At 33.6% G+C, this 57671-nt stretch carries 54 protein-coding genes and 5 pseudogenes (1 of these 59 running past the window's edge); 45 read left to right on the top strand and 14 right to left on the bottom strand.

Translation table 11 applies throughout. The features are described from left to right. Window positions 1-649 carry the 5' portion of a replication-relaxation family protein gene (locus tag FG383_RS10500; RefSeq protein ID WP_142607358.1) on the bottom strand. Its footprint begins 344 nt before the window's first position, so only the first 649 of its 993 coding nucleotides appear in the window; the start codon lies at window positions 647-649; the stop codon falls past the left edge of the window. Window positions 650-1384: 735 nt separating this feature from the next. On the opposite strand from FG383_RS10500, the gene FG383_RS10495 reads away from it, so the two are divergent. From FG383_RS10495 to FG383_RS10485, 3 genes are all read left to right on the top strand, one after another. Further along, on the top strand, window positions 1385-1864 hold the full coding sequence (locus FG383_RS10495) for a hypothetical protein (protein WP_142607357.1): 480 nt from the start codon (window positions 1385-1387) through the stop codon (window positions 1862-1864). A gap of 138 nt (window positions 1865-2002) precedes the next feature. Next, window positions 2003-2998 carry a helix-turn-helix domain-containing protein gene (locus FG383_RS10490; RefSeq protein ID WP_142607356.1) on the top strand — a complete coding sequence of 332 codons (996 nt, stop codon included), beginning with the start codon at window positions 2003-2005 and terminating at the stop codon, window positions 2996-2998. Beyond that, entirely contained in the window at window positions 2988-3749 is a 762-nt protein-coding gene (locus FG383_RS10485; protein ID WP_185907910.1) for an ATP-binding protein, read from the top strand. The genes FG383_RS10490 and FG383_RS10485 overlap by 11 nt, the downstream gene beginning before the upstream one ends. Before the next feature lie 446 nt (window positions 3750-4195). Here FG383_RS10485 and FG383_RS10480 read toward each other — a convergent pair whose 3' ends face one another. After that, the gene (locus tag FG383_RS10480) at window positions 4196-5680 is read right to left on the bottom strand and encodes a hypothetical protein (RefSeq protein WP_142607354.1); all 1485 of its coding nucleotides are present in this window, start codon (window positions 5678-5680) and stop codon (window positions 4196-4198) included. A 705-nt stretch (window positions 5681-6385) separates the two neighbouring features. Here FG383_RS10480 and FG383_RS10475 point away from each other — a divergent pair. The 12 genes from FG383_RS10475 to FG383_RS10420 all read left to right on the top strand — a co-directional run bounded on the left by FG383_RS10475 (window position 6386) and on the right by FG383_RS10420 (window position 20967). Continuing rightward, window positions 6386-7768, top strand: a complete 1383-nt coding sequence (locus tag FG383_RS10475) for a reverse transcriptase domain-containing protein (protein WP_142607353.1) — start codon at window positions 6386-6388, stop codon at window positions 7766-7768. 135 nt (window positions 7769-7903) lie between these two features. After that, complete coding sequence (locus FG383_RS10470) at window positions 7904-11167, top strand: DEAD/DEAH box helicase (RefSeq protein WP_142607352.1); 3264 nt, start codon at window positions 7904-7906, stop codon at window positions 11165-11167. A gap of 308 nt (window positions 11168-11475) precedes the next feature. Next, window positions 11476-11790: a hypothetical protein gene (locus FG383_RS10465; protein ID WP_142607351.1), complete on the top strand. Its 315-nt coding sequence runs from the start codon at window positions 11476-11478 to the stop codon at window positions 11788-11790. Window positions 11791-11869: 79 nt separating this feature from the next. Beyond that, the gene (locus FG383_RS10460) at window positions 11870-12169 is read left to right on the top strand and encodes a hypothetical protein (protein ID WP_142607350.1); all 300 of its coding nucleotides are present in this window, start codon (window positions 11870-11872) and stop codon (window positions 12167-12169) included. 722 nt (window positions 12170-12891) lie between these two features. Continuing rightward, on the top strand, window positions 12892-13632 hold the full coding sequence (locus FG383_RS10455) for a hypothetical protein (RefSeq protein ID WP_142607349.1): 741 nt from the start codon (window positions 12892-12894) through the stop codon (window positions 13630-13632). A 51-nt stretch (window positions 13633-13683) separates the two neighbouring features. Then, complete coding sequence (locus FG383_RS10450) at window positions 13684-16938, top strand: NACHT domain-containing protein (protein ID WP_142607348.1); 3255 nt, start codon at window positions 13684-13686, stop codon at window positions 16936-16938. Window positions 16939-17151: 213 nt separating this feature from the next. After that, window positions 17152-17415: a tyrosine-type recombinase/integrase gene (locus FG383_RS10445; protein ID WP_142607381.1), complete on the top strand. Its 264-nt coding sequence runs from the start codon at window positions 17152-17154 to the stop codon at window positions 17413-17415. Window positions 17416-17663: 248 nt separating this feature from the next. Continuing rightward, window positions 17664-17924, top strand: coding sequence for a class I SAM-dependent methyltransferase (locus FG383_RS10440; protein ID WP_142607347.1), 261 nt, complete (start codon window positions 17664-17666; stop codon window positions 17922-17924). Next, window positions 17899-18339, top strand: a complete 441-nt coding sequence (locus tag FG383_RS10435; protein WP_142607346.1) for a methyltransferase domain-containing protein — start codon at window positions 17899-17901, stop codon at window positions 18337-18339. The genes FG383_RS10440 and FG383_RS10435 overlap by 26 nt, the downstream gene beginning before the upstream one ends. Window positions 18340-18567: 228 nt before the next feature. Then, a complete protein-coding gene (locus tag FG383_RS10430) occupies window positions 18568-19374 on the top strand; it encodes a Shedu anti-phage system protein SduA domain-containing protein (protein WP_142607345.1) in 807 nt (268 codons plus the stop codon). A 171-nt stretch (window positions 19375-19545) separates the two neighbouring features. After that, complete coding sequence (locus FG383_RS10425; RefSeq protein WP_142607344.1) at window positions 19546-19968, top strand: hypothetical protein; 423 nt, start codon at window positions 19546-19548, stop codon at window positions 19966-19968. 15 nt (window positions 19969-19983) lie between these two features. Continuing rightward, window positions 19984-20967 (top strand): hypothetical protein, encoded by a 984-nt coding sequence (locus FG383_RS10420; RefSeq protein WP_142607343.1) that lies wholly within the window; start codon window positions 19984-19986, stop codon window positions 20965-20967. 377 nt (window positions 20968-21344) lie between these two features. Here FG383_RS10420 and FG383_RS10415 read toward each other — a convergent pair whose 3' ends face one another. Then, window positions 21345-21914 (bottom strand): hypothetical protein, encoded by a 570-nt coding sequence (locus FG383_RS10415; protein ID WP_142607342.1) that lies wholly within the window; start codon window positions 21912-21914, stop codon window positions 21345-21347. A 435-nt stretch (window positions 21915-22349) separates the two neighbouring features. Here FG383_RS10415 and FG383_RS10410 point away from each other — a divergent pair, with 435 nt between their 5' ends. Then, window positions 22350-23996 carry a DUF2075 domain-containing protein gene (locus tag FG383_RS10410; protein ID WP_142607341.1) on the top strand — a complete coding sequence of 549 codons (1647 nt, stop codon included), beginning with the start codon at window positions 22350-22352 and terminating at the stop codon, window positions 23994-23996. A 445-nt stretch (window positions 23997-24441) separates the two neighbouring features. On the opposite strand, the gene FG383_RS10405 is transcribed toward FG383_RS10410, so the two are convergent. Beyond that, window positions 24442-25746: a purine/pyrimidine permease gene (locus FG383_RS10405; protein WP_142607340.1), complete on the bottom strand. Its 1305-nt coding sequence runs from the start codon at window positions 25744-25746 to the stop codon at window positions 24442-24444. Between the two features lie 82 nt (window positions 25747-25828). Next, a pseudogene (locus FG383_RS10400) lies at window positions 25829-25981 on the bottom strand (ankyrin repeat domain-containing protein); the annotation flags it as partial. 264 nt (window positions 25982-26245) lie between these two features. Between FG383_RS10400 and FG383_RS21645 the strand changes: the two are divergent. Both FG383_RS21645 and FG383_RS10390 read left to right on the top strand, forming a co-directional pair. Beyond that, window positions 26246-26338 (top strand): annotated as a pseudogene (locus FG383_RS21645) (helix-turn-helix domain-containing protein); the annotation flags it as partial. A 12-nt stretch (window positions 26339-26350) separates the two neighbouring features. After that, entirely contained in the window at window positions 26351-27055 is a 705-nt protein-coding gene (locus FG383_RS10390) for a response regulator transcription factor (RefSeq protein WP_142607338.1), read from the top strand. Window positions 27056-27151: 96 nt separating this feature from the next. Here the strand turns inward: FG383_RS10390 and FG383_RS10385 are convergent, their stop codons facing one another. Continuing rightward, entirely contained in the window at window positions 27152-28027 is an 876-nt protein-coding gene (locus tag FG383_RS10385) for a LysR family transcriptional regulator (RefSeq protein ID WP_142607380.1), read from the bottom strand. A gap of 113 nt (window positions 28028-28140) precedes the next feature. Here FG383_RS10385 and FG383_RS10380 point away from each other — a divergent pair, with 113 nt between their 5' ends. From FG383_RS10380 to FG383_RS10360, 5 genes are all read left to right on the top strand, one after another. Continuing rightward, complete coding sequence (locus tag FG383_RS10380) at window positions 28141-28842, top strand: ankyrin repeat domain-containing protein (RefSeq protein WP_425467639.1); 702 nt, start codon at window positions 28141-28143, stop codon at window positions 28840-28842. Window positions 28843-29011: 169 nt separating this feature from the next. Next, on the top strand, window positions 29012-29251 hold the full coding sequence (locus FG383_RS10375) for a hypothetical protein (RefSeq protein WP_142607337.1): 240 nt from the start codon (window positions 29012-29014) through the stop codon (window positions 29249-29251). 533 nt (window positions 29252-29784) lie between these two features. After that, window positions 29785-30135, top strand: a complete 351-nt coding sequence (locus FG383_RS10370; RefSeq protein ID WP_246096958.1) for a hypothetical protein — start codon at window positions 29785-29787, stop codon at window positions 30133-30135. Window positions 30136-30338: 203 nt separating this feature from the next. Beyond that, a complete protein-coding gene (locus FG383_RS10365; RefSeq protein ID WP_142607336.1) occupies window positions 30339-31496 on the top strand; it encodes a pyridoxal-phosphate-dependent aminotransferase family protein in 1158 nt (385 codons plus the stop codon). A gap of 330 nt (window positions 31497-31826) precedes the next feature. Next, complete coding sequence (locus tag FG383_RS10360; protein WP_142607335.1) at window positions 31827-32015, top strand: hypothetical protein; 189 nt, start codon at window positions 31827-31829, stop codon at window positions 32013-32015. A gap of 171 nt (window positions 32016-32186) precedes the next feature. On the opposite strand, the gene FG383_RS10355 is transcribed toward FG383_RS10360, so the two are convergent. Further along, window positions 32187-32618 carry a hypothetical protein gene (locus FG383_RS10355; RefSeq protein WP_246096956.1) on the bottom strand — a complete coding sequence of 144 codons (432 nt, stop codon included), beginning with the start codon at window positions 32616-32618 and terminating at the stop codon, window positions 32187-32189. A 258-nt stretch (window positions 32619-32876) separates the two neighbouring features. Here FG383_RS10355 and FG383_RS20900 point away from each other — a divergent pair, with 258 nt between their 5' ends. Beyond that, window positions 32877-33020 carry a hypothetical protein gene (locus tag FG383_RS20900; protein ID WP_185907908.1) on the top strand — a complete coding sequence of 48 codons (144 nt, stop codon included), beginning with the start codon at window positions 32877-32879 and terminating at the stop codon, window positions 33018-33020. 61 nt (window positions 33021-33081) lie between these two features. On the opposite strand, the pseudogene FG383_RS10350 reads toward FG383_RS20900, so the two are convergent. Then, window positions 33082-33377: pseudogene (locus FG383_RS10350) on the bottom strand (2OG-Fe(II) oxygenase); the annotation flags it as partial. Window positions 33378-33591: 214 nt separating this feature from the next. Here FG383_RS10350 and FG383_RS10345 point away from each other — a divergent pair. Next, window positions 33592-33837, top strand: coding sequence for a hypothetical protein (locus FG383_RS10345; RefSeq protein ID WP_142607378.1), 246 nt, complete (start codon window positions 33592-33594; stop codon window positions 33835-33837). A gap of 296 nt (window positions 33838-34133) precedes the next feature. Beyond that, a pseudogene (locus FG383_RS10340) lies at window positions 34134-34335 on the top strand (DUF3977 family protein). Between the two features lie 163 nt (window positions 34336-34498). Here the strand turns inward: FG383_RS10340 and FG383_RS10335 are convergent. Next, entirely contained in the window at window positions 34499-35137 is a 639-nt protein-coding gene (locus tag FG383_RS10335) for a 2OG-Fe(II) oxygenase (protein WP_142607334.1), read from the bottom strand. Window positions 35138-36134: 997 nt separating this feature from the next. On the opposite strand from FG383_RS10335, the gene FG383_RS10330 reads away from it, so the two are divergent. From FG383_RS10330 to FG383_RS10315, 5 genes are all read left to right on the top strand, one after another. Continuing rightward, on the top strand, window positions 36135-37079 hold the full coding sequence (locus FG383_RS10330) for a DMT family transporter (protein ID WP_142607333.1): 945 nt from the start codon (window positions 36135-36137) through the stop codon (window positions 37077-37079). 197 nt (window positions 37080-37276) lie between these two features. Then, on the top strand, window positions 37277-37525 hold the full coding sequence (locus FG383_RS10325) for a DUF6429 family protein (RefSeq protein WP_142607332.1): 249 nt from the start codon (window positions 37277-37279) through the stop codon (window positions 37523-37525). Next, complete coding sequence (locus FG383_RS10320) at window positions 37518-37901, top strand: hypothetical protein (protein ID WP_142607331.1); 384 nt, start codon at window positions 37518-37520, stop codon at window positions 37899-37901. Before FG383_RS10325 ends, FG383_RS10320 begins: the two co-directional genes overlap by 8 nt. A 32-nt stretch (window positions 37902-37933) precedes the next feature. Further along, window positions 37934-38098, top strand: coding sequence for a hypothetical protein (locus FG383_RS20895; protein ID WP_185907907.1), 165 nt, complete (start codon window positions 37934-37936; stop codon window positions 38096-38098). Between the two features lie 341 nt (window positions 38099-38439). Beyond that, window positions 38440-39279: a hypothetical protein gene (locus FG383_RS10315; RefSeq protein WP_142607330.1), complete on the top strand. Its 840-nt coding sequence runs from the start codon at window positions 38440-38442 to the stop codon at window positions 39277-39279. A 44-nt stretch (window positions 39280-39323) separates the two neighbouring features. On the opposite strand, the gene FG383_RS10310 is transcribed toward FG383_RS10315, so the two are convergent. Next, window positions 39324-39776, bottom strand: coding sequence for an SRPBCC family protein (locus FG383_RS10310; RefSeq protein ID WP_142607329.1), 453 nt, complete (start codon window positions 39774-39776; stop codon window positions 39324-39326). Then, complete coding sequence (locus FG383_RS10305; protein ID WP_142607328.1) at window positions 39773-40117, bottom strand: MerR family transcriptional regulator; 345 nt, start codon at window positions 40115-40117, stop codon at window positions 39773-39775. The genes FG383_RS10310 and FG383_RS10305 overlap by 4 nt, the downstream gene beginning before the upstream one ends. A gap of 266 nt (window positions 40118-40383) precedes the next feature. Here FG383_RS10305 and FG383_RS10300 point away from each other — a divergent pair, with 266 nt between their 5' ends. The 8 genes and pseudogenes from FG383_RS10300 to FG383_RS10270 all read left to right on the top strand — a co-directional run bounded on the left by FG383_RS10300 (window position 40384) and on the right by FG383_RS10270 (window position 48305). Continuing rightward, window positions 40384-41523, top strand: a complete 1140-nt coding sequence (locus tag FG383_RS10300; RefSeq protein ID WP_142607327.1) for a YibE/F family protein — start codon at window positions 40384-40386, stop codon at window positions 41521-41523. After that, window positions 41520-42296: a YibE/F family protein gene (locus tag FG383_RS10295; RefSeq protein WP_142607326.1), complete on the top strand. Its 777-nt coding sequence runs from the start codon at window positions 41520-41522 to the stop codon at window positions 42294-42296. Before FG383_RS10300 ends, FG383_RS10295 begins: the two co-directional genes overlap by 4 nt. Before the next feature lie 321 nt (window positions 42297-42617). Continuing rightward, window positions 42618-43850 (top strand): serine/threonine transporter SstT, encoded by a 1233-nt coding sequence (sstT, locus tag FG383_RS10290; RefSeq protein ID WP_142607377.1) that lies wholly within the window; start codon window positions 42618-42620, stop codon window positions 43848-43850. Between the two features lie 405 nt (window positions 43851-44255). After that, entirely contained in the window at window positions 44256-45434 is a 1179-nt protein-coding gene (locus FG383_RS10285) for a NupC/NupG family nucleoside CNT transporter (protein ID WP_142607325.1), read from the top strand. A gap of 388 nt (window positions 45435-45822) precedes the next feature. Continuing rightward, complete coding sequence (locus FG383_RS20890) at window positions 45823-45981, top strand: hypothetical protein (RefSeq protein WP_185907906.1); 159 nt, start codon at window positions 45823-45825, stop codon at window positions 45979-45981. Between the two features lie 280 nt (window positions 45982-46261). Next, window positions 46262-46540, top strand: a pseudogene (locus tag FG383_RS10280) (citrate transporter); the annotation flags it as partial. A gap of 275 nt (window positions 46541-46815) precedes the next feature. Then, window positions 46816-47838 carry an Rpn family recombination-promoting nuclease/putative transposase gene (locus FG383_RS10275; protein WP_142607324.1) on the top strand — a complete coding sequence of 341 codons (1023 nt, stop codon included), beginning with the start codon at window positions 46816-46818 and terminating at the stop codon, window positions 47836-47838. Window positions 47839-48095: 257 nt separating this feature from the next. Further along, a complete protein-coding gene (locus tag FG383_RS10270; protein ID WP_142607323.1) occupies window positions 48096-48305 on the top strand; it encodes a hypothetical protein in 210 nt (69 codons plus the stop codon). A 74-nt stretch (window positions 48306-48379) separates the two neighbouring features. Here FG383_RS10270 and helD read toward each other — a convergent pair whose 3' ends face one another. Together helD and FG383_RS10260 are read right to left on the bottom strand one after the other, a co-directional pair. After that, window positions 48380-50713, bottom strand: a complete 2334-nt coding sequence (gene helD / locus FG383_RS10265; protein WP_142607322.1) for an RNA polymerase recycling motor HelD — start codon at window positions 50711-50713, stop codon at window positions 48380-48382. 538 nt (window positions 50714-51251) lie between these two features. Continuing rightward, the gene (locus FG383_RS10260; RefSeq protein ID WP_142607321.1) at window positions 51252-52172 is read right to left on the bottom strand and encodes a MerR family transcriptional regulator; all 921 of its coding nucleotides are present in this window, start codon (window positions 52170-52172) and stop codon (window positions 51252-51254) included. A 370-nt stretch (window positions 52173-52542) separates the two neighbouring features. Between FG383_RS10260 and FG383_RS10255 the strand changes: the two genes are divergently transcribed. Genes FG383_RS10255 through FG383_RS10245 form a run of 3 tightly spaced genes read left to right on the top strand, consistent with a single transcriptional unit; the run spans window position 52543 to window position 55648 of the window. After that, window positions 52543-53847, top strand: a complete 1305-nt coding sequence (locus FG383_RS10255; RefSeq protein ID WP_246096955.1) for a globin-coupled sensor protein — start codon at window positions 52543-52545, stop codon at window positions 53845-53847. A gap of 24 nt (window positions 53848-53871) precedes the next feature. Next, the gene (locus FG383_RS10250; protein ID WP_142607320.1) at window positions 53872-54942 is read left to right on the top strand and encodes an ABC transporter permease; all 1071 of its coding nucleotides are present in this window, start codon (window positions 53872-53874) and stop codon (window positions 54940-54942) included. 4 nt (window positions 54943-54946) lie between these two features. Then, window positions 54947-55648, top strand: a complete 702-nt coding sequence (locus FG383_RS10245; protein WP_142607319.1) for an ABC transporter ATP-binding protein — start codon at window positions 54947-54949, stop codon at window positions 55646-55648. A 177-nt stretch (window positions 55649-55825) separates the two neighbouring features. Here FG383_RS10245 and FG383_RS10240 read toward each other — a convergent pair whose 3' ends face one another. Further along, entirely contained in the window at window positions 55826-56293 is a 468-nt protein-coding gene (locus FG383_RS10240) for an Hsp20/alpha crystallin family protein (protein ID WP_142607318.1), read from the bottom strand. A gap of 248 nt (window positions 56294-56541) precedes the next feature. Here FG383_RS10240 and rpmG point away from each other — a divergent pair, with 248 nt between their 5' ends. From rpmG to FG383_RS10225, 3 genes are all read left to right on the top strand, one after another. Beyond that, window positions 56542-56691, top strand: coding sequence for a 50S ribosomal protein L33 (gene rpmG, locus FG383_RS10235; RefSeq protein WP_142607317.1), 150 nt, complete (start codon window positions 56542-56544; stop codon window positions 56689-56691). A 27-nt stretch (window positions 56692-56718) separates the two neighbouring features. Then, window positions 56719-56988, top strand: a complete 270-nt coding sequence (gene rpsN / locus FG383_RS10230; RefSeq protein ID WP_142607316.1) for a 30S ribosomal protein S14 — start codon at window positions 56719-56721, stop codon at window positions 56986-56988. A gap of 97 nt (window positions 56989-57085) precedes the next feature. Then, a complete protein-coding gene (locus tag FG383_RS10225; RefSeq protein WP_142607315.1) occupies window positions 57086-57427 on the top strand; it encodes a hypothetical protein in 342 nt (113 codons plus the stop codon). Window positions 57428-57671: the final 244 nt, after the last annotated feature.

The raw sequence follows: 57671 nt of genomic DNA, 5'->3' as shown, positions 1-57671 counted from the left end.
TAATCCAATCAGGCTTTACAATCGTCATCGTTTTCCCTGAAGGTTGATTAGAGTGATTGTGTCTCTTATACTTGGCAAAGTTTGCATGATAAGCAGCTTTATTTTGTTGGTGAAGATTTTGCGAATGTGGTATCCACTCTTCATACGGAAAAATCGAGGGAGAATGAGAAAATAGATTTACATTATAAATCATATCATATTTAGCTTTTCCATCGAGGGTCTTCAATCTCTTACTGTTTAACATAAATAATATATTCAGTGCAGCCTGTTGTGTTGCTAAAAAATGAATCACATTTTTCTTTTGATTGAACTTATAAATCTTCTGTTTGTTGTATGAGGGAGCTAATAACTGTTGCTCTATGAGTATATCAATTGCTTTGCTACCAACGGACACATATTTAAAACGTTGCCCGTTAAACCCATTGCTATAAAAATCACTTCTAATTAATTTATACTCTTCCCATTTTCGTAAACGGTTCTTAAAACTATATTCTTGCATTTCCTGTTTAAACAGTATTTTAGACACTTGATAGAGCTGTTGAACGGTTAGCATTCTCTGTTGCTCTAAAAAGACTAGAATATGAAGGTCAGTTGAATAAAGATCTAACCGTTGTCGATTTCCTTTTCTTAATACGATTTTATCTGTCACCTTGATTTCTCCTTTGATTTTTGATGGTAATAATGCTGATTCAAAAAGTACACCTTTTCAGACTCTTATTTAGCTTTTATAGTCGGCTTATAAAAAGTAACGTTAACCGTTGCTGTGCCTGCAAGTAATTCACTTTTCGAAGTAATGAGGTTATATGGACCAATTTGTAACGTATTAAGTTCATTACTTAGGTGTTCTAAAAAATATTGTACCTAATTATTATGAGGTTTCTAGACCAGAAGAAAATTGACTTTTGTATGTATTGATAGAGTGAAAAAAGTGTTTTGAAAGAATTGGGATACGAAGACATAAAAGGGATACGAAGATAACTACTGTTCAACACTGAGGATAGCGAAAGAATTTTGATTAATAGGTTGTATTTTTATAAGGTATACAAAAATCTAGCATAATTTATCAAAGTAAAAATAGAAAATTAGTAAGAAAATTTTAGTTTACCTATTCAAACAATCTAAAACCGACGTTATAATGTTTCAGCATTTCGGTTAACCAAAATAAATTGAAGGAGAACACCGAACGGAATTACTTGACTAGATGAAAAATAATATTCAAGAAGTACTACTGGATCAGTGTACCCCAAAACGCTACATCGGTTTATCCAAGTGAAACTAAAAACAACAAAATATTTTTTAGTTTACCTATTAAAACGATGTAAAACCGAAGTTATAATGTTTCAGCAATTCGATAAACCAATAATAATTTTAAGGAGAATTCAGCATGACACCGGATGAAGTAGTTAAAAAATTAAATACAGAGAATATAAGTATCGCAGAGTTAAGCGTACAGTGTGGATTATCAGAAAAGACTTTAAAAAATAGACTTGCTGATTTTGATTATGAGCAAGATGAAAACGAAAAATGGAGATATGTAGGGGATGTAGATAAAAAGATTACAGACATTGATATTACGAAAAAAGGAAGAGTAAGTAGACCTGATGTCAAAAAGAAGAGAAATAAGGTAAGCGATGTGGATAAACAAGATGTCGATCTTTTTACTGCTCTTATGCAAATGCCAAAAAGTGAATCCGTAACGCGTGCTTATAAGACTGATAAAAAGATTGATGAGAAGTTTAAACAGATTGCTTACGAAACAAAATTACCGATTACTTTACTGCATTCTCTTGCTCTTCTTGAATTTGTAGAGAAATATCAACCTATCATCGTAAAGCTAAAATCAGCATCAAAAGCAAATGTATAAGTTGAAACTATAGCGGTAGTAAGTTGTAAATACTTCACCGCTTAGGTTTTCTTACAAATTCTCATTTACAAAATAAGTACACTAATTATAACAATAGATAATAAATTATAGCTAAAAGCAAAAACAGAGGTGAACACAATGCAATCGAGAAAATTAAAAAGAGTTGTAATACGAGAAGAACTTGTAGTTTTATTGGGGAATACCTATCAAGCTATCCTATTTGGTCAGCTATTATACTGGCAAAACCGAACTAAAGATATTGACCGATATATTGAAGAAGAAAACAATCGAAAGACCGCAACTGGAATTAACACAACACACTCTTCGACATTCGGCTGGATTTATAAAACAGCAAAGGATTTAGCTGAAGAAGTCATGTTAGGTGTAAGTGAAAATACAATTCGTAGTTATTTAAAAGCACTGGTGGAGAAAAAATATTTGGAGCAAAGACGTAATCCTAAATATAAATGGGATAAAACGTATCAATATCGTGTGAACCTAATAAAGGTGATGAATGACCTAGAAGAATTAGGCTATCCACTTGAGGGGGATGAACTATCAAAACGATATGAAAAACGAAAAGTGTCGAACCGTAATAAAGAAGATTTGAATCTCAATATTTGTGATTCGAATAAACCAAAGATTGCTTCGAACCACACAGATTACGAAGCAATATCAGAGATTTCTTCAAAGACTAATTCAGAGATTACTACAGAGAATTCTTCCTTATCAAAACAATCTGATGAAGACGAGGGGTTTAATAATCAAACAAATCAATCATTTGAAACCATTAGCAACACATATTTAAAACATTCCCAAAGAAATACTCTAACCCAATCTGATAAGGAAGCTATCATGGATGTTGTGAAACGAAATTGGCCGATGCATCAGGTTGTTAAGTGGATTAATGAATGCTATCAAAAGTTTCAACCTCGACATCAACGTGATCAAATTAGATCTTTTCAATACATTGCAAATTATATATTCGATCAAGCAACGATAGTTAAACAACAACAGGAGGATAAATTAAATGGACAAAATTCAACACATACTCAAGAACATACCGGAGATGAATACTTTGAAAGATTCCGTAAAACCCAAAATACCGACTGGGAGAATGACTGTGATTTCTGATAAATGCCCTTATCACGAGTGCGATGGCAGCGGATTAATCGTTGTTGTAAAAGAAGACCTTTCAACAGTTGGAGTAATCTGTCCTTGCTTAGAACAAAAACAACTAATGCGAAAAATCCAATCCGCACGAATTCCTGACGACTATGCTAATGTTACTGTGAAAGAATTTGACCCCGCTGTTTATAAAGACGAAATTAATGTGGATAAGGCAAAGTATGCAAAGAAAGTAGCCATTCGATTCGTTGAAAAATACTATGATTTGAGAGAAATGGGAAAAGGTTTATATTTTTATAGTCATATAAAAGGTTCTGGAAAAACACATTTAGCTATTAGTATTACCAATGCACTAATACAAAAATATAATGTTCAGCCGCTCTATATTTCATCGGTGAATCTGTTAAGTGAAATTAAAAACACGTTCAATCAACATTCTAAGACTACATCCTATGACTTACTAATAGCTTTTAAAGAAGCAGATGTATTAGTAATTGACGATTTGGGTGTTGAAAAATCAACAGAATGGTCGGAAGAAATTTTAACAGAAATACTTGAAGAGCGGATGAATTATAATCGGTTAACAATTATCACTTCTAACATACCAGTTGAACAATTAAGTACAAAATATCCAGCTGGAAGAATTGAAAGTAGAATAGAAAATATGACCTTCCCTATATCAATGCCTGAAGAAAGTGTTCGTAGACTACTTTCAAAAAAAGAAAACGATCGAATCGCTGAAATGTTCTTTAAATAAATTATTTGAATAGAATATATTTTATATCAGAAACAAAACATTAGAAAGTAAGCGCAAAAACATGTTAAGAAAAAAATGTCCATTCTCTAAAAAAGGAGAAATCGTTGCTGTTAAAGTATTTGTGTACAGGCATTTATTTTAAAACAATAATAAGGGAAACAACCCCATTGGTAAGAGAAGTTGCACCTTTAAGTTGCTAATTCTTTGTTGGAGGTTTTCCCTTTTATTTATCAGATGAAGCTGTTATATATTCTTCAATTATTTCTCGCAATAACTTACAGTGTTGAGAAGCAAGCTTATGCCATTAAAGTACACATTATTCTGTTGCAAAATCTGAGGCTATTAGGAGCCGTTTTTTGTATCTATTAGTGGTTTCATATAAATAATGAAATTGTTCAATTCTCTTTATCAGGGGTGCAATTCATATAACATAAATGTTCAAAAGCTCAAAACTCCAAAGAATAACCCTTCTGAATTAAATATAGCTTAAATCTGTGGTAATTTATACCGGCTAATTTACCGGCTTTTGAAACAGAATTGTATCTTTGATAAAATTCTTCTGCTTGTGATAATTTTACCCTTTGAATAGCTAGTTCTTCTTCTGAAAAGGGTCTACTTAGCTGTACATTAATACCATTTAAGTATAACCAACTAGATATCATAGTACGGTCTAATTTTAATAAAGTACTTATGGTTCTAATTGAATTCCCTTTATTAAATAAATCTGTAGCCTTATTTAATATGGAAGTCCGGAATTCTTTTTGTTCATTGACTTTCGTTTCAAAATTAATTCTAGCGGATAAAAATTTTTTGTAGATTTCATGCTTTCGTGGAAGATAAATTGATGCATCTTCATAAATGAAATTTAATATTTTAATTGGCAAATTTGTACCTGCATATCTTAGAGAATAGGCATTTCCTTCTGTTTGTAACTTAACTTTCGGTAATTCTAAAATGTTTCTAATTTCTTCAACAAATTCTGTTGTAGATATTACACTTAATGAACAGTATTTAAATCCTAATTTTTTTAGTTTAGTAAAGCAAATTGTTCCATCCCCATCCCAATAACCACGTATAAAATGTCTAACTAAATTTGGCGGAACAATAGATGATGATGGGAATTTTAGCACTAGTGATTTACAAGGTATACAGCCTTGTTTTATTAAATCGATGACAAGTTTCTTACTATAAATGGCCAATCGATAGGCTTTATGTTTTTTTTCATCTAATTCTACAACCTTTGGCATTATCGGGTGATCCGATTTCATAAAATTTCTAAATTTAATTATATGATCTAAGTCCGCAGCTTTTAAAGTAAGCTCTAAAACATATCCGCAATTGTTTGAAACATATGCATCTGCATAAAGAAAACCTAACCAGTATGCCTTTTCTTCTGTATCAATATTTTCGAAAGTATTTTCTGATAAAATATATTTTCGATTTGAAAAGGAGAGTTCATAACCTTTTTCTTTTAAGAATTTTTTAAAATTATAGTAGTTTATTTTTGATTTTTTTACAGCATAACTAAAAGAATGACCCTCGTTTATTAGACTTTCCCCAAATCCCAATTTCTCATTTTGATTAATTTGTTCTTGAATAGTTAATCCTCTTTTGGGTTTAACAGTATGTCCCTTTTCCTCTTGTAACCAATTAGAAAAGCTTTTCTTGTGTATTTTTAACTGTTTTGTAATTTTATTTATAGACAGCCCGCTGATAAAAAGTTTTTCTCCTTCAAGATATTTTCTTGTGATCTCTTCCTTGTTATGATTTCCAGCAATAACCCTAATCTTATAACCCAATTCTTCTTGCAAATATTTTGATACTTTCTTTCGATTCAAGCCTAATATTTCACCTATTTTAGTACAAGAGTTACCCTCTTGATGTAACTGTTCAACTTGAGTGTATCTGATGTCATCATATTCTACTTTCATACCAAAACACCACCAATATAAAGGATTATTGATATCCAGTATTGGAGCCATTGGTTTTTTTATACATAGAATAACTATTAGAATGACATTATGATTTGCAGGTTATATGTGGATTATAGGAAAATAAAAATAAATGAAAAGTAGAAATTGTAAAAGCAAAAGTAGGGAATTTATATGACATCACAAAACACTTCAGAGCAGAAAGACTTAACATTATCATTATGTTAGCGAGAAACAGGGGTTTATCGTGTAAACCAATGTAGATTAAATTAAGTTTGTGATAAGGGCTGAAACGCAAAGCTGTATTATTTTAAAAAGATAAGATAGAGTGCTTTTCTATTGATTTGATATTAATTTTTGTTATTATTAGATAATTTCAAATAGGTTAAATTGACTAAAATTAGTATAGCTTGTATAATTTAATAGTCTCATAAAAATAGTTATGAGAGAGATAGGTTTCATGCTTGGCAAGTTTCTTAACGTTAAGAACCTCACCAAGCTGCCATATGATTTCTAGATACAGTAACAGTAGTTGCAGGTCTGGCAAGTCAGTCAAACTTATCACAGTTGTAATTACCACCTTAATGTAATTATAATTGAGTGTTTTAAAGATTTTCGCTTTTAACAAAGTGAAATATAGTGGTCAGCAGAGCATTTATTCTTATGAATAAATGACACAACATTAGGCTAGGAGGTTGTTCTGTTATGAAACGGAGTAAGGGACCACGACGATTACATAACCTTCCTAGCTCTTCTAATATCAACTGGTCAAAGTATAAACAAAAGAATTATTTACATTTCGATGAACGTATTAAAATAGAGCATATGAAGTCTAAACTCCAAGATAGTGAGTGGGTAGCTTCATATGCTTTTTTACCGTCCATTCACTTTGAAATAATTTTTAAAAAGTACGTAACAATTCCAGAATTATACGATCATGTGAAGAAGAGCAAAAGGAAAGAGAAGAAAAAGAAAGTAAGAAAAATTTTCTACTCAGCACATAAAGATAGCTATATCTATAAATATTACGGTGATTTATTGAACAATTCTTATAACACTTTTGCTGAAGACAATAATATCGATGAAATAGCAGTAGCTTATAGAAATAATAAAGAAGGTAAGAATAGTGTGAACTTTGCGCATGAAGTATTTGAACATTTATTTAAGCAAGAACATGCGGTAATTATTTCAATGGATTTCACGAGCTTCTTTGATAATATTTCACATAAAACATTAAAAAACAATATAAAGCGTGTATTGAATGTGGATAGCTTATCAGATGATTGGTACAAGGTATTTAGAAGCTTAACGAAATTTACATATGTCAATAAGACTGATATTAATCATTTTTTAAAGACTAAGCACGGTGAGAAGAAGGTAAAAAAAATAAAATTATCTAAAATAATGGAGCCGATTGAGTTTAGAGAATTTAAAAAGGAACATCTGCATGTAAATAGAAAAAATTTTGGGATACCACAGGGGTCTGGAATGAGCGCAGTATGCTCAAATGTTCATTTAATAGACTTCGATAAAGAAATGATGCAGTGGGCAAAACAAAAACATGAGAAATCCCTATATAGAAGATATTGTGATGATCTAATTTTAGTTATTCCCATTTCAAATCAGTCCACAGATACAGTCCATTCAATACGAGATGAGTTATTAGATATCATGGAGAAATATAAAGAGGATGGTCTAGATATTCAAAAAGAAAAAACAGAAATTCGGCTATATCAAAATGGCGACATTTTAAATGAGCAACTGCAGCCAGCAACATTAGATTATTTGGGCTTTGTAACGAATGGCAAGTTAATAAAAATCCGTGAAAAGAGCCTATTTAAATATTATTCAAGGGCATATAGGAAGGCGAATACAAGCAAACGTATTTCATTTGCTACTGGTCGTCCAGGTCCTAAAAAGGAGCTTTATGACTTATACACACATTTAGGGTATCAATATAAAGACTATGGTAATTTCATCTCTTATGCATATAAAGCTCATCGAAAAATGAATCAATTACCAGTAAGGAGTATGATTCGAAGGCAGGTTAAAAGACATTGGAGTAGAGTACAGAAGAGAATGAAATAAAAAGTAGATATTTATAAGCTTTTTACTATATTAAACATCTAGGCGGTAGACTAGTTGCCAGTAACTTTATTCTTATCTTTTCTTTTCCTAACTTTTAAAAACTGAAAAATCCGATACTTAGGAGTTGACTATTTAATGGTAACAATTAATTTACCGGTATATGAAAAGATTTATTATAAAAAAAGTGGAAGTAGAAACATAGTTAAACAACTTATAGATGAGGAAAGAGTAATTGAAGGTGCGATAAATAAAGTAGAGACTCAATATATAAATATTAAAGTAGATACAGTAATATATTGCTTTACTAAAGATAAATCTAAATTCGACCTAGATGCAAAGTATGTTCTTTTGGTAGATAAAGATAGTTTGAACGTTTTAAGAGCTAATCGATCTGAGATAACTATAAAAAAATGGGTTAAGCATCCACAAGATGAAGATGAGATTACTAATCAAGAAATAATTAACAGTTGGAAAAATAATTTTAATTTTAAAGAAGAATCCGTTGAAGATAATGAAAAAGGGTTAAGAAGACCTCAGATTGCTGCATTACATGCTATACATAGTCATGTAAAAGTTTCAAAAGAAATTGCTACTGTGGTTATGCCTACAGGAACAGGAAAAACAGAGACTATGCTTTCAACTTTGATTTCGTTAAGATGTAGTAAATTATTGGTTACAGTCCCAAGTGACGCACTAAGACAACAAGTTGGAGAGAAGTTTATTACGTTAGGCTTACTAAAAAAATTTGGAATCGTAAATGAAAGTATACGATATCCTAGAGTCGGAATCTTACATAATGGCTTCCAATCGGTTGAGGAATTAGATGATTTTATAGGTAGTTGTAATGTAATAGTAACTAATATGCCATTAATTTCAATGATGAGTGAAGAACAACAATTGCTACTTTCTGAAAAATGTACACACATATTCATTGATGAGGCCCATCATATTAAAGCAAGTACATGGGAAAGTTTTCGAAAGAAATTTGATGATGAAAAAATTATTCAATATACAGCCACACCATTTAGAAATGATGGGAAAAATTTAGATGGAAAAATAATCTTTAACTTTCCCTTAATTGAGGCACAAAAAGATGGATACTTTACTGAAATTGAGTTTTTACCAATCAAAGAATACGATTTGAAATTAGCAGATAAACTAATTGCTGAAAAAGCTGTTCTAAGATTAGAAACAGATTTAGAAGAAGGTTTCCCCCATATTTTGATGGCAAGATGTGCCGATAAGAAAAGAGCTAAGGAAGTATATAGTATTTACAAACAATATGAACATTTACATCCTGTCTTAATTTATTCTAAAATCCCTAATAAAAAAGAAATATACAATGATATTTTACTAAAAAAACATAAGATAATTATTTGCGTAGACATGTTGGGGGAAGGATTCGATCTCCCAGAACTTAAAATAGCTGCTCTCCACGATATAAAAAAAAGTTTACCGGTTACTCTACAATTTACAGGACGCTTTACACGCACAAAATATGATTCGAACTTAGGAAAAGCAGCATTTATAGCCAATATAGCCGATTTAAACGTTTCTGGTGCTTTGGAAGATTTGTATAGTAGTGACGCAGATTGGAATGAACTCTTAGCAGATTATAGTAGTGCCTATATCGATGATGAAATGGAATACAAGTCCTTCTTAGAAGGATTTGCTAATTTAAATCAATCTATTTTTTCTTTTCAAAACATTAGACCAAAACTAAGCACGGTGGTATATAGAACTCAATATACAGACTGGAACCCGAAAGAAATAAAGTCTATTTATACAAAGAATCAAAACTATGAATATGTATTTTATGACGAGAATCCCGATGAAAAAATAGCTATAGTTGTATATGCTAAAAAGTCTAAATTAGATTGGTTATCGGATAAAAACACCTATAATTTAACGTGGAATATGTTGATTTTGTTGTGGAATCCAACAGATAAATTACTATTTATAAATAGTACAGATAATTCAAGCTTATATAAAGATATTGCAGATAAAGTAATAAAAAATCCACGTTTAATAAATAAAATGGAGGTATTCAAGGCTTTATATAATATTAAACGAATTAAGTTGCAAAATGTTGGATTAAAATTGCATCTAGGTAAAGATATCCGCTATAGAATGAGTGTTGGAAGTGATTTAGGAGAAGCAATACCACTAATGGAGAAACAGAGAAGTCAAAAGGCTTATGTTGTTGGGGCGGGATTTGAAAACGGAGAACCAGTAAATATAGGATGTTCTTATAAAGGGAGAATTTGGACTAAATTACAAGGCAATGTTAAAGGGCTAAAAGTTTGGAGCGATAATATAGGAAAAAAAATATTAAATCCTGATATTGATCCCAATCAAGTGTTAAGTGAATGCCTTGTACCAACTATGATTTATGAAATGCCGAAATTAGTACCGATAGCAATAGATTGGGATTATGAAATTTTATTTGAATCAGAAACTACATGTATTTTCACATACGGTGAAAATACTTCTAGAAATTTATCCGAGGTAGAACTACAAATTCAGAATTATGATGTAGATGAAAAAATAACTTTTAAAATAACGATTGGTATACACGAAGCAATCATTGAGTTTAATCTATCTAAATTAATAGAGGAAGATTTAGTTATTCCAGATCATACTTTTAAGATTATTTCTGCCGAGGCTATCATAGTAAAAAAGGGTACTAGAACATTTAATCTAGATGAATTCTTATATGAATATTTACCCACATTTTGGTTTGCGGATGGGTCCTCACTTACAGGCAATGAATTTATTCAGTTAAAGCATACGGTCAATCAGTACCCTAAAGAGTTGTTAATTTCAAGGGATTGGAGGGGGACAGAGTTATCTAAAGAATCTCAACAGGTTGATCCAAAAAGGACCGATTCTATCCAATACAAAATGATTGAGTATCTTAAAAGTGGTGATTATCAAGTCATTTATGACGATGATGGTTCAGGAGAGATAGCGGATATTTTAACAATAAAAGAAGAAAATAACTTGTTAACCATTCAATTATATCATTTGAAATATGCAGCTGGAGGAAAAGTATCTAATAGTATCGATAATTTATATCAAGTGTGTGGACAGGCTCAAAAATCAATTCATTGGAAATATAAAAAAGGGGAGGAATTCTTTAAGCATTTGTTAAGAAGGATACAAAAAAATAGAGATGGAAAAACTTGTTCAAGATTAGAAAAAGGAACTAAAGAAGATTTAGAAGTTTTAAAAGATAAAGCAAAGAGACGAATACCTATGCAATTTGAGATATTTATTGTTCAACCAAGTATTTCTAAAGAAAGAGTAGGTGAAGATATTTTAACCTTGTTAGGGGTAACAGAAAGTTTCATTAAAGAAACAAGTGGCATAAATGTAAAAGTTATTTGTAGTGAGTAAGTATAAAGGAAAATAATTATTATGTGCTTTTTATCTCTTTGCCAACAGTACATTCAGGTGTTAATACTGTGAGCGTCATGGTAATTAAAATTTTTATTGTAGGATGAATGTGATGACTTTATTACATCTTCTAGATTATTTTTCACCACCATATTCATTTACCGCATTGTGAAGCGGTCTCATGTTGAGCTATCATAACATTTTAAGAACGGATTCTAAATGAAGGAATTGCGTTCTTTTTTTGAAGGAAAATTAGGTAATAATGTTGAAATAGATTAATTATATTCACCATTCAAGGAGGAATAGTATTGAATGCAGTTGACGTATGGGAAAGTTTATTAGTAGAAAGCTTGGAAAAACCAATAGAACTAAAAACAAAAACTGGTCTTAATTTCAAATTGGTATCCAATGGCAAGATTTTGACAGTGTATGAATCAGAGATGGTGCCATCTAGTACACTAAAAAGCCCTCGTACTATATACAAAGATAATTTTATAAAAGTTTGCCCTTACTACGAAAGATGGATGGCTGGTGAAAAAGGGATAAGCAAAGAAATTACTGCAATTACAGGTAACTCTGTTTATATAATGGCAGCAGTTAGCTATCAAATAGATCAACGATAAGTATTAAATGAAATATTAGTAATCTATGTAAAGATTAATTAATCAAATAAGAAAAGTTTACAGGAGGTAGAGCTACGTAATGAATCAAGAACTTTTAGAAAAGAAATTAAGATCAATAGGAAAAGAAATTTTTGTTGAGTATTTTGAAGAATTTAGGGATTTAAATGTTGATAGGGAAGAATTGTCAAAAAAGCTTCTAAAAGATAATCCAAAGGCCATTTCCTTAGATGCTCAAAAAACAAGAATTTCAAATGCCAGGAAAATATTTGAGTTAAAGATGGAAAAAGAAGCTCTAGAAAATATTGTGAAATCTGATAGATTAAAAGATAATATTCGAGAGAAGGCAAAGAGAATAGCAAACACTATTATAAATGTTTAACTGAATTTCTAGGGCCTATCATCGATTATGTCGTTAAAATTGTTTTGCAGAAAGAGCAATAATTAGTTGTCATTGTCATTGATTAAACATCAAACAATGGCTCTATGTCTGGTTGTATTTTAGTCCTATTTAATCTTGAAACTATTGGCTATAGTGCGGATGCGAATAAGACAGCAGAGTTTGTTTATCAAGCAATCATAACGATTAAAAAAACATCTAGTATGTTAAATTACCCTCGTTTTATATACAAAGACAATTTTGAAAAAGCCTATCTTTACTATGAAAATACCAACCCCTGTCTCAAAAGGACAGTGGAGTAGTATTTTATCTAGGGCGTAACTTCAGCTTAAAGTTGGGAACCTAGATACTGCTGCTGTTTAAGACCTGAATTTTTTCAACCTGTTATTAGCTACTTAGCGTCTGCAGTTTCGCCTACATACATCATGACAAGTACAATTGGCCGTAACAAATCGAAACTTCTACGAAAAGTTACGCAAGAAATCGTTCTCACTTCTAAGGCTCACAACTCGGTCCCAAAACAGTAGTTAAGACCTTGTCGAATAGTTGCTATATTGACTCGTTGATCAGCTCATCTGCCAGACCTCTTATTTTTCATGTCGAAACTACTAAAACAACAGCGTTTTAACAGAGGGTGCGGCTCTGATCTGAGCCAGATTTCTAAATGTATGTCCAATATGGCGGTCTGTGAAGGAGAATAAGAAATGGTAGATGAAATTTGCTATTGGTGTGGTGAAAAGGCTGTTTCAATGGAGCATGTTCCACCGAAGTGTATATTCCCAGAGGATAAGGATGTTAAAGAGATTTTTGAAGGGAATTTTAGAAAGAATTTAATTACAGTTCCTGCCTGTGATCTGCATAATTTAAAGAAATCTAATTTAGACGAATATTTAATGGCAATTTTGTCTGCCAAAGTAGGGAATAATGGTCTAGCATATGTTCAAACCAAGACAAAGTTACAAAGAAGCTTGAAAAGAAATAATAACTTACTTGATATTGAAAAAAATGAAGTGATTAAAATTGGAGAAAAAGAATTTCCAGTATCATGGGTAAAATTAGATAATGAAAAATTAAAATTCTCATTAGAGTCAATTGCTAGAGGATTATATTTTGATGAAAATAAACAGAATTTTAACGGGAAAGTATTAGTTTTATCGAACATATTTAATAATAAAGATTATCCTAAAGAAATGAAATTCAATAAAAACTCGATAGGATTAATTGAAAATGAAAGACCCTCATGGAGAACTGTAGTGTCGGGTGAAAATAAAAAAGTATTTACTTATCAATTTAGTCCAATTGATGGTTTTAAGTGTCAAACATTAATTTTAACCTTTTTTGAAAGAATTAATATATATGTAATTTTAAATGGAATGACCGATGTGGATAGAGAAAGATACGAAAATCATTTTAACTTCATAGGGAAAGTTTTATGGGAGGAATAGAAGCTATTATCGTTTTGAAATTTAAGCCAAATGGCCGAAGGAGGACTTTTTTTGAGAGTGAAAGCTGCTAAAAACTCTATTATCGGATATTCGTATCAAAAGTTAGTAGCATTTTATTTCTTGGCAATTATGGATGTTGAAAGGGAATTTAATGGATTAGAAATTGAGGCAGATGTTGATCATAATTTTGATGACTTAGTACTTATAAAAAAAGATGGATCGAGTATTTATTGTCAAATGAAAGATTTCCATACCGTTAAGATTTCTGATATCAAAGTAGATGGAGATAATGTGAAAATTAAATCTAGCCCACATAAATTTTCTAACGCAGAAAATGTAATTTTTATTAAGAGTATAGATTTGGAACCTAATTCGAGTGTTATGGGGTTCCCAAGTTATTTTAAAGATAATGTTCACATTGTTTCTATTTCTAGAGAGGAAATAAGAGATAAGCTCGAATCATTATATGAAATTGATCGAACAAGAATGTCTTTAATAGAAACGTTTTTTGAGCGAAGGTTTGATGAAAGGACATTAGTGATAGCTATTCATGAATTGCCACCAATCCAAATATATTCTACTGAATTAATCGATTCTACATTAGAAGTACAAAAAATTGAAATTGATGAAAATGAAGTGATTTTTGTTGAAGGGAAACCAGGAATAGGTAAAAGTCATTTGGTGAACAATTTAGAAGTAAAAAGTTCTAAGATAATTTATAGATTTTGGATATCTAACCAGGACCCCCAATATCAAGATAGATTAAGATATGATAATTTCATTAGTAATATTACAAAAGAACTTTTTAGTAAACTGGCTAAGAAAAGTTTAGATGAGATTGCTTTCGAATTAAATGCTAGATCAATTACACTAGTTATTGATGGACTTGATCATGTGGAAAATTATAATTCAATTGAGCTTCGCCGATTTATTGAATTTATAAATATCTTGGGTAGTAAAGATGTTAAAGTGATTGTTTTCTCTAGGCCACTTAGAACTGCGGTTGAATGGAAGAAGTATAAATTACATAATTGGAATAATGAACAAACATCATATTTTTTAGCAGAACAATATCATTTATCTGAATATAAAATCATTGAAGAAATTTACAGGATAACGCAGGGATATCCAATCTTAGTGAGATTTTTAGCTAATCATTATAAGGAATATAAGGTTCTACCTGAGTTACCTCAATTAAAAGATCTTAATGAATATTATGAGCTAATTACTAATAATTACAGTAATAAAGAATCTCTCGCAATTTTTTTAACTTCTAATTCGTACTTTATGTGTTCGGAATTTGATGATTTATTGGGAACATATGGAGGTGTCTTAATAAAACAGATTATTAAAGATCACCCTTATTTATTTGAGATTAAACTTAATCGAATAACACTTATGCATGATAGTTTAAATACCTATCTTAGAATAAATTTATATAAAAATGAAACTGTCGAGGAAATTATTCAGGAGATAAAAAGAAAAGTATATAATTCAATACTTCTAGGAGAAAAAAGATATATTAGCAGATATAACTTTTTTGAATTTAGTCATGATGAACATGTAGCAGTTATAAAAAAGTATGCTGATATAGATTTTTTTGATGAGTGGATACAAGGAACTGTTGACATTGAAGCAATTCAAGAATTCTATAAGCAGCTAAGACATAGTCTTAATAAGATTAATCCAAATAGCTTAACAGTTTATAATTACTATGATTTATCAATAATTATAAATATCTTGGTTAGAGATCATATTTCCAGTTTAAAACAGTTTTTATATGTTTATGTTAACACATTGTTATTCAATGGCTATTCTGAGGAAGATGTAACGAGTAGTGGTTATCTTTTTGGAATGTTAGACTTCGTATTAGAAGGAAACTATAAGGTTTTAGAAAATGTTACATCAGATGATTACTATGATACAAGAAAATTTTATAACGAATTACTCTCTGAAATAGAAGAAGAGGATAAATATTTTTATGGACTATATAATCCAATAAATTTTAAAAATGTGGAGAAGGTATTATTAAATAGAAGTGAATTTGATTTTAGAGATATATTAATTGAACTTTTTATTGGGATTTATATTCATAAAGTTGACAATAACGAGAAGTTCCAAAGTTGGAAAATAAAAATACACGATTTTATTGATAATAAAGAAGATATAACATTTTTTGTAGAAGCAATTTTATTAGAATATGGCCATAAATCATTTTTTGCTCATTCTATACTTAGCGCTACTAAATATAAATTGAAAACGTTAGGTTTATTGTTTACTGAAAATGAATTTTTAAATTTTACAATGGAGGAATTTATTGAACATTTTAATAGCGAAGACTCCTATAATTTATTATCTTATATTAAGGATTATTTTAGACTAAGTTTATTTAGAAAAACTAGAATAGATGTTCCCTCTGTATATAAATTATTTACAAGTTATTATGCTAGAAAAGACTATACTGTAAATAACATTGGGAAAACTCTACTTTTATTTCAAAGAAAAGGTTATTTAGAAATTGAAAAAAGCGTAGAAATAATTGATTCATTTCAATCTAAATCCGAGAAGGGCATTAGGCATATATTGGATCAGTATGTTGAAATGCTTAATTCTGAAGAATATATGTATTTTATTAAAAATATATATTTAAAGAACTCTGAATTAAAATTGAATATCTTCCATTTAACATCAGAAAAAATAAACTTGTTAAATGATGAAATGGTCTGGCAAGAGTTTTATGAATTAATAGATGCACATAATTATTCTAAAATGATAGAGTATTTTGATTTGGAAAGTTTACTGTATTCTAGGTTTTCCAAGAAAGCACTTAGTTTATTGTTAAAGTACAATTATAAAATACTTTTAAAAAGCACTTCGAATTTAGAGATATTTAATGGAGAATATGAAAGTTTAATTCAATTAGTTCCTGAAAACGACTTTGGAAGTAAAAAAGCTGACTTTAGCAATTACGAAAATGGATATTTATCAGAAGAAGATAGAGAATTTATAATTTCTCAAGGTTTATCACCAGTAGAGATTGCTTCATTACCCGATGGATTTTATAGTGCTTTTAGTGAATTAGAATTGTATAGACATTTCGAACGTATACAACTAGAAAAAGATTTATGTGCTATATTACATGCCGCAATATGTAGTAAAATATATAGTATTGATAAGAGTTCTAATCTATTTGAGATGACTGGGAATGTTCCGGTGTTCTTAGAAGAATTTGTTCAAGTTGATATCGACTTTAAAAAATTATTTAGAAGTTTCTCGAAGTTTATAAAATTATCAGGAGTAAATTAAAATGAATACCTTGAGTGTAAATAAAAATGCGTACTCAACCTCTATACACAAACCTTGTTATATCAATGTTCCAAGAGATACTTAAAAGTACTCCTGGGATTTTATTAAATCACTGACAAAATCAGTGGTATCAAAGTCTGCATGGGATGTTAAAGAAATTTCTCAATTACAGGAGGTACTTCAAAATGAAGAAAATGGTCTGCAGTTTCTTGTATTTTGAAGACAGGAATTAGAGCAGGTGAGTTATGTGCTTTAACTTGGTCTGACGTAGATCTTAAAGCTGAAACAATAACAATCAATAAAAGTGTTGATCGTAAGTGGGGTGTACTCATAAGTAGAACTACACGCGTGATTAATTTGCCAGAAGAATTAATAGAAGAGTTGTCTTTGTATAAAAAACGACAAGAGCAAGCGAATGAAGGAAAAAACATATGCTTACTAATAACAAGGGAGATCTTTTGTCTCCTGATTTGTTGAAAAGACAATTTAAAGTTCTATTAAGAAAAGCAGAAATAACAAAAGAAATATCCGTAAATGATTTACGAGGGATGTACAATTACTCAAAGATATAGAAAAACTATTTATTGTATTCATTGACTATGAGTTATGTAAAATAAGAATTTATGTATGTATGCACCTTATTATGAGTTCAGCTGAAAATATACGTAATGCTTTCCATGTTGTTTATACGAAGTTTTTTTATCATAATATAAGGAGTTGATGAAGTGAATTTTGATCCTTTTTATGACGAACTTGAAGATTCTTTAATAAAGGAGTTTCCTATCTTACTTACTTGTGGCGAGGCCATAGATATTGGTTGTGGTAGGGGATGGCTAACAAGACTCTTAAATAATAATTTTAATTTAAGAGTACTTGGTATAGATAAAAGTAGAGAACACATCGAGTTTTGTAAAGCTAATGCTAATAGTATAGATCTAAAATATGAAGAAAAGGATATAGATGAGTTATCATTCATCTACTTTTGAAAATTCCTTTTCATTTATTAGTTGTCATAATGTATTAGGCTATCTTCCTGCTCCAAAAGAGCAACTACACAAAATGCATTCATGGCTTGAATCTAATGGAATATTTTCTCTTATAACTCGCAGTCCCTCAGGGAGGTTTGCAGAGGTTTATGAACAATCCAAATCTGTGGATTTCGCTTTGTGGAGATATAAGGAGAAGATAATGAAGGGAAGTTTTGATGAACGATGTGAATTATTTATACCTAATGATTTGGTGAAAATGATTGAAGAAACAGGATTTTCAATTTTAAAAAAGCAGGGACTGTACTCGCTTGAGAAATATCTTCCTGAAGGTTATAAAAAATTGATAGAATGGATTCCTCAACATGAAATAGAAGAGCATTTTTTTCAGTGGATCTTGTGTAAAAAAGAATAGAGGATTATGTTTAAAAAGAAACTAAAAGTAGAATTTCTAATTATAAAATAAGTCAAGTAAAGGAAATTAAAACAATAAAACAGCTACCCTGTGTTAGAAACATTAATAGTTTAAGAGTTCTAATTATTGATTTAAAGTTTATTAAGTATATTGTACACTTGTATTATTTTAACACCAGATTCTAGTAAGATGACTGGGCTATTTGGACTAAACTTAGGTGGGGATATTTTGAAACTATATAAAGAAAAAGATTATAGAATTTTATCTATAGATGATGAAGAAAAATACATACAAATAAGAGATTCTGAACTCACTGGAAAACGATTTGGAAGGGTAAATAAATTTAGAGAATATCCAAAAGCTGCACGTCATTTTGAACATCTTTTTCCTAATAATTACTTGGATATAGTAGAGTTAAAAGACTCTGAAGCCATTAAAACTATGTGTACCGAATACCAAAAAAAATTAGATACAAATCCTAATGAACAAGAAATGTTAAATTTCATAAACGAAAATGAATACTACATTTTGATAGCATCTATATTTAAATTCTACAATTTCGGACATCACGAAGCCTATCTATTTAAGGAATTCCCATTGGCAGGAGCGCATCGAGTAGATTATTTATTAGTTGGAAAAGGATCTGGAGGTTATGAATTTATATTTATTGAATTAGAACACCCGTCAGATAATGCTTTTTTATCTACAACTGCAGACTATGCTCAATCCTATAGAAAGGGAATCAATCAGGTCAATGATTGGAGAAGGACATTGGAAGTACATTTTAATAATATGTCCATAGAATTTAATAAAGCTATTAAAACTAATCAGTCTTTACCAAATGAATTCTATCTAAACGATTCATCAAGGAGACATTATATTGTTATTGCCGGGAGAAGAGCGCATTATAGGTGTAGTAGTGAGAAGGCCTATGAAATACGAAGAAATGAAGAAAGAACGAGTGGTATTAAGATTCTCCATTATGATAATTTAATTGATTACACATTAGAACTCATAGGTAAAGATTCTTTCTAATTTTTAACATTCGTTCATTTCATAATTATGTGGAATTATTAAATGCTTGGAATGTTAATGTATTTATGGGAGCAGTAAGATAATAAATCTAAATAAAGAATTAAGACTAGTTTAAATAAAGATATCATACGAAATAAAGTATGAATTTACATAAGGTAGGGGACAAGTAATTTGACTACTCTCGAATATAATAGACTTTCAGGAAGAAGACAATATTTATCAATCCAAAAACATCGTCATAACGCAAGAAATGATTATAATAAATGGAAAAGTTTTGATTTAGAAAAGAAGACTTTTGATAATGCAGATTATGGTGATTTTAATAATGTTCACTCTCCTGAAAGATCCTCTTGGACAGATAGTGAGAATAATCTATGGGGTTTTTTAGAAAACTACGATATAGTTGGCACAAACAATGAACAATTTGGATATTTCCCTGTTGTAACAAATAATTTTGATAGATGGCATGGTTATCCTATAATTCCTTTTACTAAAGGATACGAAATAGATGAGAAACTGTTACATTATTGGATTAGCGAGGGATATATAAATGAAGACGATATTCCGAGGTTAAAAAAACGGAAACGATTATGATAAAGGAGCAAATTTATGGATTATAATATCCCAGGCTATGTTTCAACTATGCTAGTTTATAATTCTACGGTTTTTACAGCTTATACTAATGGGGAAATTCAAGCTACTCCGCTTCCTAATAATTGGTTTAAACCTTATAGAAAAGATATCAAAACATATACCTTTCAGTTACAAAGCGATGAAAAATATATTAATGATATGTTAGGGTACAAGGGAGCATTATATGTGACGACTCCTAACCAACTACATTGCTTTAAATTAGAAAATGATAAATTAATTAAAGAAGAACAATATTTGAAAAAAATAGTTGAATGCACAAAAATAAAAATCGATTATAAAAGTAAGCTTTTATTTGCTGTTTCAGAAGACAGAGGATTGGTAGTTATTAATATATCTAATCCATTCTCACCTAAATATATTTGTGATATAAGCCTAGATAATTATTTTGGAGAAGGTAATAATGTAATTTCAGATATGGATTTGTGTGAAAATATAATTTTTTTAGCATTACGTGGTAAGGGAATATTAAGAATAGATTACTATAATAAAGAGATTAAAGATTCTCTCTGGTACTCTACTGTAGAGAAAATTAAACTCCAGGATCCTCAAGATGTAAAATATAATAAAAATAATTTACATTTATATATCGCAGATGCTGTAGAAGGATTAATTGTTTTAAATACATTAGATAATAGTATAATTGATACATTTAAATTACCGAATGATGATTTTCCAGTGAAATTGATTATAAATGGTAAAAATTGCATTGTACAAGGAAATAATGGTCTTTACATGTATCAAGTTAATGAAAGAAAAATATCAACTATTTTAAATTATAAAGTTGGAGAAGTGATTAAGTATTTTAACAAGATAATTTTTTATAAAAATAGAAAACTTAATTTAATTGTATTTGGTAACAAAGTAGACAATGATAATGAAGAGATGTTTTCAAAGGTATACAAGTATTATAAAAATGAGTTAAGTGTAGTAAAAGGATAAATTTTTCTCTTGCCTCCGTAAGCAATTTTTAAAAAACATAGTCAAAACCGTGGTCAGAGATATTAAAAAGGCCTGAAAAACGCCTAAAAACATTGATATGACAGCGTTTTAGAGAGGCATGGGTTGAAGTCCCGCCGTCTCCATATATCGAAATCATATGATTTCATACAGTGTCGTGTGACATAAAGCATAAATCTTCCGTTTGGAAAGTTTATGCTTTATTTTATTTCGGGAAATTATTGTTAGCAACACGTTGAACTCACTAAAGGGGACAGAGGTTAGAGGGTTGAATGGATCGGGTCTGGTGTATGAAAAATATACGCAATACTTTTAAGACCTTTTTGATGTTATTAAAAAAGGATAACAAATTATTACCCTTAAGAAATTTGATATGCATCCCAATCTTTAAGCATGATATGTAAAAAGTCATCTTTTGTACATTGAGTTTCACTATATCCTAAATCTTTTCTTATTAGAACAATAAGTTCTGCTAATAAGATAATAATCTGCTTTGATTCATAATTAGGTGTATTCACAGTTAATCCGTATCTTCTCCATTCTACAAATTTTTTTACTGTTACATCAGAAGCAAAGAAAAATAATTTAGTGCCTAAATCTAACATTTTTTTGTTATGTTCTTTTTGAGTTTTTTGGTCTGTTCCCAACTTTCTAACATAGTCCTTATCCGTCAGATTGAGTAAAAGGTATTCAACTAATTTAGCAAATTCCTGAGTTTTATGAATATGTAATTGTGATTCATTTATCTTCATTAACTCTAAATCCGTTGTTAATTTGTTTCTAAATTCTTCTAACTGTTTATTTAAATCAAGTTCAAAGGCTTTTAAGTTTTTTGCATGTACTTGATCAGGCAATTTTTTAAGATAGGAATATAAAAACCAACCACCAAATAATATAGTTAATTGTAAAATTGTTAACAAAATATCCATTAAAATACCACCAGTCTTTTTTACTAATTATATCATCGAAGGTTGGAGATACCATATATATTATTGTTTGACACATGAGATTTGAATAGTGTGAGTCAAGTATTTTTTTACAATTGACAAGAAGAATTAAGGAAGGGGTATTTGATAAACCATAAGATTCGATAACTAAAAATAAGAAATAGCATCAATGATTGTCCAAAATATACTTAGAATAAATAGATTAACAATAAAATCTGTTCTAGTTATATATTTCTTCATACCATCTCCTTCAAAATTAATTCCCTATATAAAATAATGGTAAATATAGAATTATATGTATCGCATGGTCCTGAAAACTTGATATAATAATACCATATAGTTTTGTTTAAATTCTGAATTTAAATTGAGTTTTATAATAAATTATTTCTTTTGATACATAGGAAGTAGGTACACACATTGCCAGCAATCGAAATACTATCATGGTCATTCAAACAAGAAAGCATTAATCAAATCAACAACAAAGAGCAATATTTAAATTATCCAGTCATTTACGTGTTAAATGGCAATAAGGAAGCTTACATAGGTGAGACGGTTTATTTTAAAAATCGGATGAAGGCACATTTAAAAGTACGTAAAAATATCGACCAAATTAATCTCATTAAGCATGAGAAGTTTAATCGTTCGGCAACGTTCCACTTAGAGACGAAACTCATTAACTACTTTCTAGGTGATGAGAAATATACTCTTCAAAATAAAAGTAAAACGGCAAGTGATTTTACCCACAACTACTACAACAAGCCATATTACGATCAACAATTATTTAAGGAACTTTGGCAGAAGTTGCATGAACAAAAGCTTGTCGACCATGAGTTACATGTAATCGAAAACAAAGACATTTTTAAATTATCTCCATTTAAAGAACTATCCCTAGAACAACTCGAATTAAAAGAAAAAGTACTCGAATTTTGTGAGAAGCAGGTAAAAGCAAATACAAGTGAATATGGCAGCTTATTAGTCATTGAAGGTGAGGCTGGCGTTGGAAAAAGCGTCGTGCTAAGTTCGATTTTTAATACGATTCAGGAACGTGCGGAGGAAGCATCCACTAATCTTTTTGGTACAGAAAATTATTTAGTCGTGAACCATGAAGAAATGTTCAAGACGTACAAAGGTATTGCGAAACAAGTGAAACATCTAAAAGGGAAGAATTTTGCAAAGCCAACACCTCTTGTAAATAAGTTGCAAAAAGAGAGAAAAAAAGTAGATATCATTTTCGTGGATGAGGCACATTTATTATTAACGAAATCTGATACGTACAACAACTTCCACGGTAACAATCATTTAGAGGAACTACTGAAGTTAGCTAAAATAGTTGTCATTATTTATGATCAGGATCAAGTGTTAAAGTTGAAAAGTTTATGGGGTGCAGCAACGTTACAGCAATTAAAGAAGCTTAGTACCTACCATGAGGAATACCAATTAACAAACCAGTTCCGTATGCAAGCAAACGATGATGTGATTAACTGGATTAACTCTTTTAAACGTAAAAAGTTAAAGCCATTTCCGAAAGATAAAAACTATGAATTTACAGTGTTTGAAAATATGAAAGATATGCACGAAAAAATTAAGGAGCAAAACAATGCATTTGGTCTAAGTCGTGTTGTATCAACTTTCGATTACTTACATAAAAAAGATGGAGGTACATATTACGTGAAAGAATCCACCGGTGAATATAAAATGCCGTGGAACACAACGAGTACCAAATACACATGGGCTGAAAAAGCAGAGACAGTTAATGAAGCTGGCTCGATTTATACAATTCAAGGCTTTGATTTAAATTACGTTGGCGTTGTCCTTGGCCCTTCTGTACAATATGATGCAACCAAAGATGAAATTGTTATTGATACAAGTAAATACATGGATAAAGGTGCTTACACAGGTACAGAAGGTATTGAAAATATTAATGAAGCGAAAGAAAAAATCGTTCTTAATTCCATCAACATTTTGATGAAGCGTGGAATTAGGGGGCTATATATTTACGCAAGTGACGGAGCATTACGTGAAAAATTATTAGAATATCAAAAGACGATTGAAAAACATGAGTAACTTTAAGAAATTACCCTGTACTAGAAAGCTTCATGTTAATTCAAACAATCGTGAATGGGAGAGGGTTCTAATTATGAGGGAACGTTTGAGAGTATAGTGGTAGGGAGCTTTAGAGTGTCAAACCCAACTGTACAACTATGCTAAATCCTTTCGCATGAATCCGGCTGTTAGCTCTATCCAAAACTAGATAATATGGATTCTAAACTTAGGGGAGAATAATTAAAGTATATAAAAATCTCCAATCACTTGGAGCAGTAATTTAAGTATAATAAAGCATAAATTTTCCGTTTGGAAAGTTTATGCTTTATTTTTTGTGGAAAACTTACACTTTAATATTTGTGTGACAATCATTTGCTTATAACTCTTCTAACAATACATTCAGTTCTACCACCTTGTGTAATGGCTTTTTTGTGTCCAAGATATTGACGTAGATCCAATGGGCAAATTAATTCTTTTCTGATATACGTTGCGGTTTCCAGAACTGCTCTAGTAATATGACAAGAATCGTTCCAACAAGAAGGCCATTGCTGACGATATCCTGGATGACCGCTGGCAGTGTGCTGAAAAGACCGGTCGGCAGGAACATGATGCCAATGCTGATCAAAAGCGTAATGCCAAGGATGGACAGTCTGCGCTGATCGAGTATTTCCTTCGTAAGTGACGTTAGCGCAATCGCAATCATATTAATGAAAGAAGCCATCAAAGCTGCATTCGCAATCGGACCTGGAAGAAGAGATAATACATGGACGATGGACGGAATGAGTGCGAGAACAGCAAGTGCCATGCTCGCGAACAGGAATGGCTGGATCTTCTTCTCACCAGTCATTTGCAAGAAGCCTGCCGTGACAGGGAGCGGCACGACCACGAGCGATGAAAAGCCAGATGCAAGAATATGAGATATGCCGCCTGTAAACAAACTGCGATTGATTGTCGACTCGAAATTCTTCGAATCATTGCCAAGAGATTGCCGGACCGCGGTAACCGCAGCAATCGTATTGGAGATGAGCAGGAAAGAAAACAGAATTGCTGTAACAATCATCCCAGCATTCAACTTCGGCAATCCCCAAGCAAGCAGTTCCGGAACTTGGAATATCGCTGACTGTGTTTGCGTACTGATTGATGCCTTGCCCAGGACAAGTGCAACGAGCCATCCTGCAAGAATACCGATAAGAACGGCGTAGCTCTTCACCCAGCCTTTCCCCTTGTTGGAGAGCAGGATGACAAAGATAAAGACGAAGAAGGCAATCGCTGCCATGCCATAGTCAGGTACAGCCGGGTCCCCTTTTACTGCAAGCATCCCTTCAAGGAATACACCACTCAACTGCAGAGCGAGCAGCAGTAGAAACGTTCCAGTAACGAGCGGACTAAAGAGAAACAAGATTTTTTGCACAAGTCCACTGATGCCGAGTACGATTAAAAGAATACCTGCAAAGAACACAGCCCCCATAAGGAGCGGCAAAGCTGTCTGCGGGTCACCAGTCTGTTGGATCGCCATTGCTGCCAGCATGACGAATATGCTGACCCATGAGCCAGCAGGACCGTCTGCAAGAGGGAGCCTGTGACCGATGAATCCTTGAAGGAATGAACTGATTCCGACGATGAAGAAGACACGCTGCATGAGCGAGGTGATTTCATCAATGGAAAGGCCGAACGCCCCGCCAATTACAATCGGCAGAGCAATCGCATTCGCCAAAAGGAAGATGAACCATTGGAACGTACTAAGCGTTCCGTTAATATATTTCTTATCCAAAACATTCACCTGCACAATCTATGTAATTTCAGCTTTGGGAAAAATCTGGCCATGATCAAGGTTTTTCCTGATTATGGCCTTTTTATTTTGCACCCGCTGTTAACAAAATTTCTTCAATTTCTTTAAATCCTCTAACATGGGCATGCTGCAAAGGGGTCACGTTGTTTTTATCAGGAAGGTTTACATCAGCCCTATGCTGAATCAGTTCTCTAAAGATATTGATCTTTCCATTTTCCATGGCCTATTGGCTTTTCTCTATCATTAGAATCGCACCCTTGAAGCGGAACAAGACAACTTATCAATCCAATTAACCTTTTCAACATATAAAGTCTCCCCCTAAAGTGTAGGTGTAGGTATGCCCCCTGTATCCTTATACGGAATACGAGAGTTTGATAATTGATAAATCATAAAGTAATGATATTCTATTTGATATCATATGGGAAATATTAAAAAAGTAAGTTTTTCTTATCTTTTTCATATACAAGGAGGTTTCAGTCATATAAGACAGTTACGGTATTTCATAACGGATTATGGAAGAAAGGTTTCAGCTGCAGCCAAAAGATTACATATTTCACAACCACCGCTGAGCCAATAATTAAAAGTGATGGAAAAAGTGTCAGGGACAAAATTAGTGGAGGATGATCAGGATATAGCAGAATTGCAAAGGGATTATCTGGAGCTAAATGAGATGAATGTCAATATCGTTGCCGATGGATTAGTTGGTTTAGAAGAAGGGCTCACTGGAAAATATGACTTAATCATACTGGATATCATGATCCCAAGTATGACCGGATTTGAAATTTGTAAAAGATTACGTGAGGAAGTGGATACACCTATTTTGATGGTATCTGCTAAAAAGGAAGATATCGATAAAATCCGTGCGCTTGGATTTGGTGCGGATGATTATATTACGAAACCCTTTAGTCCTAATGAGTTAGTCGCTCGTGTAAAATCACACTTAAATCGTTTTGAGCGTTTAACAAAAGGACCTCAGTCAATATCGGATGAAATCTTAGAAGTAAATGATGTTCGTTTGGATGCAAAATCACATAAAGTATTTTCCTTTGACCAAGAAATTAATTTGACGACAAAGGAATTTGAATTATTGAAATTTCTCATGAAGCACCCAAATCAAGTGTTTAGTAAAGAAGATTTATTTGAACGAGTTTGGGGTTTGGATTCACTCGGTGATACATCAACCGTTGTTGTTCATATTAAACGACTGCGAGAAAAGATAGAATTCGATCCGAAAAATCCAGTATTTTTAGAAACAATCTGGGGTTCTGGGTATAGATTTAATAATAACTAAAAAGAACCCAATTTCTTTATTTATTAAGGAGAAATTGGGTTTTTACTTTGTCATTTTCTTAGTTGGATGTGCAAAATAAAACCTAAAGTGATTACTTTATACAGTTTGAATCATTTCTATAAAATTTTGAGCAGCCTTGGATAAGTTATGATCTTTGAGCCATATTATTCCAACTGATCCAGTCAACTTGGTTGTGCTTGATATCCGATAAGCATTTACCGGATATCCTCGAAATCGTTGAAGTAAGGTTTCTGGAACGATAGATGCAGCAAAGTCAGCTGTAACTAGATCCATCAAAAGACTAATATCAGAACACTCCCCAACAATATTAGGTTGTAGTTTGAAACGGGAAAACGCTTCTAAAATCAAGTAATGCACACCTAGTCCCTCTGTACTTGGTAAGAGGAGAGGGTGATGTTGAATATCAGTAAGTGAGATTTCTTCATCAAATGATGGATGTTCCTTAGAAGTGACAAAATAAAATGGCTCGTTACATAAATGAAGTACAGAAAAATCGTCTAGATTTAGTGGCATGCGGATAATTGCTAATTCTACAATTCGGTCCCTGACTAATTGGCAAAGATGGGAAGATTCATTTTGTTGAATTTTATATGTAATCTTTGGGAATTGTTTTTGAAATTGCTCAAGAATATGAGGCAATCGGTTAATAGAAAAGGTGTTTACTCCAATAGTGAGCCTTCCATTTAAGCCTTTACCAACTTCCATTACTTCTGTTTTGGTTTCCTCCATCAATTGAGTTATTTGTAAAGCATTTTTGTATAGAGCATTTCCTGCCTCTGTCAGTTCTAAATATTTTCCACTTCTCTCAACTAATTTTGAACCGAGCTCCTTCTCCATAGCTTTCAGTTGCTGGCTTAATGGTGGTTGGGACATATGAAGTCTTTTAGCAGCAGCAGAAATCTTTCTTTCTTCTACAATTGCAATAAAATAGCGTAGTTGCTTAATATCCATCATTAACATCCTTCCATTCTATATATGAAAAAAATTAGTAAAGCAAATTTTATTAATATTTTTCATATGAGTATTCTGATGATAACATGTTTATAAAGGAGGTGCAGGCTATTATGAAGCTGAAAGGGATTAGTATAAGTTTCCTCGTAGTTATGCTTACCGCATGTAGCACGACTCCAGACTCAGAAGAAGGTTCACAAATAGAAAAAAAGGGGGGAACTAATGTGGAACAACAGTTAGTTTCTGCAGCAACAGAAGGAGACATAGAAACCGTTTTAGAATTATTAGAAGGCGGAGCAGGTATTAATGCGACAAATAATCAGGGAGTTACGGCTGTAATGGCTGCGACGCAAAAAAATAATGTAGATACTGTTAAGATACTTATCGAACAAGGGGCAGACATAGATATCCGCAATAACAATATGGATAATGTGCTTTTATATTCTGGAGCAGAAGGTTTGCTGGAAATCGTGAAACTTGCTGTTCAAGCAGGAGCTGATACAACAATCACAAATCGTTTTGGTGGAACTGCGCTCATCCCAGCTTCAGATCGAGGACATGTGGATATTGTGGAGGAGCTTTTAACTAACTCTGATACGGACGTGAATCACCTTAATAACTTCCATTGGACTGCATTATTAGAAGCAGTCATTTTGGGGGATGGAAGGAAAAATTATCAAGAAATCGTACAATTATTAGTTGATCATGGTGCTGATGTCAATATTAGTGATAGAGATGGGGTTACCCCATTAGAACATGCGGAAAGACGTGGATTTAAAGAAATTGAGCGTATTTTGAAAGAAGCTGGTGCATAATCGTCATATTTGAGCATGAAAAAGTGGTGACTAAAATGACAAAACAAGAATGGAAGAAGAAAGCGATCAAATTAGGAAGTGAAAATGACCGTAAGCACCAGTTGCATTAGGTTGTGATGGTTTTTACGATTCTTGGAGTCATAATTTTTCTCGAGATATTTTAGAAAAAGTGCATAATTTTTGTGACTATACAGGGAAATCGGAAGAACGTTCGTTACGTCAGAGTTTAAGTTTAATTACGCAAGGTGTGACTCCACTGAATATAGAAAGTACACAAGAATGGCCAAAGATTGGTGAGGAAGCAATTTTTGTATTTGTGGATGCTAGTTGCAGTGCAGAAGCAGTTGCCAGACTACCGAAAAAAAGATTGTTGATGCATAAAGGTAAGTTGTACAAATCAAAACATTAGAAGTGTGTAGATGAAAAACATCTAATGAATTGTGTACATGCAGGAAACAGGGAGCCGAGAGGTATAAAGACTGTAGGGATTTACTTGATAGGTAGAGACTTGTTTGTGGTCGGTACCCTTTGTTGAAGTAGTTGAGTATAAGAAGAGTACTTAACAAGGAACGGGCATTCCATGTGACTCTAAAAATACAGTTACATTTGGAGGGAAATGTAACTGTATTTTTTGTGTTCGAAAATTTATTCTCTCTCGCCTCTTCAAAAATTTAAGTAATGCACTTTTGGTGAAAATTTACCACATGGCCATATGCGAACGAACGACTAACATTACCAATCTTCATGCAATCGAAAGATAATATTACAAGCAACGTAAGCCTATCAAACGTCAAACAATTTAATGTTAGCTTAAAACCTTTATGAAAATGGTTATTAAAGTGTTTTGAAGAGAGGGAGGAGGCATAATAGTTCCCTTAAATCATTATTATAGAATGATGTCGTAGAGAAATAAAAATTTCTATTTATAAGGAGTCTAGTATAATGATTATATTGCGTAATTATTCAAAACTAGGATTATACATTTTGATTGATAATAATACTTATTCAATCATCAAAACGGAGGGCAGCCATAGAAGCAGACAAGGAATTGGGGGAATAAGTGAAAGTGGCCAGGTAGTAGGCATTTATGTTAAAGATCATAAACTATTTTTCTTCTATAATGGACAATCCTTTGAATCAGCAGTACATGACTTGAATTGTACAAATAAATATATTTCCGATTTAGAGAGAGGCTTTCATGTAAATATAGGAGGACAGGATATTTGTACTATCGTTTATGAGCCTTTTATCGATCCGGGAATGATTTATTATGACGCAGATCCAAGAGTTTGATGAATTGTTGTATTTAAGCGAATTATTAAAGAACGAGGGTTCTATTAAGAAATTCATGGATGGAATGGGTATAATTAAAGAAGAATAAAAAGTGGAAAAGTTCCCTGAGTTAGACATAACTTCAAAACAATTATGCATAGTTTCTAATTTGCATATGACACAGGGAGCATACACTCATAAAAAATAAAAAGGAGATTAAAACTATGTATCGAAATATTCTTAGACATCCGGGACCAACTCCAATTCCTAAAAAAGTAGAACTAGCAATGGCTCAGGATATGATTAGTCATCGAACGGAAGAATTTGTTAAGCTATATCGAGAAACCACTGCACGTGTGAAACCTATCTTTGGGACGAAGCAGGATATTTTGCTTATTCCTTCAGGCGGTACAGCAGCATTAGAAGCAGCTGTGTTAAACACTGTTTCGCCAGGAGATGAAGTAGTCGTCATTACAGTAGGCGCATTTGGAGATTATTTCGTTTCAATCTGTGAAAAGCATGGCTTGCAAGTACATAAACTTGAAAAAGAGTGGGGACAGGCCTGTACCAAGGAAGATCTGATTGACTTTTTAAAGCCGTTATCGAATGTTAAGGCCGTGTTTGCGACATATAATGAAACTTCTACAGGAATCTTAAATCCTATCGAGCAATTGGCAGAAGCAGTACGCAATCATTCGGATGCGCTTTTTATCGTGGATGGTGTGAGCTGTATCGGGGGTGCCCCTGCAGAAATGGACAAGTGGGGTATTGATATTTTGGTAACAGGTTCTCAAAAAGCGATGATGCTTCCTCCGGGACTTGCCTTTGTAGCTGTAAGTGAAAGGGCATGGAAAGTGATAGAAGCTAATCACACTAATGCCTATTATTTAAATTTATTAAGCTATCGTGATTGGGCAGAAAAAGGAATGACCCCTAATACTCCAGCGATTTCGCTCATTATGGGACTTTCCGCTGTGTGCGATTTAATAGAAGAGGAAGGCGGATTTTCGAAAACAGTTGAACGCCATGAGATTATGAAAAATATGGTTCGGGAATCTATGAAGGCCCTATCCATTGAATTGTTAACAAGTGATGAGTATGCATCACCAACAATTACGACGATCCGGACCCCAGAAGGATTGGATCTTGCAGACTTTTTAAGCCATTTAAAGAATAAGTATCACATTGATTTTGCTGGTGGTCTTGGTTCTCTTCAAGGCAAGGTTTTCAGATTCGGACATATGGGATATTGCTTACCAAGCGACATACTTCAAGCAGTTTCTCTAATCGAATCAGGCTTGCAGGATTTTTCCTATCCATTTGAGGCTGGAGCCGGAGTAAGTGCAGCACAGCGTGTTTTCTTGTCCTCATCAGGAAAGTAATATGTTATATTTGACCGATTGATGCTCAAACATCATTCGGTCTTTATTTAGTTTACTAATATCTTTTGCTGTATACCAACATTCATGTTTGTTTCTAGCACAGGGACCAAACGATTATCTTGCTTTGTACGGAGATTATTAATCTTGTATGAAACAATCTATTAATAACTACAAATGATATTTTTTATTCATATTTTTAAGCATTGCATGTCTAACTAAATTCCTTTTCACTGTGCGCATAACCTTTATATATCTAAGTTGTTTGCATATTTTAGGGAGAGGGGAAGTTTATATTAATTGTCTTCTTTGATCAATTTATAGGAGGGAGGAATGGACATGTTGTTTTTTGAAGGTGAAATAAAGAAAGTAAGTAAAAAAGTTGGACCGTCGGGATGGGGTACAATGCGATTACAAGACCCACGCTTAAATGGGCAATTACGGAAGGATCAGATAGCCAAGGAGTCGGAAGCAAGAAATGCAACGAATCGTCGAAATCGATTATTGAAAGGATATGACTGATTAAAATATAGCTGTGTTAGAAACATTCATGTTAATTCAAATAATCGAGAATGTACCAATTTTCATGTTTGTTTCTGCCACAGGGGAAAAATCAAAAATCTATTTAAATCGATAGGAGAAACTACGCAATAATTGAGTTTCTCATTTTTCTTGTTCAGAAATTCACCTAAATTACACATACAGAGCATTCATCACGATGAACAACCAAATCATTAAGACGGGACCACAAAAGCAGATTTCAGCAAAATGGATGAACATGACCTTATCATAGCTAGGCTCTGCTTTTCGAAAACCAAAGAAATCCCCTTGACTGATTATATAAATAAACGCACTGACCACCATGAGACAGGATAGTAAAACCGAAATGCTTGGTAAGGAAGTGACATAGCGTGAGTTGCCTCCAGTCTCCATATAGAACGGAATGCCCCAATGCTTGCTTAATACAAAGCTTACAATGACTAGGATGTAGATGAACAGCGAAATGTTGAACGGATGCTTGCGGTAATCGGTCAGCTCAATCATTATTTTCGTTTTTCCTTTATAATCCCAGTTCACTTCCACTTCTACTCGATCGCCTTTTAATATATACACAAACCCTGCCAAAACAACTCCACAAAATAAATACAGCCAAAAGAGCTGAAAAAACAATGTCCAGCTATTAAAATCTGTCCCTGTGATAGAAACATTCACATTAATTCAAACAAACGTGAAAGTTGTAATTTTACGATTGTTTCTGACACAGGGAAAAAAAACAGGTTAGGGAGTATACTAATAAAGTAAAAAGGTTTACTTCAGTAAAATAAGGTATTTTATTTTTGTTGAATAGATTCTCTTTAAAGACAAGAAAAGTAGGTGAACAAAGTGGGAAAATATCAATTGGATACCAAAAGTAAGATGGCTGTGGCAAAGTATCATGAAAAAAACAAGCCTGCCATATTTGATAAAAAGCAGCAACTTGAAAAAATACGCGCGGAGTATTTGAAAAAAAAACAAACAGATAAATAATATGAATGAAAACATAGGAAGACTAAAAGCTCCCTATGTTTTTCTTATTCGATGTTCTTTTTTCTCCGTGTTCAATGGGGATATTCATAATAGATGAGATCCTTTTTTGACTCTTGCAACAATTTCGTTTTCACTTTCTTCGATAAATGAACTACTACTTGTTCTCAGTTCATTTACTTCGCGTGTTGCTCCAATTTTTGAACGTTTCATCTTGTCTTTAAACAACAATCTGATTAGCTCCTCACACTCTTCGTCACTTAAAACATTTCCTAACATCACGATCAATGGTTCTTCTAATCTAGTGATAATGCCAATCTCTCTGTCTGTAATTAAATTCTGTCCCTGTGATAGAAACATTCACATTAATTCAAACAAACGTGAAAGTTGTAATTTTCACGATTGTTTCTTACACAGGGAACAAAAAATGAACCCACCTCAAAAGCCACACGCTAAAAATTTACATATTCCATAGTTACTAAATGTAAATCTTTACTAGTTTTTATTTTCTAAATACTTCGTATAATGAAAATATAAGGAGGTGTAATAATTGGAGGACTCACTTTATGATACAATGCCAACAGAAATGTTAGCAGGATTTTTTTATCAAATAAATCGAAATATAGATAAAGGCATTTTATCCGATGCAATGTATTACTCAGAAATTAAGCTAATTGAACGTGCTGCTAATAGAAGAGGAATCCCACTGAAAAAACTCTATGAACAAGGTTCACGTTTAATCGAATTGGAAAAGGAGGGGAAAAAACAAGCACAAGCACAGATATACCCCCTAAACATACATAGAAGAAAAGGGTTGTGAGGTTCGGCACAATAATCTACACAAGCGAGGTAGGTAGCATCTCAACGCAGCAATGCAATCTAGCATCCTATTAAAAGTCACTATCATAAGTAACCACAAAAAAAGAAGCATATAGAAGTAGCTAGATAGAAGGTAAGGGAAACGATAGAACACACCTAAGAACAACATCAGTGAAGTATTGGCAAGGCAAGGAGAGAGAACGGCAACCAACAACAGCAGAAGAAACAAACAACAACTAAACAAGGCAAGTAAGCTCGGATCATGTTGTTAATTATGTTATTGGGTATTGGGGTGGGGTGATTTTGAAATTCATTGAATTCGGAATAGGAAACATATGGAAAATTATGACTGAAACAGAGTTAGAAGATGGCACGGAACATGAGGAGAAAGGCATAAAAGGACCAAACAGTTTTAATAGCAGATTTAAAAGAAGGTTTTAAAAGACAAAAGAAAAACCGTAACGAAATTAAAGTTATATTTGGTATAGTCAGTGGTTAAATCCTGTTTCACTAACGTGGTACGTTACTTCAAGATGGTTACTTTGCCATTTGATTGTATGAATTCTTTCATTTAACCATAAAAATAACCCATCCTTGAGTTAACGATCCAGATGGGTTATTACTAATTTAATAGCCGATCCCCCTTGAAGGGAACCTACTTTTCACTTTAATTTTTGTTTCCTCATCCACTGCGTTGCAACCCACTTCTCACCAGTGATAACAGGCGTACCAGCATGTAATGTTAACTCATTTAAAGTTTGATCGTTATAAAAATACTCGAAATAAACGGCCATCCCTTTTTTGGGGGATACTGAAAAATTCAGTTTAGGGAAAAAAGTTTCTCCGCCTTGTTCTACATCGTTTAAGTACATAACGAGTGTACTAATTCTATTATTGTTCGCTGCTTTACTTGTTGATGAAAAGAAATCATAATGGGCTTTATACTCTTGACCAGGAGTATACTGAAGGATTTGAATGCCTTCTCCATGTTCAATCGGTATATTCATGATAGCTGAAATCCTTTTTTCGACTCTAGCAACAATTTCATTTTCACTTTCTTCGATAAATGAACTACTACTTGTTCTCAGTTCATTTACTTCGCGTGTTGCTCCAATTTTGGAACGTTTCATTTTGTCCTTAGATAATCTGATTAGTTCCTCGCACTCTTCGTTACTTAAAACATTTCCTAACATCACGATCAATGGCTCTTCTAATCTAGTGATTATGTCGATCTCTCTATCCGTAATTATTTTATTTCCAACGTGATCAAATATAGTTTGCTCTCTATTCTCTGTTCTCATCTTCAAAGCCCCTCTTAAACTATTAAATTTTTTAAACTACTAAGTTTTGGGTAATGACTATACGTGTTAAGGTCTTCTTTTACTTTAGATGGGTATGCACTTATACTGATTTTTGGAATAAATTTCATTTTATTTTATCATAATATTATTATATATCGCAACTTTGTGAAAAAAATATCAAAAGGGTTTTTGGAAATATAGGGTCTTAATAACCAATCCTCTTGAAGAGAATCTACTATTTACATTTGACCGTTTTATGCGCAAATAGCAAATGATCTTTTTTAATTGTCCTCACATGTTACTCTGAGTATTGGTTTGATTTGAATGACAGGGTGAAATTGAATTATTTAAAAGGAAATAGTGAAAAAATATATAGTTAGGATGGTGTTATATGACAGAATCTAAAAAACATAAACTTATTATTTTGATTTATCCTTTGTGGAGACTGTAATAAGTCACAACGCTAGATCGAAAAAGATAGAATTCGGGGAAGATTCTTGCTTGGTGGAATCCAAAAGATGTATTGGATATGATTATTAATCAACTGTAAAAGTAATGATTCCGATTGGTTTGAAATGCTAATTATCTAGCAAGTAAATTGAATAGTTAGATGGAAGAACAGAGAGACATTTTCTCTGTTTTTTTGTTTTTTCCTCTAATTAGGCTTAATTACCTTTGTGTATAAAATATATGCGAAAAAAAGGAAAATGGGAAAGTGTTGATCTCATCCTGTTTTTTGGGGGATGTATAATCCACACTCATGATAGACAAATTAAAAATAAATTGTAAGCCGGTACAAAGAAATGATAAGCAATGAAAACGTATTATGTTTTTCTATAGGGCATGTGTGACTACACATTTTCGTCCTCATCTTTCATCTTATAATACCCTTCTGAAGTTTAGATATTGCAATTAATTATTACTTGTATATTGAGAAAATTAACTAGTGACGTAGGGTCATTCCAAAGAACTGATTTTTCGAGAAGAGGTGAAGTTGATGACTAAAAAAAGTGTGAAAGAAGTTAAAAAGGGGATAGGCTTAGGGGCTACTTCCGCGATTGCATGGGGTGTAGATACTGTATTGATTGGCTTCATAATAGCGAGTACCCCATTTAAGGAAGCTGTAATGCTTGCTCCACTTATTGCAGCGTTCATGCATGATTTTTTCTCTTCACTTTGGATATCTTTACTTATGATTGTAAAGGGCGAATTTATACATGTCTTAAAGTTGTTTAAAACGAAGAGTGGCGCGATTTTAGTATTAGGAGCATTGTCGGGTGGACCTTTGGCAATGAGTTTTTATTTTCTTGGTATTCAATATGCTGGAGTAACTTATGCAGCAAGTATTGCTTCTATATTTCCGGGCATAGGAGCTGTGCTTGCTTTCTTTTTTTTGAAGGAAAAAATGAACAAAAAAACTTGGTCTGGCGTTGCTTTGAGTATTATTGGGGTAATTGTATTAGCATATATGCCAACCAAGTTTGACACCGAAAGTAACTTTTTCATCGGAATACTGTTTTCATTAGGGGCCGCCATATTTTGGGGAATTGAAGGGGTAATCGGCGCTTGGGGAATGAGAGGAAAAGATGTCGTTCCGCTATACGCGATTAATATAAGGCAAATTACTTCCGCTCTCAGTTATGCCATCATAATTGTACCATTTATTCATGGTTATCCTTTAGTATTTGAAGCAGCGACATCTAATATCGTATGGATCATCGTTATAGCCGGTTTTTTAGGAACTGCTAATTATTCTTTATACTATTCGTCGATTAATTTAATCGGAGCAGCTAGGGGGCAATCACTCAATAATACGTATGTGTTTTGGGCGATCGTAACCGAGATTGTGTTTATTGGTACCCCGATTAGTTTACAATTTGTCGCAGGTGCGATCATCGTACTTTTAGGTTCTATACTCGTATCAGGAAACCTAAAGAAGTAAAAAATTGATTAGGTCAAAGCAATTATTTAGAGGATATTAGGATGAACGGATCATTTTATATGGTGCGTTCTTTTTTATTTGTTTATGGTAAATTAATTATTATAGTATTTACAACAAGCAACAGTTAAGACTGGCTAAGATGACTTTATATCTCTGAATAGTCCAGAATTTAAAATCTAAAAAAGTGAGGTATAAAAATGAAAAAAGAAATTGAAGAGCTAACATTACTTCTACTTTATTTAACGTCCTGGAAGGAAGAAGATGTTCCGGAAACAATACGAAGAAGTTGGAAAGGCTATTCATTTGATGCGCTTGACCAATTGCAGGACCGGGATTATTTACGTGGTGGCATAAAATCAAAATCTGTATATTTAACAGAAGCAGGGATTGAACAAGCAAAGCAGCTTATAGAGAAATATATTATGGGAGAGAAGAAAGATGAATAATTTACTAGCATTCAATGAATTACATCAATATTTAATGAGTTTTCAAGTAAGATGTACGATTGCTGAAAAGAATTTAATTATAGGTTATAAGCCATTTTCATTTGTTGGTATTCAGCCCAAAATTGCAACATTACACGGAAGTAAAAATTATCAATGTTTAATACTTCACGTTGCTCCAGGAGATAAGAAGACCGATTTAGGTAAACAACTTCAGCGAGAAATTCAAGGACAGCTAGCTTTTGATATTACCGAGCTAAGAAAGTTCAAATTGAAAAATAATGAAGTATTTGTTCCACTAGAAGTAGTAGATACGAAGGAAAAAATGAAGGTCTTAAAAGAGTTTATTCAACAATGCTTTGAACAGAGGAAGAAATAACAAACCGGAAAGCAAATGAAGAGGTGCGACTCATGAAATGCGGAACAAAGTGCTTTACAGTTCATGCTGAAATTAATGGCAAGTTGCAAACAATACCAGTGACAGCAAGGACTTCTACCCAAGCAAGGAAAGTTATAAGTCTAGAGTACGGTGATCAATTAAAGATTATTGCTGTGAAGGCTAAAACACAATCCTAACACAAGCTTGAAAAGGAAATTATAATTTGCGATGAGAAATCGCGATTTTACTTTTAGAGAATTGAACAGGTTGCTAGTCTAATAAATATTAGAAAACCATTCAGTGAAGCTATTGATAATGCGGAGATAGATAGATATTTAGAATTAATAACTTACATTGGTATTGAAATTACTAGATGTAGAGCATATGTAGATGGTTATGAAAACAGGGCGAAAAATTGAGAGGGTATACATGGGGGAGGGCTGCTCTAACCAGATCCTCTTCTCCATGTAAAATCTTGCTCTAAATTCTCTGCGTTTTTCTAATATGATATACTGTCTAGCAAAGGGAGTGGTTAGGATTGTTCAAAAAAATAAGTAAAATGTTCCTCGTAGCTGTTTTGGCGTTGGGTATTACAAGTTTTAATAATATACAAGCAGAAGCATCCACAAACAAAGTTATGTGGGGAAAAACAGAATTAAAACAAGGACAAATAGGTAAGGTAACAATTCTAGCAGATACGAATTTAGTGAAAATAGGTTCAAATGGATCACTTAATAAAGTACGCACTCTGAAAAAAGGCGAAGAATATAGAGTCTATACGTATAAGGGAACAAATGGCGGTTTATATGGTTTAGGAGCAAGTAGCTACGTACAAAAAGGTGCTCAAGTGAAATATGAAACTCCATCTAAAGGCAAACTTGCATTGCTTAATAAAGAAGTAATTGGTGGGCTTACACCGAAGGCAGGGATGAAGCTTGTGTATTCCCCTAGCTTTACCGAGCATACACAAAAGGAATTTACTACTAATACTTCATATGATTCTATAAATGATATAACGAAAGCTTTGTTAATTTATAAAGGTAATTCTATTGATGGTTTTACTTATATTGAATTAAAAGATCGCCTGGTGTTTGGTGTCAGTCATACAGATTGGATATTACTCGACATTGCTTATCCATTGACTGAAGGTAAACAAACGAAAGAATATTATACAACAGGAGCTGACAGTGAAGGTTTCTATCATGTAAATGTAGAAAGTACAACTAGCACAGTTAAAGTAAAAGCCGGAACATTCCAAAACGTTGTAGTTGTTCGAGTTAACAATGGGGATACGTATTACCTAGCACCAGGGATTGGTATTATCAAGCTTGTTGATAAAAACGGTACCCTTAAAGCAGAATTATTATCATTCAAATAAACCAAAAACCAGACTACAAGCGGTTCGCTAAGTCTGGTTTTGTTTTATAGCTTCAATGCTTCTCTATTCACTTTTTCCATAAATTCTTGTACCACTTTATTATTACTTTTTTCGCTACCCAATTTAAGCATAGCACGTCCTACAAAATTCACGCCTTTATTTTGACCCTCGTAAATGAATTTTGTATGATTGTCATCCATTTTATCCAATGTAAAACTAAAAGTAATTTCAAAAGCTTTTCCTAATACAAAGCTAATTTTTTTGTACTTTTTCTCTGGTAGGTCTTCATATGCTAATGTTTCCACAATATAAGTCTCTACCCGCTTTCCTTCCCGATAACTTTGTCTATGTTTTGCCCCTACCTCATTTTCCTGCTTTTCTATAAGAACGTGATCTTCTACTTTGTCCATGATTTTATGAATGTTTTTATCCATAAATAAGCTCCATACTTCCTCAATATTCCTCTCTATTATTGCCTCTTCTTTCCACTTGATCATTGTTCATTCTCCCTTCCTGATTCAAGAAATTCATCTAGTTCTTCTAATTTAGTTGTTAGATTTTCTATTTGAAGTGATATATTCATTCTTTTTTGTTGCAAAAGCTTCTCCAAATTTGCAAACGATTCATCTTCCATCACAGCAATCATTTCTTGTATAGTAAATCCAAAACCCTTTAGTTTCACTAAAAGGATAGCTAGAAAATAGCTACCATCATCGTAGTAACGGTATTTATTAACCGGGTCAATGTATGCTGGTTCCAGTAATTTAACTTCTGCATAGTATCGTAAGGTCTCTTTGCTTAACCCAGTTACCTCTGCAAATTCACTAATTTTATACATTCTATGCCTCCCTTTTTAGTATAAACTGTGGGGTGCACCACAGAGTCAATCCATTTTTACTAATGCTTGAAGAAAAAGAAGGGTATTATTAGGATAAGTAAAACCTCTTCGCTAAAAAAACAGAACTATAAGAAATATTATGTTGTAAACAATAATTTGGTAATATACTACAATAGTAATTTTCTGTCTTGGATTTATAAGTAACATCTGTTTACAGCTATACTAAGATTATAATCTGAACACATTATTTTATTGGAGGTTTATGAATGAATTTCGTTGGAAGTATATATAAAAAGATGAACTCCAAGCACAAAATCTTTCTCATCATACTGCTATGTTGTTTTATAGGTTCCGTTATTTTTGTTTTTAATAACCATTCCTTTTATGACCAACCAATAGGTAAGGTCGTAAAAACAACTATAGAAGATGTGACGAAAGTAAATGATATAAATGGCAATGAAGATGCAGTATATACACAACATATTATTGCAGAATTATTAAATGGAGAAGAAAAAGGAAAGGAGATTCATTTAACAAATGAATACTCCGAATCCAAAGCCTATGATCATGAGTTTGAAATTGGAAATGAGTTATTTATTAAAATCGATCAGCAGGTGGAAGAAGGTGCAGAATTAACGGGGACAATTCAGGAAGTCAAGCGAGATAAATATTTAATGATGATTGCATGGGTATTTATTTTTGTCTTACTGATTGTAGGGAAAAGGCAGGGACTGTTTTCGTTCATTAGTTTAGTATTTAATGCCGTGCTTTTATCATATGCATTGGATATTTACATCCACAATTCCAGTCAAAGTCTGTTATGGATTTGCGGAATAAGTGTTATTTTGTTTACGGTCATTTCTTTGTTGCTCGCTAACGGTTTAAATGAGAAAACATATGCAGCTATTATAGCAACCTTGCTAGGAACTTTTATTTCACTATTAATTACGTACCTCGTTCTATTAGTAACAGGTGAAAAGGGACTTCGATATGAGGAAATGCAATTTATTACACGACCATATCGAATGGTCTTTATGGCAGGGTTATTCCTCGGTTCTTTAGGAGCTGTGATGGATGTAGCGATTACGATGTCTTCATCGATTTTCGGGTTGTACGAGAAAAATAACAACATCTCCGTAAAAGCACTGATTAAATCGGGAATGGAAATCGGAAAAGATATTATGGGAACGATGACTAATATTTTGTTTTTTGCTTATGTAAGTGGTTCGATTCCCACGCTTATTCTCTATTTTAAGAATGCCGCTCCATTTGGTTATACGCTTTCCCTAACGCTTTCATTGGAATTGGCTCGAGCATTAGCTGGAGGGATAGGAATTGTGTTGACTATTCCAATTGGTCTCTATACAACATTATTTTTCGTGAATAGAAAGAGGGCGAGACGATGAATGTATTAGTGGTATTGGCGGGGATATTATTCCTATTAATGACCCTTATTGGCGGAAGAAAAGGAGTACGATCTTTTTTCGCTTTGTTTTTCAACTTTGCTGTCATCATCATAACCGTCATTTTAATGAACGATCCGAATGTTGATCCGGTGATTTTAACATTAATTGCATGTGTACTGATCAGTTGCATCAATCTTTTCTATATTAATGGAGTGAACAGTAAAACAAAAACAGCTTTTCTTTCCACGATTATTTGCATTGTTATTTTACTATTATTTATTATCTTCATTACGAATAAGGCAATGATTCAAGGCTTTGGGGAAGAGGAAATAGGGGAAATTGGAGCTTTTTCTTTATTAGTCGAAGTAGATTTTATAAAAATTGCAGTGTCAGTAATTATTATGAGTACGATAGGTGCGATTACAGATACGGCTATAGCAGTATCCTCCCCTATGCGGGAAATCCATTATCATCATCCAAACATTAGTCGAAAAGATTTGTTCCTATCTGGATTGTCTATTGGGAGAGATATATTAGGAACAAGTACGAATACGCTGTTTTTTGCGTTTTTTGGAGGCTATTTAGCATTGCTCATATGGTTTAAAGACTTATCGTATTCTGTTGGGGAAATTGTCAATTCAAAGATTTTTAGTTCAGAAATGATTACAATCTTTTGTGCTGGAATCGGAGTAACACTAGTTATCCCGATTACTACGTGGATTACTGCTTATTTTTTTGTGAGGAACAAAGAAACAAAAGAGAAAATCACATAAAAAAGATGCGTTATTCCTTGTGAAAGATAAGCATCAAAACAACTCGCATTTTAACCTCCAAATATAATTTATCACTAATAATTGTATCTGGAGGTATTTTTGCATGCATATTTATCTATCACATTGTCGAAACAGATATAGAAAATATCCTTCATCCACCAGTATTTTACAAAAAATAACAATATTAAATTTTATAAAATTGTGTTAAAATAAAATATCAGTCTACTTGAAGTTAAAATAAGTACATATTATTTCAACGGGGAGAAATGATTGTTTGTTTTTTAACAAGAGAGTTATAAGAAAATTTTGGGGGATAGTATGATGAAAAATTTATTAGTTAAATGGAATCAAGTGAGCCTAGTAAAAAGGATCATTATCGGTATTATTATCGGTGTAATCTTAGCTCTCACGCTTCCTAATGCCGCAAGTGGGATTCCCATTTTGGGTTCATTATTTGTTGGTGCATTAAAGGCAGTTGCGCCAATATTAGTATTATTCTTAGTGATGCATGCGATAGCTAGTCATAAAGCTGGTAAGAAAACGAATATGAAATCGATTCTTGGTCTATATGCTATTGGTACACTCCTTGCTGGGGTTGTCGCTGTAATAGCAAGTTTTATGTTCCCAGTTACGTTAACACTGACAACAGGAGCAGAAGACTTATCTCCACCAGAAGGTATTGTGGAAGTTATGAAAACATTACTATTTAACGTAGTTGCTAATCCAATTGATGCGTTAGTAAATGCTAACTATCTTGGTATATTAATGTGGGCAGTCGTTCTTGGAATTGCATTGAAAAGTGCGAATCAAAATACGAAAGACATGTTAGGTAGTTTTTCGGATGCTATTACTAAAGTAGTACAATGGGTGATCAATCTAGCTCCTCTTGGTATTATGGGGCTTGTATTTGATGCAATTGTAACAAGTGGTCTTTCTGCTTTAGCTGAATACGGTAGATTAATTTTAATTTTAGTTGGATGTATGTTGTTTATCGCGCTTGTAGTGAATCCGTTAATCGTATTCATTTATACGCGAAAAAATCCTTATCCACTTGTTTTCATGGTTTTAAGAGAAAGTGGTATTTATGCATTCTTTACACGTAGTTCCGCTGCAAATATTCCGGTAAATATGAAATTAGCTGAAAAACTTGGCTTAGATGAGGATACGTATGCAGTGTCCATTCCGCTAGGTGCTACGATCAATATGGCTGGTGCAGCTGTAACAATTGCTGTACTAACGCTTGCAGCAGTAAATACGTTAGGAATTGAAGTTGATATTTTGACTGCAATTCTGCTTTCTGTTGTTGCGGCTGTATCTGCAGCAGGTGCATCGGGTGTTGCAGGAGGTTCCCTTTTACTTATTCCACTAGCATGTAATTTATTTGGCGTTCCGAATGACATTGCTATGCAAGTAGTCGGTGTTGGTTTTATCATCGGGGTTGTCCAAGATTCTTGTGAAACTGCACTGAATTCATCTTCTGACGTACTATTCACAGCTACAGCTGAGTACGCTAAAGAACGTGTTGAAGGTAAAGTGGTTACAATGAATTCCTAGACACTACGATTACAATTGAAAAAATAAATGGAATGCGATTGAAAATTTCAAAGCCACGATTACCGAAGATGATTCGGTGATTGTGGCTTTTTGAGTGGGTAAAGTTTTTGGGCACGAAAGTGGAGTCTGGTTTAATTGGATGAAGTTGTGGTAAATAGTGAGGGAACGCACAAAAGATGTAAAGATAATAGTTGAATTTGTAACAGGAACGCATATGTCCCAAATTCACTTTGTTTATTTAATTTTCTCATTTTTAACTGCTATCCAAAAATATAATATTTCTTTATCAATATGGGTAACATTTTATAAATAGTATTTGGACATAATGAGTAATAAATGTATACTTAGTAAGTTGAATGGTCAGACGTTCAACCTTAGAACATTACAACTTTGTGGAGGCATTAAATGAATTATTTAATTTCAATCGTAGGCTTAATTGTCGTTCTGGGTCTTGCCTGGATTGCAAGTAACAATCGTAAAGAAATAAAAATTAGACCAATTATCCAGATGCTCATTCTTCAGGTAATATTAACATTCTTATTACTGAATACAAAATTTGGATTGATACTTATTAAGGGAATCGCAGCTGGGTTTGAAAAATTATTAGATTTCGCTAATGAAGGAATTAATTTTGTATTTGGTGGCCTTGCGAATGAGGGGCAAGCTCCCTTCTTCTTAACAGCTCTACTTCCTATCGTATTCATCTCCGTTCTGATAGGGATTCTGCAGCATATTAAAGTGCTTCCTTTCATTATGAAATGGTTAGGTTGGGTAATTAGTAAAGTAAACGGTATGGGGAAATTAGAATCTTACAACGGAGTAGCATCTGCTATTGTTGGACAATCTGAAGTTTTTATTACCGTGAAAAAACAGCTTGGACAATTATCACCTCAGCGTTTATACACATTATCTGCATCAGCGATGTCTACTGTATCGATGTCTATTGTCGGGGCTTATATGACGATGATTGAACCGAGATATGTCGTAACGGCAATCGTGATTAATTTATTTGGAGGATTCATCATTGCTTCCATCATTAATCCTTACACTGTAACAGAAGAAGAGGATCTCCTTGTTGTCCAATCAGAAAAACAAAGCTTCTTCGAAATGTTGGGCGAGTATATTTTAGATGGATTCAAAGTTGTCATCATAGTTGCGGCGATGTTAATTGGATTCGTTGCATTAATGGCAGGAGTAAATACCTTATTTGATATGATATTTGGGATCTCATTCCAAGAAATTATGGGATATGTCTTTGCTCCATTTGCGATTTTAATGGGTATTCCAGTTTCAGAATCAGTAACAGCAGGCGGAATAATGGCTACCAAATTAATTACAAACGAATTTGTAGCAATGCTCTCATTAAATGAATTAGCGTCCAACTTAAGTGAACGATCCATCGGAATTATTTCCGTTTTCCTTGTTTCCTTTGCAAATTTTTCTTCCATTGGAATCATTTCAGGTGCTGTAAAAGGGCTACATGAACAACAAGGAAACGTTGTTGCACGATTCGGTTTGAAACTTTTATACGGCGCAACGTTAGTAAGTGTTTTATCAGCGATCATTGTAAGCTTTATCCTATAATCTTATAAAAAAGAAGATCCGCAGTCGTTGCTGGTCTTCTTTTTTGTATTAAACCATCTCCAGCTTTTTCTTTTTTCTGTAAGCGTCAAATGTTACAGAAGTATATGTGGAAGATTTTTATAAGAATAGTAGTGAAACTTCTAAATTTCTAGAAGAGCAGGCTAAGATGAATGAGGATTTAATGAAGGTTAATGAACAAGACTAGCAACTATTGAACGAAATAAACAAAATGGTTTTATTAAACTTAATAAAATAAATATTATTATTATTTACTTTATATTCTAATAGTTGTATGATAATGTCAAAGTATACGACAGCTGCTTTGTATCGCATCTAGATTCTGTCTCTACATCGTTACTTTTTAATATACTATTGGGGGAACGGATGAATGTGGATCATAACTGTTTACACGAATGAAGGTAGTATTAAGATGTTTGAATTTAAGGATGAAAAAGAAGCAAGAGAATCAACTCAAAAGATAAAAGATAATAAAATTCTCTCAAATGTTATTTATTTTAACGATGATTTAGTAGAGGCTGTTATTTAATGGGGATTGTATAATTACGAGGTTGACTTAGGGATATATGTGTTTATGTCTCCACCATTTCGTGCAAGATGGTGGAGAGGTATAACACAACCTGGGGCAGCCTCGTTTTGTTCGTACATAGTAAATGAGTAGTAATTATGGGAGGACATCATGACTTTTACACCGATTACAAAGTTCATAAATAAAAGAAAACAAAGCCAATTTCCATTTGTAGAAACTTTATATGTGGTATATTATGTGGTTTTTTATTCACTCTATTAAATTTACCATTGTCATGGATACTTATTTTATGGCAAATGATCCTTACTATTTTGGAGTGTTGCCAATCTTAGCTGAAACTGCGGCAGCTTACGGTGTGGATCCGGTAGAGATTGCGCGTGCGTCGATATTAGGTCAACCAGTCCATGCGATGAGTCCATTAATGGCTTCTGCTTACTTACTCGTTGGTATGGCTGGTGTGGAATTTGGAGACCATCAAAAGTTTATCATTAAGTGGGCATTAGGGTCATGTTTTGTCATGATTATCACAGCAATTGTCTTGGGAGTTATTACGTTCTAATTTTGACTAAGTCGAATCGAGTTGCTTATTTAGAAAAGAACACAAAAATCATCTTCGCTTTTTAGCAGGAGGTGATTTTTTGTGTTTTTTAATATAGTTACCCTTTGTTAGAAATTTTATTTTGAAGCGTAAAAAGGGATTAAAATTCGATTTTGGTTCTATTTTTACGTTGAGAATGGAGTAGTTGTGGAATTAACACATTTATGACAATTTACTTCCAAATGTCGTTGTTGTATCGTGAAATATAGAAAGAAAATACAACTAATGACAACGGGGTGAGACCTATCAATCGAAAAGCGCTTAGTAGAATTCCACTATCAAAACTAATGGACCTAACTGTCGACTATGCTTTTAAACAAATGTTCGGAAGTGAGAAAAACAAAAAAATTACAATCGTTTTTCTGAATGCCATTTTGCAACGAACCGGTCGCGATACAATTAAAGAAGTTGAATTTAAAAGTCAAGAAGTAGGAGGTGAATACAAAGACGATAAACAGTCACGGTTAGATATCGTCGTTCGTACGCAAAAAGGTGAACTAATTAATATTGAAGTTCAATTATCCAACGAACATAATATGCTCAAGCGAACTCTTTACTACTGGTCGAGGCTCTATACTTCGCAGTTGTCTAAAGGGATGGGATATCATACACTATTACCAACAATTACGATTAATATTTGTAATTTTACTGTATTCGACCAAAATGATTTCTACCATAACACTTTCCGTTTATATGAAGATTCGACAATGCAGCGTATAAGCGAATCGGATGACGTGCTGGAAGTCCATTTCATTGAAATGAATAAGTTTTTAAACATGTGGAGACAAAATGAATTGAATCCCTTTGATAATATTTTAGTTCGCTGGTTACTGCTACTCGGCATGGTCGATGCACGGAAAGAAAAAGTTTATGAACAAATCTATCAAGAATTGGAGGAATTAGCAATGAAAGACGAAATGCTAGCCAATGCATTCTCCGCTTGGGAAGAACTAAGCAAATCCAAAGAAGATGTATTCGCATACGAATCACGCTTGAAATACATCTTGGACGAAGAAGCAAAGTTAGAAGACGTAAAATACATGGCTGAAAAAAAGGGGAGGGAGGAAGGGAGAGAAAAAGGAAGAGAAGAAGGTAGAGAAGAAGGTAGAGAAGAAGGTAGAGAAGAAGGTAAGCAGGAAGAAAAAGAGCATACAGCACGAAGTTTACTAGCTAAGAAAATGGATGTAGATTTTATTGCAGAAGTGACAGGATTAACCATTGAGCGCATAAAAGAGATATCCCTTTCCTTAGATCAATAATAATATGTTAATTCAAACACATAAGTAACGAACACTACTTTAAAAGGGCGCTTGGTAAATATATATCCCTTTATCCAGTAGGTGCAGTCTTTATACTTGTATAAGTAAAGAAACGCAGGGCAAGCAGCTTAGATAATTAGTAATTGAGGAATATTTCAGTCTAAAACAAGATCTTGAAAGTGATGGTACAATAGGAATTCAGATAGATTAGGTAGTTTGAAATCTAATTGAAAGGCAAAACTATCGGAGGTGTTTATATGAATAAAAAATGGACGATTGAACAAATACGAGATTATGTCTCAAAAAATTCAGAGAGTGAATTATTATCAAAAGAATATACGGGATTCTCGCAAAAACTACAGTTTAAATGTTCGTGTGGAAATGAATTTGAAAAAACGTTTACAAAATTTAAAGGGAGCAATCAGAAAAAATGTTCCAATTGTCAAGAAGCTAGACCTTCTCGATGAATTTTTCGGATGCATGGAACTTTAAAAAAGCAGACCAAAGCATTTAAGCTGAGGTCTGTTTTAGTTGACTGAGATTATGGAAGAAAAATCTCTTGGTCCATATTGCATAAAAAAGGGCTCGGTTCGCCTACGCTATATAGCTGCAAATAATGCATAGCTCGAGTGCAGGCGGTGTAGAACAATCTGCGAACACTCTCATCACCGTATACTTGTGCTGATGCATCATAAATGAGGACGGCGTCGAATTCGATGCCTTTTGCCAAATAAGCTGGTATGACGACAATGCCTTGTTCATATTCAGTGGAGCCTTTCTTTACGAGCTTAATTTCATCCACGTTTTTCAATGCTTCGTATGCGATCATGCTTTCCGCAGCGGATTTGCAAATAATCGCAATCGTATTATATTGCTGATGGCGCAAGTCTGCTATTTTGGAAGCAATGGAGCGGTGTAGTTCTGCATAATCTTCCAATTGTGTTAGCACAGGTGGCTCTCCGTCGCGTTCAAAAGCTGTAATACTCTCGCCGCCAGTCACGAGTCGACGTGTAAATTCAACGATTGGTTTGGTTGATCTGTAGCTACGGGTCAAAGTTATCATATCCGTTTTATCCGGTCCGTATAAGTCTGTGAGCGTATGGAAATCACCAGTTTCGCTGGCATGAGCGAATATCGCTTGGTTAAAGTCGCCAAGCACAGTCATTTTTGCTGCAGGAAATAAACGCTTTAAAAACTCAAATTGGAATGGGGAATAATCTTGAGCTTCGTCTACAATTACGTGTTTAATCGAGCTGTTCATCTGAAATCCTTGAATCAACTCTTTTAAAAGTAAAAATGGAGTAGCATCTTCGTAATAGAGTTTACCTTCATCAAGCATTTTCACTGACAATAGACAAATATCATCCCATTTGTCGGGTGTTTTTCCCTCTATCCATTGTTTGATCAGTGTTGGATCAGTGAAAAGCTGCTTGTAAATTCCCTTCATATGAATAAAATGTAGCGACTGAATCTGTTTACGTAAGGACTTCAACCTTTTACGAACGATTAAGCGGCCAAGTGCTTCGGTTTCGCTTTCATAATTGTCAAGCATCTCTTCTGTAAAGCCTTGTTGTTTTTGTAAAAGGGTACGAGCCTTTTGGTAATCTTCGTTGCTGAGTAGCTCAATTTCTTCTTGTACCCATGGTTCCGTCAGTTCGTGCTTCTCTGTTTCATCCACCTGCTCGGTTAGCCATTCCACCAATTTTTCAATCCTACTATAAAAGCGAAGCGATGTGTCACTACTATAAAACCTATCTGTAACTTGTTCAGCTGTAACGATTGGTTTTCCTCTAAATTTAATTCCTTTAAATAGCATGCCGGATAATTCTAGTGATTCCCTGTAAGCTTTAATCGCCTCAAAAAAAAGAGGGGATGCCTTGAATCGGATGCTGGCAGTCCTAGCTTGGTAGGATGAGGTATTCGATGCAGTCAATACAAATTCCAATTGCTCGTAGCTATTCTCTATTTGAAATGTGTCGCTTAAGCGATGGTTCAAGTAATCTTGGAATGTGACTTGCTGCATATTTTCTTCTCCGAGTTCAGGCAATACAGTAGATACATAGCTGTTAAACATTGCATTAGGAGAAAATAGAATAATTTGATCGGCTCTTAGGCTTTCACGGTACTTGTAGAGCAAGTAAGCAATCCTTTGCATAGCGGCAGATGTCTTGCCGCTACCAGCGGCGCCTGACACGATGAGCAAACGTTTATGATCGTGCCGTATGATGAGATTTTGTTCTTGTTGAATGGTGGCAACTATGCTGTGTAAATGTTTGTCTGTGCCTTTGCCGAGCACTTGCTGTAAAATTTCGTCTCCGATTGTGAGACTAGTATCGAACATCGATTCGATGACACCGCCATGAATGATATATTGCCATTTTTGTTCTAGCATGCCGTGGATAGTTCCACCGGGCGTACTGTATTTGGCAGGACCAGGTGGGGAATCGTAGTAGACGCTCGAGATTGGCGCTCGCCAGTCATAGATTAGGAAGTTTTCACCGCTTGTATCCCTAAGCGTGGAGACGCCGATATAAATACGTTCTGCATTTGAAGTTCCTTCTTCGGTGAAATCAATCCGACCAAAATAAGGTACTTCCTGCATGCGACGCAGTGCTGATAACTTATTGAAGGCTTGTTTGTGAGTGCTTTGAGTGATGGAAAGATTCTGAGCTTGTTGTCGCAAGCTGATGATCGTTTCTAGATAATCGTCGAAAGTATCTGTGTTCACTTTGACGTCATCCCAAAAGTATTTGCGGAAATCGACGACTTCATTACGACGCCGAGTAGCCTCACCTTCCAGCTTGCTGATTTGTTCCGTAATTGTCTCCATTACGCTGTCTACTCGTTCTTGCTCCTGCTGAAATTCTGTACCCATATCAAGCACCCCTTTATAAAATAAAATAATAGTTGACCGAATGAAAAATATGATGTATAATGAAAATAGGGAAATTATGAATTATATAACTAATGAAGTGTTTCTATATTAATTTACCACAAATCCTTGATTCTATCAATATATATTAAATGATTGACGTTAATCGTTTATCAAGCAAAAAGCTACGATCACCAAGTCCAGTTGGTGATCGTAGCTTTTTTATGCTTTAGGAATTATAAAATTATTATTATGTGGATAGCTTTATCTAAATATATTGAAGTTATGCCACTTATAATTGGGCATTATAGGGATACTGCGTACTACGGATAGAAACTCCGGATTTGGTGTGTTGAGCGGTCTTTTTGTCGCGTTGGGGGTAGTCTTTGTCGTGTTCGCAGTGGATATTGTCTCGTTCAGCCATATATTGTAAGACTATAACAGCTACCTTGAGTCAGAAACATTCATGTTAATTCAAACAAACATGAATGTTGTGATTTTCATGTTTGTTTCTGACACAATGAACAAAAAAAATACCTTTTTATATTGTATTCTTGCTTCCTTCCAACACGTCTTCCAAAGAATTAGCTAAATGAATCGATTTTAGATTTTTGCAAGCAAAATATTGCATTGCACCTGCTCCACCAATATAAAATTCAGTTTGACTATGTTCTGCAGCAAATTGGTCTAGGCTGTGAAGAAGTTTTGGATTTCGCTCAAAAGGAATGGTCGTCGTAGCTGAAAGTAATACGATTTTTGGTTTTAGTTTTTTCACTAACGTTTCGATAGCGCCAGGAGCTGGGGAAGAGCCAACTAATATGGCCTTCCACCCTTTCATCATAAATTGCAACAATAGGATATGTAATGGAATTTCATGGTACTCATTTGGCAGACAGGCACCCATTACTAACGGTGCATCTTCACGGTATCGGTAATTTCGACGAATTTGTACTAAAAAGTCTCGTACAACCATACTGGAAACCGATTCTTGATATTCATCCCATTCTTCTTTTTCCCATCTGTTCCCTACTTCATGAAGAAACGGAAGTATAACCTGCTTTAAAAACTTTTCTAATCCATAACGATGATATCCTTGCTGTAGAATATAATTTAATTCGATTTCGTCGCAATATGTTCCTTTTTCAAGAAGCTGAAACACAAAATCATTAAAACCTGCATACGGTTCCTTCGACTCTATCTCCAACTCTACCTCTACAGAATCATGAGCTTCTTTAAGAAGTAATACTGCTTGTTTTAGGGAATATCCTTGTTCAGACAATGCCTTTACTTTTAATAATGTTTTGACATCTTGCTCGCTATATATTCTATAACCATTTTCTAATCGATTCGGTTGTACAAGCTCATATCGTTCTTCCCATTTGCGGATAACTTGTTTAGACAGACCTGTTACATCCGCCACTTGTTGTATAGTATAAAGCCCGCCTTTGCGAGATTGTGTCATGATCTTCATCCTCTCAGCTTTATTTTCAAAGCTGTATCATTATTACATGCTATTTTATACATTAAATCATTTCATCTAGTACAATGTTCAATCAACAACATTATACAATAATATGACAACAAAAAGAAACTTTGTTACCTAATTGCGAAAGCACTATCTATACTGATACTTGCAATCGCACCTCAATTGGTAAACAGATCATCCCCTTTTCGACTTTACTTTAGAATTCTTCATTTCATTAAAATTTAGTTGTACAATGTTTTATTTAAAAGTTATACAAACGTTTGACAAAAGTGAATAACCTGTTAATAATAGAACTAGAAGCTTTTGTTTCATTCACTGAAGTAATATAGATGAGGAGAGATGGCACTTGGTACTACTTTTTAGAAAAAAAAGACCCAAAAATGAAAAAATAAATGCTGACATATCCACAAAAGACCCAATAATACAATTGGATTCCTACCCAGAATTACTAACGCAAATGAAACTGATTGGGTTAACAAAACAAGACCTGAGCCAAATAATATCATTTCAACCACATGTAACAAAGGGGATTATGGACATAGTATCTGTTTTTTACGAACAAGTATTAGCTGTACCTTCCCTTCGGCAAATCATTGAAGAACGCACACAAATAGAACGGTTAAAGAAAACTGTTGGTACATATATCATCGAGATGTTTAGCGGTGAGTTCAATGAAACTACTATTGAGAAAAAGAGAAAGCTAGCACAGATGCATTTTAAAATTGGATTAGCCCCTAAGTGGTATATGGGTACTTTTCATCAAATCCAAGCAATTATTATTGAATTAATAAACCAAGAACAACCGAACCATGAACTAAGAGAAAAAACAATGCTTACAGTTTCCAAACTCATCAACTTTGAAATGCAAATTGTATTAGAAGAATACGAGAAAGAAAATGTTAAATTACGACAACAACAATATGACATCGTAAAATCGGAATTAAAAAGTAAAATTTCTAACGTCAGTGAAGACCTCGTCAATCTAACAGAAGAAACAAACACTTCTCTTGTACAAATAGAAGCAAATACTTCTCGTATTCGTGAAAATGTTCATTCGAAAGTTGTAAGTTTAAAACAGATTCAGAAAGATGCAAAGGATGGAAATGAACTTGTGAAGCAGTTGCAGACACATATGCAGTTCGTTACAAGTAGCACAGAAGACGTGGTGAGCATCGTAAATGAATTGAAGTTATCTTCCGATGAAATCTTTCATATAGTTAGCCTAGTCAAACAAATTGCGGAGCAAACAAACCTATTAGCACTGAACGCTTCTATTGAAGCAGCAAGGGCTGGCTCTCATGGAAAGGGCTTTGCAGTCGTTGCACAAGAGGTCAGAAAGTTAGCAGAACAATCGAATAGCTCAGTTGGAGAAATTACAACACTTGTCCAAACTTCTACCAAACTAACAAACAAAGCAGTAGACACGATTTCCGAGATGAAAAAGAGTGTTGCAATTGGATTAGAAAGCTCGATGGAGACAAGTGGAAGATTCAACAAAATTCTTCATTCGATTGAACAAAACAATCAACATATAGATCAAGTTGAGTCGGAAGTGACAGAGCTAGTCCAAGTGATTAAAGCTATTTCGAGTGACACTAGAAATGTAGCAAACACAGCCGACATCCTGTATCAAACGGCGACACAATTATAAAATACATGAAAAGGAAGTGACTTTATGTTTTTAGCCTGGAACGAAATTAAAAAGAACAAATTACGCTTCTCATTAATAATAGGAGTACTAATGCTCGTTTCTTATTTAGTATTCTTCCTATCAGGTCTCGCTACTGGACTTGCAAGTTTAAATAGAGAATCTGTAGACAAATGGGACGCAACTGCTATAATATTATCGGAAGAATCTGATAAAAGTTTGCCGCAATCATCTATTACAACGGATGAAGTTGATCATATTGATGGAAAAGAGACAGCAATTCTTGCTCAGTTGAATGCAATCGCAACTAATGGTGACACCAAACAAAACATATCTCTTTTTGGCATTGATAAGGAAGAGCGTATAATGCCAAAAGTGACAGAGGGGAAAGAATTCTCTAAGGAAAATGAAGTGATTGCAAGCGATGCATTGAAAGAGGAAGGATTTGCAATAGGGGATAAGTTAGAACTATCTTCCTCAGATGAAAAACTTACGATTGTTGGATTTACTAATAGCGCACGATTTAACGGTGCTCCTGTTCTATATAGTGAGTTATCAACCTTTCAACATGTAAAATTTGGAGAAGCGGCCGAAGCGAACGGAGATAAAATTAACGGTATCGTCGTATATGGCGAGAATGTATCCTCTATTTCTACATCAAATGAAGATTTAGAGGTAATTGAAATTGAAACATTTATTGAAAATTTACCTGGCTATACAGAACAGGCACTAACACTAAATTTTATGATCTATTTTTTATTTGGCATTTCTTCCGTCATTGTAGCGATTTTCTTATATGTATTGACTGTACAAAAGATTAGCATGTTCGGTGTGATGAAAGCACAAGGGATATCCAATGGGTACTTATCTAGATCTGTTATTGCACAAACTTTCTTACTAGCATTCATAGGAGTAACTGTAGGTTTTGTATTAACACTAACTACTGGAACGTTCCTGCCGAGTGCTGTACCGGTAGCATTTGATATACCAACTATGATTTTTTATGGAGTGGTATTAACAGTTGTAGCTATTCTCGGAGCAGTATTCTCGGTATTAACCATTGTGAGAATTGATCCGCTAAAAGCGATAGGAGGATAATAGTATGGCGATATTGGAATTAAAGAAAGTGAAAAAAACGTTTGGCTCAGGTCATAAACAGGTGGATGCACTTAAAGAAACTAATTTTACTGCAGATATCGGGGAACTCATTGCAGTAATAGGACCATCTGGTTCTGGAAAAAGTACATTTTTAACAATTGCGGGGGGCTTACAAAATCCTACTAGTGGCGATATTTTTATTAATGAGCAAAATCTATCTGATTTTAACGAGAAAAAACGTTCCAAAATCAGATTGAAAGAAATTGGCTTTATCCTGCAAGCCTCTAACTTAGTTCCATTCCTGACTGTTGATAATCAAATGAAGCTATTAGACAATGTGAAAAAAGACAATATGTCAAAAGCTGAACTAGAAAAATTATATGATGATCTGGGCATACGTGACTTACGTAAGAAGTATCCTGCAGATCTATCAGGTGGGGAACGTCAACGAGTAGCTATTGCAAAAGCATTATACAGCAAGCCATCTATTCTTCTTGCGGATGAACCAACCGCCTCTTTAGACTCCGACCGTGCTTATGAAGTGATGGAACTATTGAGAAAAGAAACGAAAAGTAACAAAACAACGACAATTGTCGTAACACATGATGTTCGATTAATTGAGTACTGTGATAAAGTCTATAAAATGACAGATGGAGTGCTAAAACTGGAAGAAAAACAAGCAGTTTTGGAAAAGAAATCATCTTAAACAGCTACCCTGTGTTAGAAACATACATGTTAATTCAAACAAACGTGAATGTTATGATTTCCATGTTTGTTTCTGACACAGGGACCAAACACTTATATATATTAAATGATTGACGTTAATCGTTTATCAAGCAAAAAGCTACGATCACCAAGTCCAGTTGGTGATCGTAGCTTTTTTTTATTCATTAATTGTAAGGTAGCTTCGCTGAGTATCCTTCTTCGGAATAGTTATTCTTAATACTTCGTTGTGAAAAGTGGTTAGTGCTTCTTTTTCAGGAATAATAAATGGAAGGGAGACAATATGCTCTCTTCGCGAATAAAATTGTTTTCTCCCAGTATGCGTTTCATATTTAATTTCTTCTTGAAGGGAATCCTCAATCCCAATTCTTAAGCGATTGCGGATAATCTCCAATTGAATTTGGTTTCGATTGCAGCCTGGTAAGTTTACTTCCACAATCACTTCTGAGTCCGTTTCAGACGTGTTAACTACAAGAGCGGGTGGGAGAGTGTTCATGTGGTTAAAAAATTGATTGAAAAATGAATCCATCTGCTGTAGCAAATTCCAAAGTGGTTTATCGCTAAAGGGCGTTGTATTGACGAAGTGATCGTTTTTCTCTGTTGGCAAGTTGTCATTTCTAAATGTCATTTTCATGCCTCCTTCAATAATTGATACTCATGCATAAATTATGTAGAAGCGAAAGAATGGTAGTGGGCTAAACGGAATGTAATATGTACAGGTGAATAAAATTTTCTTTACTTTTTTACGATGATATGATTTAATTCATTATACCAACTAAATCGTAATTATTACGATTTAGTTGGTGCTATTTTAATGTGCAGCTAGGGGTTTTTAGCTGTTTGTGCTTGTGAAAAACATAGCGAGGAGGAGCAACCATGAGAGTGAATATTACATTGGCTTGTACAGAGTCGGGCGATCGCAATTATATTACAACGAAGAATAAACGTACCAATCCGGAACGTATTGAGCTAAAGAAATATTGCCCGCGTCTACGCAAAGTAACGCTTCATAGAGAAACAAAATAAAAAATAGACATTATAGGAGGCATTACAATGGCGAAAAAATCGAAAGTAGTTAAAGACAAAAAACAGCGAGAATTGGTCATCCGCTATGCAGAACTCCGTAAGGAATTAAAAGAAAAAGGGGATTATGCTGCGCTCGGCAAGTTGCCCAAAAACTCGTCACCTACTCGATTGAAAAATCGTTGTGAAGTGACTGGAAGACCAAGAGGCTATATGCGCAAATTCAATATGTCCAGAATTGCTTTCCGGGAATTGGCACATAAAGGACAATTGCCTGGTGTAAAGAAATCGAGTTGGTGATCAGCATCATGTCTAAAATAAGGGCTTTCGTTCCTGGCTATAACAGTTGGAGAGAAGGATAAGAGGCTCTTTCGTTTCTAAACGTGAGGTGAGTAATTTGAATGAACGGCTCATGGAGTTTTTGTTACGAAGTGAGGTAGCAAAGCTTCCAGATGACAAAAGAGAATTTTATCAATTTATTGTAAAAACAGAAGATCGTTTAGCGGAAAAAGCAGAGACCGTAGATGAATTTTGCCAGCTTTTACTCAAGCATTCACCCTTTCACTTGGCGGTATCTCGTTTTAACTTGCCTTACGATCAGGTTGTAAGATGGATGGAAGAAATAGATGGAGAGCTCCATGAAAAAATGGAAGCTCGATGTCAAAAAGTAGAGTGGATAGATTACACCAATCACTTTCCACAAGCAGAGGGCAAACGCATTTTTTTATTTATGAATTAAAAGTGGAACTTATACTCGAGATGAACCAAAATAATAGATTATATCCTTTCAAATCGATTAGGTCTATTTTAAGTAAACATATTAATGAACAATATCCTGTTGGCCTCGGCAAGAGTCACCACTTGGAGCGAAAATCAAAGGATATTGCTTACTTATTCAGTATCAACTCACTAAAAATAAAATTTCCTCCGTTTTTGGACCTTTTGAATCCAATATATGGTATAGGGCAACAGATTGTTCATTG

This window comes from Psychrobacillus soli (assembly GCF_006861775.1).
GTDB lineage: Bacteria > Bacillota > Bacilli > Bacillales_A > Planococcaceae > Psychrobacillus > Psychrobacillus soli.
The sequence above is the reverse complement of the archived record's forward strand: the minus strand, read 5'-3'. Positions and strand labels throughout refer to the sequence as shown.

What these genes read in the sequence shown, in the direction of transcription:
- FG383_RS10475 (WP_142607353.1), top strand. Translation starts at nt 6,386, where the DNA reads ATGAAACGGAGTAAGGGACCACGACGATTACATAACCTTCCTAGCTCT.
- FG383_RS10415 (WP_142607342.1), bottom strand. Translation starts at nt 21,914, where the DNA reads ATGGATATTTTGTTAACAATTTTACAATTAACTATATTATTTGGTGGT.
- FG383_RS10330 (WP_142607333.1), top strand. Translation starts at nt 36,135, where the DNA reads ATGACTAAAAAAAGTGTGAAAGAAGTTAAAAAGGGGATAGGCTTAGGG.
- FG383_RS10345 (WP_142607378.1), top strand. Translation starts at nt 33,592, where the DNA reads ATGCCAACAGAAATGTTAGCAGGATTTTTTTATCAAATAAATCGAAAT.
- rpmG (WP_142607317.1), top strand. Translation starts at nt 56,542, where the DNA reads ATGAGAGTGAATATTACATTGGCTTGTACAGAGTCGGGCGATCGCAAT.
- FG383_RS10495 (WP_142607357.1), top strand. Translation starts at nt 1,385, where the DNA reads ATGACACCGGATGAAGTAGTTAAAAAATTAAATACAGAGAATATAAGT.
- FG383_RS10240 (WP_142607318.1), bottom strand. Translation starts at nt 56,293, where the DNA reads ATGACATTTAGAAATGACAACTTGCCAACAGAGAAAAACGATCACTTC.
- FG383_RS10250 (WP_142607320.1), top strand. Translation starts at nt 53,872, where the DNA reads ATGTTTTTAGCCTGGAACGAAATTAAAAAGAACAAATTACGCTTCTCA.
- FG383_RS10270 (WP_142607323.1), top strand. Translation starts at nt 48,096, where the DNA reads ATGAATAAAAAATGGACGATTGAACAAATACGAGATTATGTCTCAAAA.
- FG383_RS10285 (WP_142607325.1), top strand. Translation starts at nt 44,256, where the DNA reads ATGAATTATTTAATTTCAATCGTAGGCTTAATTGTCGTTCTGGGTCTT.
- FG383_RS10365 (WP_142607336.1), top strand. Translation starts at nt 30,339, where the DNA reads ATGTATCGAAATATTCTTAGACATCCGGGACCAACTCCAATTCCTAAA.
- sstT (WP_142607377.1), top strand. Translation starts at nt 42,618, where the DNA reads ATGAAAAATTTATTAGTTAAATGGAATCAAGTGAGCCTAGTAAAAAGG.
- FG383_RS10435 (WP_142607346.1), top strand. Translation starts at nt 17,899, where the DNA reads ATGAGTTATCATTCATCTACTTTTGAAAATTCCTTTTCATTTATTAGT.
- FG383_RS10295 (WP_142607326.1), top strand. Translation starts at nt 41,520, where the DNA reads ATGAATGTATTAGTGGTATTGGCGGGGATATTATTCCTATTAATGACC.
- FG383_RS10325 (WP_142607332.1), top strand. Translation starts at nt 37,277, where the DNA reads ATGAAAAAAGAAATTGAAGAGCTAACATTACTTCTACTTTATTTAACG.
- FG383_RS10310 (WP_142607329.1), bottom strand. Translation starts at nt 39,776, where the DNA reads ATGATCAAGTGGAAAGAAGAGGCAATAATAGAGAGGAATATTGAGGAA.
- FG383_RS10380 (WP_425467639.1), top strand. Translation starts at nt 28,141, where the DNA reads ATGAAGCTGAAAGGGATTAGTATAAGTTTCCTCGTAGTTATGCTTACC.
- FG383_RS10360 (WP_142607335.1), top strand. Translation starts at nt 31,827, where the DNA reads ATGGACATGTTGTTTTTTGAAGGTGAAATAAAGAAAGTAAGTAAAAAA.
- FG383_RS10480 (WP_142607354.1), bottom strand. Translation starts at nt 5,680, where the DNA reads ATGAAAGTAGAATATGATGACATCAGATACACTCAAGTTGAACAGTTA.
- FG383_RS10460 (WP_142607350.1), top strand. Translation starts at nt 11,870, where the DNA reads ATGAATCAAGAACTTTTAGAAAAGAAATTAAGATCAATAGGAAAAGAA.
- rpsN (WP_142607316.1), top strand. Translation starts at nt 56,719, where the DNA reads ATGGCGAAAAAATCGAAAGTAGTTAAAGACAAAAAACAGCGAGAATTG.
- FG383_RS10370 (WP_246096958.1), top strand. Translation starts at nt 29,785, where the DNA reads ATGATTATATTGCGTAATTATTCAAAACTAGGATTATACATTTTGATT.
- FG383_RS10385 (WP_142607380.1), bottom strand. Translation starts at nt 28,027, where the DNA reads ATGGATATTAAGCAACTACGCTATTTTATTGCAATTGTAGAAGAAAGA.
- FG383_RS20890 (WP_185907906.1), top strand. Translation starts at nt 45,823, where the DNA reads ATGTGGATCATAACTGTTTACACGAATGAAGGTAGTATTAAGATGTTT.
- FG383_RS10305 (WP_142607328.1), bottom strand. Translation starts at nt 40,117, where the DNA reads ATGTATAAAATTAGTGAATTTGCAGAGGTAACTGGGTTAAGCAAAGAG.
- FG383_RS10320 (WP_142607331.1), top strand. Translation starts at nt 37,518, where the DNA reads ATGAATAATTTACTAGCATTCAATGAATTACATCAATATTTAATGAGT.
- FG383_RS10245 (WP_142607319.1), top strand. Translation starts at nt 54,947, where the DNA reads ATGGCGATATTGGAATTAAAGAAAGTGAAAAAAACGTTTGGCTCAGGT.
- FG383_RS10420 (WP_142607343.1), top strand. Translation starts at nt 19,984, where the DNA reads ATGGATTATAATATCCCAGGCTATGTTTCAACTATGCTAGTTTATAAT.
- FG383_RS10260 (WP_142607321.1), bottom strand. Translation starts at nt 52,172, where the DNA reads ATGACACAATCTCGCAAAGGCGGGCTTTATACTATACAACAAGTGGCG.
- FG383_RS10455 (WP_142607349.1), top strand. Translation starts at nt 12,892, where the DNA reads ATGGTAGATGAAATTTGCTATTGGTGTGGTGAAAAGGCTGTTTCAATG.
- FG383_RS10470 (WP_142607352.1), top strand. Translation starts at nt 7,904, where the DNA reads ATGGTAACAATTAATTTACCGGTATATGAAAAGATTTATTATAAAAAA.
- FG383_RS20895 (WP_185907907.1), top strand. Translation starts at nt 37,934, where the DNA reads ATGAAATGCGGAACAAAGTGCTTTACAGTTCATGCTGAAATTAATGGC.
- helD (WP_142607322.1), bottom strand. Translation starts at nt 50,713, where the DNA reads ATGGGTACAGAATTTCAGCAGGAGCAAGAACGAGTAGACAGCGTAATG.
- FG383_RS10390 (WP_142607338.1), top strand. Translation starts at nt 26,351, where the DNA reads ATGGAAAAAGTGTCAGGGACAAAATTAGTGGAGGATGATCAGGATATA.
- FG383_RS10490 (WP_142607356.1), top strand. Translation starts at nt 2,003, where the DNA reads ATGCAATCGAGAAAATTAAAAAGAGTTGTAATACGAGAAGAACTTGTA.
- FG383_RS10335 (WP_142607334.1), bottom strand. Translation starts at nt 35,137, where the DNA reads ATGAGAACAGAGAATAGAGAGCAAACTATATTTGATCACGTTGGAAAT.
- FG383_RS10300 (WP_142607327.1), top strand. Translation starts at nt 40,384, where the DNA reads ATGAATTTCGTTGGAAGTATATATAAAAAGATGAACTCCAAGCACAAA.